This window comes from Streptomyces sp. NPDC001980 (genome assembly GCF_040296885.1).
Classification (GTDB): Bacteria; Actinomycetota; Actinomycetes; order Streptomycetales; family Streptomycetaceae; genus Streptomyces.
In genome coordinates this window covers 113,649-159,632 of sequence record NZ_JBEOYD010000023.1, presented here as the reverse complement: position 1 = coordinate 159,632, position 45,984 = coordinate 113,649, and the positions used below count along the sequence as shown (strand labels likewise).

At 72.6% G+C, this 45,984-nt stretch carries 48 protein-coding genes, 1 tRNA gene and 1 pseudogene (1 of these 50 cut by a window edge); 16 read left to right on the top strand and 34 right to left on the bottom strand.

From position 1 onward, the window contains the following. Positions 1-78: 78 nt before the first annotated feature. The 5 genes from ABT137_RS30930 to ABT137_RS30910 form a co-directional block, all read right to left on the bottom strand. Positions 79-174, bottom strand: a complete 96-nt coding sequence (locus ABT137_RS30930) for a ribosomal protein bL36 (protein ID WP_351714394.1) — start codon at positions 172-174, stop codon at positions 79-81. A 35-nt stretch (positions 175-209) separates the two neighbouring features. After that, on the bottom strand, positions 210-470 hold the full coding sequence (locus ABT137_RS30925; RefSeq protein WP_181808960.1) for a type B 50S ribosomal protein L31: 261 nt from the start codon (positions 468-470) through the stop codon (positions 210-212). Positions 471-511: 41 nt separating this feature from the next. Next, complete coding sequence (gene rpmG, locus ABT137_RS30920) at positions 512-676, bottom strand: 50S ribosomal protein L33 (protein WP_093497749.1); 165 nt, start codon at positions 674-676, stop codon at positions 512-514. Between the two features lie 128 nt (positions 677-804). After that, the gene (locus tag ABT137_RS30915) at positions 805-1,578 is read right to left on the bottom strand and encodes a sulfite exporter TauE/SafE family protein (protein ID WP_351714393.1); all 774 of its coding nucleotides are present in this window, start codon (positions 1,576-1,578) and stop codon (positions 805-807) included. Positions 1,579-1,720: 142 nt separating this feature from the next. Beyond that, the gene (locus tag ABT137_RS30910) at positions 1,721-2,662 is read right to left on the bottom strand and encodes a LysR family transcriptional regulator (protein ID WP_351714392.1); all 942 of its coding nucleotides are present in this window, start codon (positions 2,660-2,662) and stop codon (positions 1,721-1,723) included. Positions 2,663-2,733: 71 nt separating this feature from the next. On the opposite strand from ABT137_RS30910, the gene ABT137_RS30905 reads away from it, so the two are divergent. From ABT137_RS30905 to ABT137_RS30885, 5 genes are all read left to right on the top strand, one after another. Beyond that, on the top strand, positions 2,734-3,621 hold the full coding sequence (locus ABT137_RS30905) for an SDR family NAD(P)-dependent oxidoreductase (RefSeq protein ID WP_351714391.1): 888 nt from the start codon (positions 2,734-2,736) through the stop codon (positions 3,619-3,621). 130 nt (positions 3,622-3,751) lie between these two features. Further along, positions 3,752-4,675 (top strand): SDR family NAD(P)-dependent oxidoreductase, encoded by a 924-nt coding sequence (locus ABT137_RS30900; protein ID WP_351714390.1) that lies wholly within the window; start codon positions 3,752-3,754, stop codon positions 4,673-4,675. 204 nt (positions 4,676-4,879) lie between these two features. Beyond that, positions 4,880-6,283, top strand: a complete 1,404-nt coding sequence (locus tag ABT137_RS30895) for a type I glutamate--ammonia ligase (RefSeq protein ID WP_351714389.1) — start codon at positions 4,880-4,882, stop codon at positions 6,281-6,283. Next, positions 6,283-7,425, top strand: a complete 1,143-nt coding sequence (locus tag ABT137_RS30890) for an amidohydrolase family protein (RefSeq protein ID WP_351714388.1) — start codon at positions 6,283-6,285, stop codon at positions 7,423-7,425. Before ABT137_RS30895 ends, ABT137_RS30890 begins: the two co-directional genes overlap by 1 nt. A gap of 42 nt (positions 7,426-7,467) precedes the next feature. Continuing rightward, complete coding sequence (locus ABT137_RS30885) at positions 7,468-7,995, top strand: NUDIX hydrolase family protein (protein ID WP_351714406.1); 528 nt, start codon at positions 7,468-7,470, stop codon at positions 7,993-7,995. A gap of 43 nt (positions 7,996-8,038) precedes the next feature. On the opposite strand, the gene ABT137_RS30880 is transcribed toward ABT137_RS30885, so the two are convergent. Further along, on the bottom strand, positions 8,039-8,551 hold the full coding sequence (locus ABT137_RS30880) for a PadR family transcriptional regulator (RefSeq protein ID WP_351714387.1): 513 nt from the start codon (positions 8,549-8,551) through the stop codon (positions 8,039-8,041). 139 nt (positions 8,552-8,690) lie between these two features. Here ABT137_RS30880 and ABT137_RS30875 point away from each other — a divergent pair, with 139 nt between their 5' ends. After that, complete coding sequence (locus tag ABT137_RS30875; RefSeq protein WP_351714386.1) at positions 8,691-9,239, top strand: hypothetical protein; 549 nt, start codon at positions 8,691-8,693, stop codon at positions 9,237-9,239. A gap of 33 nt (positions 9,240-9,272) precedes the next feature. Here the strand turns inward: ABT137_RS30875 and ABT137_RS30870 are convergent, their stop codons facing one another. The 3 genes from ABT137_RS30870 to ABT137_RS30860 all read right to left on the bottom strand — a co-directional run bounded on the left by ABT137_RS30870 (position 9,273) and on the right by ABT137_RS30860 (position 14,256). Then, positions 9,273-11,447 (bottom strand): SpoIIE family protein phosphatase, encoded by a 2,175-nt coding sequence (locus ABT137_RS30870; RefSeq protein ID WP_351714385.1) that lies wholly within the window; start codon positions 11,445-11,447, stop codon positions 9,273-9,275. A 70-nt stretch (positions 11,448-11,517) separates the two neighbouring features. Beyond that, on the bottom strand, positions 11,518-12,426 hold the full coding sequence (locus tag ABT137_RS30865) for a TIGR01777 family oxidoreductase (RefSeq protein ID WP_351714384.1): 909 nt from the start codon (positions 12,424-12,426) through the stop codon (positions 11,518-11,520). Positions 12,427-12,738: 312 nt separating this feature from the next. Continuing rightward, positions 12,739-14,256, bottom strand: a complete 1,518-nt coding sequence (locus ABT137_RS30860; RefSeq protein WP_351714383.1) for an esterase — start codon at positions 14,254-14,256, stop codon at positions 12,739-12,741. Positions 14,257-14,686: 430 nt separating this feature from the next. Between ABT137_RS30860 and ABT137_RS30855 the strand changes: the two genes are divergently transcribed. The 5 genes and pseudogenes from ABT137_RS30855 to ABT137_RS30835 all read left to right on the top strand — a co-directional run bounded on the left by ABT137_RS30855 (position 14,687) and on the right by ABT137_RS30835 (position 17,674). After that, a complete protein-coding gene (locus ABT137_RS30855; RefSeq protein WP_351714382.1) occupies positions 14,687-15,472 on the top strand; it encodes a 2OG-Fe(II) oxygenase in 786 nt (261 codons plus the stop codon). Between the two features lie 307 nt (positions 15,473-15,779). Beyond that, positions 15,780-16,001: pseudogene (locus ABT137_RS30850) on the top strand (methylated-DNA--[protein]-cysteine S-methyltransferase); the annotation flags it as partial. Positions 16,002-16,086: 85 nt separating this feature from the next. Further along, positions 16,087-16,818: a 2OG-Fe(II) oxygenase gene (locus tag ABT137_RS30845; RefSeq protein WP_351714381.1), complete on the top strand. Its 732-nt coding sequence runs from the start codon at positions 16,087-16,089 to the stop codon at positions 16,816-16,818. Next, positions 16,815-17,120: an Ada metal-binding domain-containing protein gene (locus tag ABT137_RS30840; protein ID WP_351714380.1), complete on the top strand. Its 306-nt coding sequence runs from the start codon at positions 16,815-16,817 to the stop codon at positions 17,118-17,120. Before ABT137_RS30845 ends, ABT137_RS30840 begins: the two co-directional genes overlap by 4 nt. Further along, positions 17,117-17,674: a type 1 periplasmic-binding domain-containing protein gene (locus ABT137_RS30835; RefSeq protein WP_351714379.1), complete on the top strand. Its 558-nt coding sequence runs from the start codon at positions 17,117-17,119 to the stop codon at positions 17,672-17,674. The genes ABT137_RS30840 and ABT137_RS30835 overlap by 4 nt, the downstream gene beginning before the upstream one ends. Before the next feature lie 108 nt (positions 17,675-17,782). Here ABT137_RS30835 and ABT137_RS30830 read toward each other — a convergent pair whose 3' ends face one another. Further along, positions 17,783-18,670, bottom strand: coding sequence for an SIR2 family NAD-dependent protein deacylase (locus ABT137_RS30830; protein ID WP_351714378.1), 888 nt, complete (start codon positions 18,668-18,670; stop codon positions 17,783-17,785). A gap of 35 nt (positions 18,671-18,705) precedes the next feature. On the opposite strand from ABT137_RS30830, the gene ABT137_RS30825 reads away from it, so the two are divergent. After that, positions 18,706-19,632, top strand: a complete 927-nt coding sequence (locus ABT137_RS30825; protein ID WP_351714377.1) for a helix-turn-helix domain-containing protein — start codon at positions 18,706-18,708, stop codon at positions 19,630-19,632. Here ABT137_RS30825 and ABT137_RS30820 read toward each other — a convergent pair. The 5 genes from ABT137_RS30820 to ABT137_RS30800 form a co-directional block, all read right to left on the bottom strand. After that, complete coding sequence (locus ABT137_RS30820; protein ID WP_351714376.1) at positions 19,620-21,080, bottom strand: aldehyde dehydrogenase family protein; 1,461 nt, start codon at positions 21,078-21,080, stop codon at positions 19,620-19,622. The two genes, ABT137_RS30825 and ABT137_RS30820, sit on opposite strands and share 13 nt — an antisense overlap. Before the next feature lie 92 nt (positions 21,081-21,172). After that, the gene (locus tag ABT137_RS30815; RefSeq protein ID WP_351714375.1) at positions 21,173-22,153 is read right to left on the bottom strand and encodes a protein-ADP-ribose hydrolase; all 981 of its coding nucleotides are present in this window, start codon (positions 22,151-22,153) and stop codon (positions 21,173-21,175) included. 67 nt (positions 22,154-22,220) lie between these two features. Further along, entirely contained in the window at positions 22,221-22,829 is a 609-nt protein-coding gene (locus tag ABT137_RS30810) for an ester cyclase (RefSeq protein WP_351714374.1), read from the bottom strand. Positions 22,830-23,036: 207 nt separating this feature from the next. Beyond that, positions 23,037-24,152, bottom strand: coding sequence for an NAD(P)-dependent alcohol dehydrogenase (locus ABT137_RS30805; protein ID WP_351714373.1), 1,116 nt, complete (start codon positions 24,150-24,152; stop codon positions 23,037-23,039). Positions 24,153-24,435: 283 nt separating this feature from the next. After that, a complete protein-coding gene (locus ABT137_RS30800) occupies positions 24,436-25,464 on the bottom strand; it encodes an MBL fold metallo-hydrolase (protein ID WP_351714372.1) in 1,029 nt (342 codons plus the stop codon). A gap of 283 nt (positions 25,465-25,747) precedes the next feature. On the opposite strand from ABT137_RS30800, the gene ABT137_RS30795 reads away from it, so the two are divergent. Continuing rightward, on the top strand, positions 25,748-26,674 hold the full coding sequence (locus ABT137_RS30795; RefSeq protein WP_351714371.1) for an AraC family transcriptional regulator: 927 nt from the start codon (positions 25,748-25,750) through the stop codon (positions 26,672-26,674). A 209-nt stretch (positions 26,675-26,883) separates the two neighbouring features. Here ABT137_RS30795 and ABT137_RS30790 read toward each other — a convergent pair. The 10 genes from ABT137_RS30790 to ABT137_RS30745 form a co-directional block, all read right to left on the bottom strand. Then, positions 26,884-26,957, bottom strand: a tRNA-Pro gene (locus ABT137_RS30790). 117 nt (positions 26,958-27,074) lie between these two features. Next, on the bottom strand, positions 27,075-27,434 hold the full coding sequence (locus ABT137_RS30785; protein WP_351714370.1) for an MmcQ/YjbR family DNA-binding protein: 360 nt from the start codon (positions 27,432-27,434) through the stop codon (positions 27,075-27,077). Positions 27,435-27,464: 30 nt separating this feature from the next. Continuing rightward, complete coding sequence (locus tag ABT137_RS30780) at positions 27,465-28,001, bottom strand: GNAT family N-acetyltransferase (RefSeq protein ID WP_351714369.1); 537 nt, start codon at positions 27,999-28,001, stop codon at positions 27,465-27,467. Then, a complete protein-coding gene (locus ABT137_RS30775) occupies positions 27,998-28,579 on the bottom strand; it encodes a helix-turn-helix domain-containing protein (RefSeq protein WP_351714368.1) in 582 nt (193 codons plus the stop codon). The genes ABT137_RS30780 and ABT137_RS30775 overlap by 4 nt, the downstream gene beginning before the upstream one ends. 46 nt (positions 28,580-28,625) lie before the next feature. Then, entirely contained in the window at positions 28,626-29,528 is a 903-nt protein-coding gene (locus tag ABT137_RS30770; RefSeq protein ID WP_351714367.1) for a LysR family transcriptional regulator, read from the bottom strand. 49 nt (positions 29,529-29,577) lie between these two features. Further along, positions 29,578-30,771 carry a glycine C-acetyltransferase gene (locus tag ABT137_RS30765; protein WP_351714366.1) on the bottom strand — a complete coding sequence of 398 codons (1,194 nt, stop codon included), beginning with the start codon at positions 30,769-30,771 and terminating at the stop codon, positions 29,578-29,580. A gap of 31 nt (positions 30,772-30,802) precedes the next feature. Beyond that, positions 30,803-31,831, bottom strand: coding sequence for an L-threonine 3-dehydrogenase (gene tdh / locus ABT137_RS30760; protein WP_351714365.1), 1,029 nt, complete (start codon positions 31,829-31,831; stop codon positions 30,803-30,805). A 177-nt stretch (positions 31,832-32,008) separates the two neighbouring features. Then, the gene (locus ABT137_RS30755; RefSeq protein WP_351714364.1) at positions 32,009-32,380 is read right to left on the bottom strand and encodes a YybH family protein; all 372 of its coding nucleotides are present in this window, start codon (positions 32,378-32,380) and stop codon (positions 32,009-32,011) included. A gap of 118 nt (positions 32,381-32,498) precedes the next feature. Further along, positions 32,499-33,212 (bottom strand): SDR family NAD(P)-dependent oxidoreductase, encoded by a 714-nt coding sequence (locus tag ABT137_RS30750; protein ID WP_351714363.1) that lies wholly within the window; start codon positions 33,210-33,212, stop codon positions 32,499-32,501. Between the two features lie 128 nt (positions 33,213-33,340). Beyond that, positions 33,341-34,270: a LysR family transcriptional regulator gene (locus ABT137_RS30745; RefSeq protein ID WP_351714362.1), complete on the bottom strand. Its 930-nt coding sequence runs from the start codon at positions 34,268-34,270 to the stop codon at positions 33,341-33,343. 107 nt (positions 34,271-34,377) lie between these two features. Between ABT137_RS30745 and ABT137_RS30740 the strand changes: the two genes are divergently transcribed. Both ABT137_RS30740 and ABT137_RS30735 read left to right on the top strand, forming a co-directional pair. Beyond that, a complete protein-coding gene (locus ABT137_RS30740; RefSeq protein WP_351714361.1) occupies positions 34,378-34,680 on the top strand; it encodes a muconolactone Delta-isomerase family protein in 303 nt (100 codons plus the stop codon). Positions 34,681-34,778: 98 nt separating this feature from the next. Beyond that, entirely contained in the window at positions 34,779-35,918 is a 1,140-nt protein-coding gene (locus tag ABT137_RS30735) for a YbfB/YjiJ family MFS transporter (protein ID WP_351714405.1), read from the top strand. Here the strand turns inward: ABT137_RS30735 and ABT137_RS30730 are convergent. The 8 genes from ABT137_RS30730 to ABT137_RS30695 all read right to left on the bottom strand — a co-directional run bounded on the left by ABT137_RS30730 (position 35,915) and on the right by ABT137_RS30695 (position 44,012). Continuing rightward, complete coding sequence (locus ABT137_RS30730) at positions 35,915-36,535, bottom strand: TetR/AcrR family transcriptional regulator (RefSeq protein ID WP_351714360.1); 621 nt, start codon at positions 36,533-36,535, stop codon at positions 35,915-35,917. The two genes, ABT137_RS30735 and ABT137_RS30730, sit on opposite strands and share 4 nt — an antisense overlap. A 57-nt stretch (positions 36,536-36,592) precedes the next feature. Beyond that, positions 36,593-37,174, bottom strand: a complete 582-nt coding sequence (locus ABT137_RS30725; RefSeq protein WP_351714359.1) for a GAF domain-containing protein — start codon at positions 37,172-37,174, stop codon at positions 36,593-36,595. Positions 37,175-37,235: 61 nt separating this feature from the next. Next, positions 37,236-37,835 carry a GTP-binding protein gene (locus ABT137_RS30720; protein ID WP_351495158.1) on the bottom strand — a complete coding sequence of 200 codons (600 nt, stop codon included), beginning with the start codon at positions 37,833-37,835 and terminating at the stop codon, positions 37,236-37,238. Continuing rightward, the gene (locus tag ABT137_RS30715) at positions 37,813-38,184 is read right to left on the bottom strand and encodes a DUF742 domain-containing protein (RefSeq protein WP_351714358.1); all 372 of its coding nucleotides are present in this window, start codon (positions 38,182-38,184) and stop codon (positions 37,813-37,815) included. Before ABT137_RS30715 ends, ABT137_RS30720 begins: the two co-directional genes overlap by 23 nt. A gap of 2 nt (positions 38,185-38,186) precedes the next feature. Beyond that, positions 38,187-38,621 (bottom strand): roadblock/LC7 domain-containing protein, encoded by a 435-nt coding sequence (locus ABT137_RS30710; protein WP_089107225.1) that lies wholly within the window; start codon positions 38,619-38,621, stop codon positions 38,187-38,189. 74 nt (positions 38,622-38,695) lie between these two features. After that, the gene (locus ABT137_RS30705) at positions 38,696-41,119 is read right to left on the bottom strand and encodes a sensor histidine kinase (protein ID WP_502984597.1); all 2,424 of its coding nucleotides are present in this window, start codon (positions 41,117-41,119) and stop codon (positions 38,696-38,698) included. A gap of 417 nt (positions 41,120-41,536) precedes the next feature. Further along, entirely contained in the window at positions 41,537-42,697 is a 1,161-nt protein-coding gene (locus tag ABT137_RS30700) for a DUF4037 domain-containing protein (RefSeq protein WP_351714404.1), read from the bottom strand. Between the two features lie 127 nt (positions 42,698-42,824). Beyond that, positions 42,825-44,012, bottom strand: coding sequence for an MBL fold metallo-hydrolase (locus tag ABT137_RS30695; RefSeq protein WP_351714357.1), 1,188 nt, complete (start codon positions 44,010-44,012; stop codon positions 42,825-42,827). A 141-nt stretch (positions 44,013-44,153) separates the two neighbouring features. On the opposite strand from ABT137_RS30695, the gene ABT137_RS30690 reads away from it, so the two are divergent. Continuing rightward, positions 44,154-45,332 (top strand): glutamate dehydrogenase, encoded by a 1,179-nt coding sequence (locus tag ABT137_RS30690; RefSeq protein ID WP_351714356.1) that lies wholly within the window; start codon positions 44,154-44,156, stop codon positions 45,330-45,332. Between the two features lie 12 nt (positions 45,333-45,344). Here ABT137_RS30690 and ABT137_RS30685 read toward each other — a convergent pair whose 3' ends face one another. Beyond that, positions 45,345-45,984, bottom strand: the 3' portion of a protein-coding gene (locus ABT137_RS30685; RefSeq protein WP_351714355.1) for an MFS transporter. 509 nt of this gene lie beyond the right edge of the window; only the last 640 of its 1,149 coding nucleotides appear in the window; the start codon falls outside the window, past its right edge; its stop codon occupies positions 45,345-45,347.

Below are 45,984 nucleotides of genomic sequence, written 5' to 3'. Positions count from 1 at the left end.
GCCGCCAGAACCGCGAGGCGGAGAAGCGCTCGCCGACCACGCAGCAGGCGCCCACCGTCATCGCCTGGGCCAGCGTGTTCAGGGCGTTGGTGTGGCGTAGACCACGCCACGTCGGCGGACCACCTGGGCGCCGGGCTTGGCCTTCAGTGAGCGCAGGGACTTGCGGACCTTCATGGTTCTGTTCTCCTCGGGTCGGTCGCCGGGCCGGGTCAGCCGCGGGCGGCGGCGGTGCGGCCGTACCGGCGCTCGAAACGCTCCACTCGGCCGGCGCTGTCCAGGACCCGCGCCCTGCCGGTGTAGAAGGGGTGCGACGCGGACGAGATCTCCACGTCGATCAACGGGTAGGTGTTGCCGTCCTCCCACTCGATCGTCCGGGACGAGTCGGCGGTGGAGCGGGTCAGGAACGCCGTGTCCGCGGCGCGGTCCCGGAAGACCACGAGGCGGGACGCGGGATGAATGCGGGCCTTCATGGGGTTTCCTCTCTTGGTTGCCGGTGCGCTTGCGGTCGGCTTCAGCGCTCTTCGCGGAAGTCGACGTGCGCGCCGGCCACCGGGTCGTACTTGCGCAGGACCAACCGGTCGGGGTTGTTCCGGCGGTTCTTGCGGGTCACGTAGGTGACGCCGGTCCCGGCCGTCGACTTCAGCCGGACGACGGGACGCGCGGTGCTGCGTGCCATGAGGTTCTCCCTTCGCCCACACCCGGGATTCTTGATCCGGGCATGTCATTCACGACCTGTCCAACAACGCCTCCCCCCGTCGCATTCCCGGGTCGGCGGACCGGTCTCAGGACCGGTCTCAGGACCGGTCAGCGCAGCAGGAGCTGCAGGCCGCCCAGGATCGTCGCCGCGATGACCAGCTGCTCGAACAGCCGCTGGTTGATCCGGTGCACCGCCCACCTGCCGATGAGCGCGCCGGGTACGACGAACACCACGAGCGCGGCGTCAAGGAGCAGCGAGTGGCCGTCGATCAGGCCGAGGCCGACGCTGAAGGGGACCTTGGAGAGGTTCACGATCAGGAAGAAGAACGCCGAGGTACCCAGGAAGCCGAGTTTGCGGAAGCCGGCCGACAGCAGGTACATCGACATCACCGGGCCGCCCGCGTTGGCGACCATCGTGGTGAAGCCGCCGAGCACGCCGTACGAACCCGCCTTCGCCCTCCCCGCGCGGGTCGTGACCGCGTCCGGGTCGTCGGGGCGCTCGGCCGTGCGGCGCCGCCACAGCGTGACCCCGGCCATCAGCAGCAGGATCGCGCCGATCGAGGTCCGTACGACACCGTCGTCGGCCCAGACCAGGAACAGCGTGCCGATCACCACGCCGGCCGCGACCGCGGGGAACAGCCGCCACAGCGTGGGCCAGTGGGCGTGCCTCCGGTAGGTCGCCACGGCCAGCACGTCGCCCGCGATGAGCAGCGGGAGCAGGACGCCGGTGGAGGCGCGGGCCGGGAGGACCGCGGCGAAGACGGCGAGACTGACGGTGTTGGCCCCGCTGACGGCGGTCTTGGAGAAGCCGACGAGCAGGGCGGCGAGTGCCAGGGCGGCGAACTCCCAGCCGGATATGTGCCAGAGCGTCATCGTGTTCATGCGGGGACCGATGTTATGTCCGGACAACCGGATGGTGTAAGTACCGTCTCGCTGGTTGACCCCCGCACTCTTCCCGTAAGGGCTCGGCTCGGCCCCTACGTGCCCGTCCGCACCTGGGCGTCCGCGTGAGCCTGCGGAAGACTCACCTGGGCCGGTCCGGCCGGTCCGGTACGTCCGCGTCGAGCGCCGCCGCCCGCAGGGCGGCCGCCACCCGGACGACCGCCTCGGAAGGCGGGTGCGGCAGCCGGGCCAGCAGCTGGCGGCGCTGCTCCTGCGGCCCGCCACGGACCGGCAGGATCCGGACACCGGCCGGCGCCGCGGAGGCCAGGGCGGCCGGCACGGTGGTCAACCCGCATCCGGCGGCGACGAGATGGAGCTTGGCCAGCCAGTCGCGGGCGACGTGGGCGATCTCCGGCCGCTCGTCCAGACCGGGCCATACGCCCATCAGCCGGTCCTCTCCCGAGGCGGAGCCGGCGATCCAGCGCTGCCCGCGCAGGTCGGCCACGTCGACGAAGTCGCCGCGGGCCAGGGGGTGGCCGGCCGGCAGCGCGAGGCACAGGGCCCGCTCGGTGAGGGTCTGGAGCACCAGCGGGGGCGATTCGGCGTCCGGTGCCCGGAACGGCGGCGCCGACGCGAGCAGGGCCAGGTCGATGCTGCCGGCCCGCAGGGCACGCACCAGTGCCGGGGTGGTGCCCTCGCGGCCGACCACCCGGAGGCCGGGGTCCGTCCGGCGGAGCGAGGTCAGGGCGTGCGGGACCAGCACGGCGCCCGCGGTGGGGAACCAGCCGAGGCGGACCGTCCCGGCCTCTCCGGGCAGCCCGGACAGTTCCCTCGCCGTCGCCTCGATCTCGTCGAGCACGGTCGTCGCGCGCCGCATGACGACCCGGCCGGCCGCGGTGAGCCGTACTCCGTCGCGCCGCCGCTCGAGCAGCTCCGCGCCCGCCGCGCGCTCGATCGCGGCGATCTGCCGGGACACCGCGGACTGGGTGTAGCCCAGCGAGGCCGCGGCGGCGGTGAAGGTTCCCTGTTCGGCGACCGCGCGGAAGACCCGCAGCGCGGTCAGTGACACATCGTTGAAATCCATGACGTTCACGCATACTAGCCGTGCGTAACTTTCGTTGGACTCATGACCGCGCCGTTCCTAGCGTGGAATGCATGAACACTTCCCGCATCGCCCTCGTCACCGGCGCGAACCAAGGACTCGGCCGCGCCCTCGCCGAAGGCCTCGCCGCCCGGCTGGGCCCGGACGACCTGGTCCTGCTCACGGGACGCGACCCCGGGCGGGTGACGGACGCCGCCGTCGAGGTCGCCCGCCGGCCGGAGACGCGCGCGCGCGTCGAGGGCCGGGTCCTGGACGTCACCGACGCCGACGCGATCGCCCGGCTCGCCGAGGAACTCAGGGTCCGGTACGGCGGGGTGGACATCGTCGTCTCCAACGCGGTCGCCCGGGTCCTGCCCGAGGACTCGCAGTCCGAGCGGGCCGACGAGTTCATCGACGTCTCGAACACCGCCACCCACGCGATCCTGCGCTCCTTCGGCGCGGTCCTGCGCCCGCGCGGCCGGCTGCTCGTGGTGGCGAGTTCGCTCGGCACCCTCGGCCACCTCTCCCCGCGGCTGCACCACCTGTTCGACGGGGCGAGCCTCGACCAGGTCGAGTACGCCGTCGAGTCCTGGCGCAGCGCCATCCACAACCGCACCGCCACCGAGGCGGGCTGGCCGGTCTGGCTGAACGTGCCCTCGAAGGTGGCCCAGGTCGCCGCCGTCCGCGCGGTCGCCGCCGAGCGCCGCGAGCAGGACCTGGCCACCGGCACCCTGGTCGCCTCGGTCTGCCCCGGCATGGTCGACACCGCCACGTCCCGCCCCTGGTTCAGCGACTACAGCGGGGCTCAGTCCCCCGCCGAGGCCGCCCGTGCGGTGCTCGACCTGGTCTTCGCCGAGGACGTCGACCCCGACCTCTACGGCGAGCTGGTCCGCTTCGGCAAGCCGCTGCCCTGGCTCGACGGCACGCCTCCGGTGGAGCAGGACCGTCTCGTCAAGCCGTGAGCGCCGGACCCGACGCCGTCAGGCAGCGCACCGACCCGGTGGCGCAACCACACAGCCCGCAGTACCCCGCAGCACACAGCCCCGCCGCACAGCGCAGTACACAGCCCCGCGCACAGCAAGGAGTTCTCTCATGACCACCATCAGCACCCCCTTCGGCTTCTCCAGCACGGCCTCCGAGGTCGCGGCGGGCATCGACCTGACCGGCCGCCGTGCGGTGGTCACCGGCGCCTCCTCGGGCCTCGGTGCGGAGACGGCCCGGGCGCTGGCCTCGACCGGTGCGGAGGTCACCCTCGCGGTGCGGGATCTGGCAGCGGGCGAGCGGGTCGCCAAGGACATCGCCGAGACGACCGGGAACCGGCAGGTGCGGGTCGCCCCGCTGGAGCTGACCGACCCGGCGTCCGTCGCGGCCTTCGCCGCCGCCTGGCAGGGCCCGCTGCACGTCCTGGTGAACAACGCGGGCGTCATGGCCTGCCCCGAGCAGTACACCGAGCAGGGCCGGGAATGGCAGTTCGCCACCAACCACCTGGGCCACTTCGCCCTGGCGAGCGCCCTGCACGGGGCGCTGGCCGCCGACGGCTCCGCGCGGATCGTCGTCGTCAGCTCCACCGGACACCAGCGCTCCCCGGTGGTCTGGGACGACATCGACTTCGCCTTCCGGCCGTACGACCCGTGGCTGGCCTACGGTCAGTCCAAGACCGCCAACGTCCTCTTCGCGGTGGAGGCCACCCGGCGCTGGGCCGCGGACGGCATCAGCGCCAACGCCCTGATGCCCGGCGCCATCTACACCAACCTCCAGCGCCACACCGGCGGCCGCGGCAGCGGGCGGGTCGCGGAGGAACTGATCAAGACCACGGAACAGGGCGCCGCGACCTCGGTCCTGCTCGCCGCCTCGCCCCTGCTCGAAGGGATCGGCGGCCGGTACTTCGACGACTGCAACGAGAGCGAGGTCGTCGACCGCCGCACCGGCAGGCTCTACGGGGTGGCGCGCTACGCCGTCGACCCGGACAACGCCCGCCGCCTGTGGGACCTGTCGGAGGAACTCCTCGCCGGCTGAGCCCTGAGCCCTGGGCCTCCACGCGCCGGGGGCCGGGGGCCGGTGTCCCGCAGCACCGGCCCGGACCCGCCGGTCCGCCTCCGGCTCGACCCGCCGGACGCGCCGCCGGGGCCGACTCCCCGGCGCCGGTAGCGCAGTTCGGCACGGTCGGCGTGAAACCCTGGCCGGGACGCGTGCATCCGAGCCCGTCGAGGAGGACGTCGTATGCCACCCCTGGTCGACCCCGTACCCGGCGGGAGCCCCGGCGATCTCGCCCGGGCCCATGCCCTCGCCCACGAGCTGTCCGCGCAGGGCGTGCGCGGGATCGTGCTGGCCTATGTGGACACCGCCGGGATCTGCAGGGTGAAGACCGTCCCCTGGCAGGGGCTGCAGCCGGCGGTGGCCTGGGGCGTCGGCATGTCCCCGGTGTTCGACACCTTCCTGGCGAACGACGCGATCGTGCGCACCGACGTCCTCGGCTCGCCCGACGGCGATCTGCGCCTCTACCCGGACCTGGACCGGCTGGTGGTGCTGGCCGGGCAGCCCGGCTGGGCCTGGGCGCCCGTCGACCGGGTCACCCAGGAGGGTGAGCGGCATCCCGGGTGCAGCCGCACCTTCCTGCGCCAGGTCGTCGCCGACGCCGCGGACCGGCACGGCGTCACCTTCAAAGCAGGGGTCGAGATCGAGTGGGCGCTCGGCCGGGCCGCCGCGCCGGCCGACGAGTTCGCGCCGGCCACGTCGGGTCCCGCGTACAGCGCCACCCGGCAGATCGAGCTGAGCGACTACACGGCCGACCTGCTCGCGGCCCTGGAGAAGCAGGAGGTGCCGGTCGCCCAGCTCCACCCCGAGTACGCGCCCGGCCAGTTCGAGCTCTCCACCGGCGCCCTGGACCCGGTGGCGGCGGCCGACCAGAGCGTGCTGGTCCGGCAGACCATCCGTGCCGTGTCGCAGAAGTACGGCCTGCGGGCCTCCTTCGCCCCGGCCGTCGCCGAGCGGGGCGTCGGCAACGGCGGCCACCTGCATCTCTCCCTGTGGCGCCACGGGGTCAACCTGCATGCCGGGGGCGACGCCCGGTACGGCATGACGGCCGCGGCGGAGTCCTTCATCGCCGGGCTGCTGACGCACCTGCCCGCGCTGACGGCGGTGACCGCGCCGAGCCCGGCCAGCTATCTGCGGCTCAAACCCGCCCAGTGGGCAGGGGTGTTCACGGCCTGGGGCCGGGAGACCCGCGAGACCGGGATCCGGGTCATCACCGGCACGGCCGGCCACCAGAGCCAGGACGCCAACCTGGAGATCAAGCCGGTCGACCTGGCCGCCAACCCGTACCTGGCCCTCGGCTGCGTCATCACCGCCGGACTCGACGGGCTCGCCGCGGCCGCGCCGCTGCCCGAGGAGGTCACCGACGACCCGGCCCGGCTGATCCCGGACGAGGCGGTGGCCCGGGGCGTGCGCCGACTGCCGGCCTCGCTCCCCCAGGCCGTCGAGGAGTTCCGCGAGGACGAGGTGCTGCGCACCGCGCTCGGCCCGGTCCTCGCGGACGCGGTGATCGCCGTACGCGAAGGCGAGACGGCGTCCGTCGCCGGCCTCGACGACGCCGGGGTGGCGGCGGCCTACCGCTGGAAGTACTGATGCCGGGACCGGTCCGGGAGGCCCTCGACGCGCTCCCGCTCGTCGACCACCACTGCCACGGCGCGGTCATCGCCGACCTCGCCGAGCCCGAGTTCGGGTCGCTGCTGACCGAGGGCGAGGCCTGGCCGGGCGTCTCGCCGTTCGACAGCCCGGCCGGCATCGCCGTACGACGGCACTGCGCACCCCTGCTCGACCTGGACCGGCACGCGCCCGCCGCCGACTACCTGGCGCGCCGGGCGGAACTGGGCTGGCAGGAGGTCAACCGCCGGTTCCTGACGGCCGCGCACACGGAGACGTTCTGCGTGGACACCGGCTACGCCCCGCACCCGGTCACCTCCCCCGCCGAACTCGCGGCGGCGGCCGGCGCGCGTGCCTACGAGGTCGTACGTCTGGAGAGCATCGCCGAGGCGGTGGCGGCACGGGGCATCGACGCGGCCGAGTACGCGGGCGCCTTCCGGGCGGCGGCCGAGGAGGCGGTACGGCGGCCGGGTGTGGTCGCGGTCAAGTCGGTGGCCGCCTACCGCACCGGCTTCGCCCTGGACCCGGCGCGGCCGACGTACGCCGAGGTGACCCGGGCGGCCGCGCTGTGGTTCTCCGGGGGCGGCAAGCTCACCGACCCGGTGCTGATGCGTCATCTGCTGTGGACCGCGGTCGGGCTCGGGCTGCCGCTCCAGCTCCACGCCGGTTTCGGGGACTCGGACCTGCGGCTGCACCACGCGGACCCGGCTCTGCTCACCGACTGGCTGCGGCTGACCGCCGGCACCGTCCCGGTGCTCCTGCTGCACTGCTGGCCCTACCAGCGCCAGGCCGCCTACCTGGCCGCGGTGTTCGAGCACGTGCACCTCGACGTCGGGCTCGCCCTGCACCATGTGGGCCCGGCCCGGGCCGGGGCGGTGCTGGCGGAGGCGATGGAGATCACCCCGTTCCGCAAACTGCTGTACAGCTCGGACGCCTATGGTGTGGCCGAGTTCCACCACCTCGGCGCGCTGTCCTTCCGGCAGGGGCTGGCCGGAATGCTCCAGGCCCGGGTGGACGCCGACGAGCTGAGCCCGACCGACGCGGTGCGGATCGCCGCCTGGACGGGACGTGACAACGCCCGTCGCCTCTACGGACTTCCCGCATCCGACCCCGGCCGCGACTGACCGCGCGCCCTGTCCGGAAAGTATGATCAAGCAATGTCTGACATGACCGAAACCACGCCCGGTTGGCTGTCCTCCGACGAGCTGGAGATGGCGCGCGCCCGCATGCCGATCCTGTACGTGGAGGCCGTGCCCGTGCGCGTCGACGACAGCGGCGAAGTCACCAGCATCGGCCTGCTGCTCCGCATCGGCCCGGACGGAACGGTCAGCCGGACCCTCGTCTCCGGCCGTGTCCTGCACCACGAGCGGGTCCGCGACGCCCTGCTGCGCCATCTGGAGAAGGACCTCGGCCCGGTCGCGCTGCCCCGGGTGCCGGCCTCCCTGCAGCCGTTCACGGTGGCCGAGTACTTCCCGACGCTGGGCGTCACCCCGTACCACGACCCGCGGCAGCACGCGGTGTCGCTGGCCTACATCGTGCCGGTCACCGGTGACTGCCGGCCCCGGCAGGACGCCCTGGACCTGGTGTGGTTCAGTCCGCAGGAGGCCATGCTGGAGGCCGTGCAGAGCGAGATGCCGGGCGGCCACGGGGTGTTGCTGAAGCAGGCCCTGGCCCATGTGGGGGTCGTGAGCTAGGGAGGCCCCCCGGGGCACCCGGCAGGTGTGCCGCCGACGGCGTTCAGCCGAGCTGTTCGGCGGCCCAGCGGGCCCAGTCCCGTTCCATCTCGGCCCAACGCAGGCCGTATTCCAGGGCGATCCGGCCGTTGGCGGTCAACGGCCCCTCGTCCTGCTCCAGTTCGGTTCTCAGCTCCGCGAGCCGCTCGTGGTAGGCCCCGGCCAGCTCCGCCCGCTCCGTGAGGACCGCGCGGGCCTGCTCGTCCGAGGCCAGGCCGAAGAAGAACACCTTGAGCAGCAGTTCGCTGCGGCGCGGCTGCTGCTGGGTCGGGGCGGCCAGCCACTCCCGCAGCTCCTTGAGGCCCTCCTCCGTGACCCGGTACTCCTTGCGCCGGCGCGGCCCCTCGGCGGACACGTCGACCAGTCCGGCCTCCGCGAGGCGGTTCAGTTCCCCGTAGACCTGGCTCTGGGTGGCCGGCCAGACGTGGGCCAGCGAGGTGTCGAACAGCTTCAGCAGGTCGTAGCCGCTGGCGGGCCGGTCGACGAGGAGTCCGATGAGTGCGTGGCGAAGGCTCATGGTTCCATCGTAAGTCCGACATTGACAGATCCGAAAAGACATCTTAGCTTCGACCTGTCAATACTGGAATATCGGTGCAACATCAGTCGGTGGAACATCAGGCTCGCGGGCCTCGGCACCCCTCGGAGGGGTCTTCCCCATGCACTATCTGCGCGGCTTCGCCCCCTGGATCGTCTACGCCTGCCTCTCCCCGCTCGGCTGGCAGTGGAGCGCGCTCGCCGGGCTGGTGGCCGGCCTGGCGCTGATCGTGGTCAACGTCAGGGCGGGCCTCGCCACGGACGCGCTGATCCTGGAGATGAGCACGGCGGCGTACTTCGCCGTGCTGACCGCGGTCGCCTTCGCCGCACCGGACTCCTCGCTCTCGCACTACGGCGGGGCGCTCTCCTTCGCCTGGCTGGCGGTGACCGCCTGGGCGACGCTGGCGCTCCGGCGGCCGTTCACGCTGGGCATCGCGCGCCGTTCGACGCCGGAGGAGCTCTGGGACAACCCGGTGTTCCTGCGGGTCAACGTGGTCATCACGGCGGCCTGGGCGGCCGCCTTCACTTTCACCGCGATCGCCCTGACGGCCGGCGCGGCGGCCGACGCCGGCACCGGGCTCAAGGTGACCGTCCAGGTGCTCGGCTTCGTCGTCCCCGCGGTGTTCACGGCCCGGTACCCGGCCGTCGTGCGGGCCCGGTACGCACGCTGACCGCCGGCGGACCGGGTCCGCGCGAGCGGGCTCTCAGGGCAGGGCGCCGACCCGGTCCGCCGACCCGGTCGGGGAACCGGTCCGGGAGCCGTTCGGGATGTCCTGCTCGGTCCAGATGCACTTGGCGTCGCTGAGGTAGCGGGCGCCCCAGCGCCGGGACAGCGCGGCGACCAGCTGCAGGCCGCGGCCACCCTCGTCGGTGTAGGTGGCGTGACGGATGCGCGGGGTGCTGAGGCTGCCGTCGTAGACCTCGCAGGTCAGGTTGCGGCTGCGCAGCAGCCGTAGCCGCATGGGGCCCCTGCCGTGCCGGATCACGTTGCCGACCAGCTCGCTCACCAGGAGTTCGGTGGTCGTCGACAGGTCGTCCAGGCCCCACCGGGAGAGCTGGTCACGGACGAGTTCACGGGCCTGGCCGGCCGCCCGGGGGTCGTCGGGCAGGACGAAGGAAGCGATGTCGTCGGCGGGCAGCGCCCGGGTGTGGGCGATGAGCAGGGCCGCGTCGTCGGTGGTCCGCTCCCGGTCCGGGAGCAGCTCCGAGACGACCGTGTCGCACAGCTCCGCCATGCCCCGGGCGTCCTCCTCCTGGTCGGCACCGGTGAAGCGGGCCGGGCGGACCGCCGCCCGGCGCAGGACCTGCAGCAGCTCGGCCAGGCCCTGCTCGGCGTCCTGGGCGTCGGACTCGATGAGCCCGTCGGTGCACAGGACGACCAGGCTGCCGTCCGGAAGCGGGAGTTCGTGCACGGCGAACGGCGGGGTGGCGGCACCGAGCGGCGGATCGGGGCTCACGACGGGACTGTGCGCGGTGCCGTCGGGATGCACGAACACCGGCGGCGGATGCCCGGCGAGGGCGTAGCAGCAGGTCCGGCCCACCGGGTCGTAGACGGCGTAGAGGCAGGTGGCGTAGAAGTCCTCGCCCAGGTCGCTGACCAGGTCGTTGAGGTGGCCCAGCAGTTCGTCCGGGGCCATGCCGAGGTCGGCCAGGGTGCGTACGGCGGTGCGCAGCCGGCCCATGGTGGCGGCCTCGGCGATGCCGTGGCCCATCACGTCGCCGATCACCAGGGCGACCCGGTCCGCGGAGAGCGGGATCACGTCGAACCAGTCGCCGCCCACCTGCTCGCCCCGGCCCGCCGGCAGGTAGCGCGCGGCCGCGACGACGGCGGGCAACCGGGGCAGGGTCCGGGGCAGCAGGGCTCTCTGGAGTTCCTGGGCGCGGGCGTGCTCCAGGTCGTACAGGCGGGCCCGTTCCAGCGCCTGGCCGACCAGGGCGCTGAGGGTGGTCAGGTGGGTGCGTTCCTCCTCTCCGAAGGGACGCGGCTGGTTGTAGGACAGCACCGACACCCCGACGGCCCGCCCCGAGGCGATCATCGGCAGGAACGCCCACGCCATCTTCGGCGAGGTCCCCATCAGGATCTTGTCCGTGACGGCGGGATAGCGCTCGTACATCTGGGCGGGCGACTCCATGAACTGCGCCCTGCGGGTCCGCAGCACGTCGGTGACGGGCATGCCGGCCCTGAGCGGCCCCTCGAACCGCTTCAGGTACTCCGACGGGTAGCCGACCTCGCCGACCCTGGTCAGCCGGCCGTCCTCGAACACGGAGACGACCAGCCCGTCGGCGCAGAACGGTGACAGGACGTGCTGTGCCACGGCCTGCACGACGTCCTGGACGGTCACCGCCTCGGCGAGCATCGCGGTCAGCTCCTCCCTCCGGACCGTGCGCTCGTGCGCGGCCACGGGTTCCCGGTGCGGCGGGGTCCCGGCGGTGCCCTCCAGACGCTCGGCGGTCCAGGCCGCCACCGCCTGCAGGAAGGACAGCTGTACGTCGTCGGGACCGCCGGTTCCGGGCAGCAGCACCGAGAGCGCGCCGACGGGCCCGTCGGCCCTGATCAGAGGGACCGCCACGGTGCCTGCCGCGCCGGTCCCGAGGCTGTCCCCGGCCACCTGGACGAGGACTCCGCGGCGCAGCGCGCGGGACGGCGGTACGTCCTGTTCCTCGTGCAGCTCCGCCCAGGCCCGCACCGCTCCGGCGTCGACACCGTCCACCGCCACCAGGGTCAGCCGGCGCGTGCCGGGGTCCCATCGGTGCAGGAGGGCGCCCTGTCCGCCGACACCCGCCGTCGCCTGCCGAAGGGCCAGCGCCAGGGTCCTCGCCCGCGCCCCCGCGACCGGGGACGAGTCGGGTTCGGCCCCCTCCGGGCGGTTCGGGCGCATAACGACAGGTTAACGCGGCAGGTCGGAGCGACCAACGGGACCGGGAGGACCCGTCCGGGGACCTGTCCGGTCAGCCCTGGTCCAGCGCGGCGTGCAGCGCCTCGTCGATGCCGGGCTGCCGGAACGTGAAGCCCGCCTTCAGCAGAGCGTCCGGGACGGCCCGGCAGCTGCCCGTGATGCCCTCGGAGAACTCGCCGAGGACGATCCGCAGCGCGAAGGCGGGGACGGCGGCGAGGGTGGGCCGGTGCAGGATCCGGCCCGTCGCGCGGGTGATCTCGCGGTTCGTGAGCGGTTCGGGGGCCGTGAAGTTGAGGGGACCGGCGATGTCCTCGTGGTCGATCGCGTGGCGCAGGGCGGCGACGTGGTCGGGCAGCGAGATGAACGGCCAGAACTGGTCGCCCGAGCCGAGCCTGCCGCCGAGGCCGAACCGGAAGAGCGGGAACAGCTTGCCCCAGGCGCCGCCGTCGGCGGAGACCACGAGGCCGGTCCGCGGGTGTACGACCCGGACGCCGGCCCGCTCGGCCGGCGCGGCGGCGGCCTCCCAGCCGACGCAGACGGAGGCGAGGAAGTCGTTTCCGGCCGGATCGGACTCCGTGACGACACGGTCGCCGGTGTCGCCGTAGTAACCGGTGGCCGAGGCCGAGATCAACACCCGGGGCCGCTCGGCGGCCTCGGCACAGGCCTCGGCGACGGTCCGCGTCCCCTGGAGGCGGCTGAGCCTGATCTCGTCCTTGTACGCGGCGGTCCAGCGCCGGTCGCCGACCCCGGCTCCGGCGAGGTGGACCACGGCGTCGACACCGTCCAGGACGGCCGGGTCCAGCCGGGCGCCGGGCTCCCAGGTCGCGGATTCGCTGCCGTCCGCCGCCGGGGCCACGGTCCGGCCGCGGGTCAGACGCAGCACACGGTGACCGTCGGCGAGGAGGGAGCGGGTGAGGGCGGAACCGATGAGTCCGGTGGATCCGGTGATCGCGACGCGCATGACGTTCTCCGATGAGCGACTGTTTGAGAATTCACTGTTTGAGAATTCAAACTATCGGTCGTCAGAGTACTCCGGCCGGATGTCCGCAGGGCATAAGCGACCGGGCCGCCGACGTCGGCCAGGGCGCCGTCGTCCCGGCTTGCTCCGCCGTCCACGACCAGCGCGGGCCGGCCGCGGTACGCGGTGCGGCACCGTGGAACCTGATGGTGGCTTTCAGCAGTGGGGAGCGGCTGCCACCATCAGGCTCACGGGGGGCACCTCGTCACAGGGGCGTCGGCACCGGCGCGGTGGTCGATCGAGTGGCCGCCGTCGCTACGGGGCCAGGGTCTCGCCGAAGCGGGCGTCGGGCACGGGGGCGCTCAGGCTGCCGCCGTTGAAGGACCAGGATCCGCTTCCGACGGGGCCGTTGCTCGTGCCGGGGAAGACCCAGGCGGCGCCGTCGTCGGTGTCCTCGCCGGGTGCGGAGGCGATCAGCTCGGCCTTGCCGTCCTTGTTGGCGTCGATGAGCCGAAGGCCGCCGCCGAACCAGTCGCCGTTCTCGTTGTCCCCGGGCACGGACGGCGTGCTCTGGCTGTAGCTGACGAGGCCTCGCGGGGTGAGTCCGTTGGCCGTACCGCGCACCACCCATGCCGTGCCCGGGTCGGTGAGGCTGTTGATGTCGTTGCCCGGTGCTCCGATCGCGGCGTCGGCGTAGCCGTCGCCGTTCACGTCCGCCACCGTGACGGCACCGCCGAAGCGGTCACCGATCTTGTCGTCTCCGGAGGCGCCGATGGTCGTCTGGTCGAAGTGCTGGGAGGCGTCCGGGCCGGGCAGGCCGCCGGGCCCGCCGAGGAAGACGTCGACGGTGCCGCCGTCGACCAGGACTTCGTTCTGGTCGTCACTGTCGGTCGGGGAACCGAACACCACGTCGGGGTAGCCGTCGTTGTTGATGTCGCCGGTGGCGCCCACCGGGCCGCCGCGCAGCCCGCGGCCGTACGTCAGCCCGTCGGGGCCGCCGCGAAGGTAGCTGGCCGCACCGAACGTCGCCACGGGATTCAGCGATTCCGTGTCGGTGAAGGTGCCCAGCAGGACCACGTCGTCGGAGCCGCTGTTGTCGTAGTCGCCGGAGGTGAGGCCGGTGGGGGTGAAGTCCTCCGCCCACTTCCAGGCCATGGGAGTGGCCTGGAAGGTGTGCGTGCCGCCGGCGCCGGCCTCGAAGTCGTAGGTCTGCAGGGCCTTGCCGGTCAGGAGGGCGAGTTCGGTGCCGGAGCCGTGGAAGCGGCCGGTGGCCAGGCCCAGTCCGAAGTGTCCGCGTGCCGTCGGAGCACTGTCCTGCAACAGGAGTGCGCCGGTGGCCTGCAGCCCGTTCGCGGAGCCCCACAGGACGACCGCCGCCCCAGCGTCGGCGGTCGTCCCGACGTCCCTGCCGGGCATGCCGACGACGAGATCGGCGTAGCCGTCGCCGTCCAGGTCTCCGGACGTGGTGGTCCGTCCGAAGCCGTCGTCGGTCTGGGCGAGGCCCGGTATGCCGGGCGTGCTCAGGCTGAACGTCGCCCGGCGGGCGGTGGACAGGCCGCTCGCCGACCCGTACAGCACGGCGACGTAGCCGGCGCCCTTCTGGGTACTGACGGTGCCGCCGGGGGCGGAGATCACGGCATCGGGGTAGCCGTCGCCGTTGAAGTCGTCGTGGGCCGCCGCCACGGCCGCGGGAGCGGCGGGCGCCGGAGCGGCCGTCGCGGTGATCGTGGCGCCGATGGTCAGTAGTACGGTCGCCGCGGCCGGTCCGGACAGCAGGTTCGCTCGGCTGCGGAAAGTTCTGGACGTTGTCGTGGTGGCAGGCGTACTGCGCACTTCGTGGCTCCTGAGATCTCGGCATGGCCGGTAGGGACGGAGTCGCGGGGGTACGGCGAGGGTCCGTCCTCGCCGCCGCGGTGTTGGACCGGCGATCGGGCCCAAGGGTTGTGCCCTGCCGTGCCCGAGGATCCGGAACAACCCGGCTGTTTCCGGCGACGGCCGGACTGATCACACGCGGATGCGAGCATCACCGGCGTTCGTGTTCGCCGGCCGCGGCAGCTCGGTCCCCACCGCGCCGGGCCTGCGCACGGGTGGGGTGGAGACGTCGAGCGCCCTGGCGAGCCGGACGCAAACGTGATGTCCGAATGCCGCCAGCACCTGAACGGCCGGGGGCGTGATGATCGTTGACGGCGCACCGCCCGACCGCGCACATATCGGCGAGGATCGCGGGCCCGCTCCGGCGCCGCAGGTCTACGAGAGACTCTTCATGAACCAGTTCACTCCCGCCGCCGACACGTTGTTTCCCTCTGCCGCACCAGTCGGCCGGGCACCGCACGTACCCGTGACGGACGGCCTGCCCGCGCTCAGCGCACTCGACTGGGGGCAGCTGTACGCCCAACTGAACGAGGAGGGCGTGGCCCTCACCCCGCCGTTGCTGTCCCGCACGCAGTGTCAGGAGATCATCGACACCTTCGACGAGCCCGGCTTGTTCCGTTCCACGGTCGTCATGCAGCGCTACCAGTTCGGCCGCGGCACCTACAAGTACTACGCCGACCCGGCGACCGTCCCGCTCATCCAGACCCTGCGTTCCCTGCTGTACCCGCCGATGGCATGGATGGCCAACCAGTGGGCACCGCAGCTCGGCGAACGCACCTTCCCCCCCTCGCTGGAGGAACTGCTGGCCGAGTGCGCGGACAACGGCCAGCACCGCTCCACCCCGCTGATCCTCCAGTACGGTCCCGGCGACTATGCGTGCCTGCACCAGGACATCTACGGCGACATCGTCTTCCCGCTGCAGATCGCGATCATGCTCAACCAGCCCGGCGAGGACTTCACCGGCGGCGAGAACGTCTTCGTCGAACAGCGGCCCCGGTTCCAGTCCCGCGCGATGGTCGTCAAACCCCGGCTCGGCCAGGGAATGATCTTCCCCGTGCGACACCGCCCGGTCCACGGCAGGAACGGCTTCCGCCGCCACCCGATGCGCCACGGCACCAACGCCGTCGAGACCGGCCGGCGCACCACCCTCGGCCTCATCTTCCACAACGCCCGCTGATGCACGGCACCCCGCGCCGGTCGCGGTGGTCATCCCGCTGCGCGACGGTGTCACCCGGCTCGACGTCACCGGCCCCATCGGATGCCCTCGCTGTGCCCCAGGTCGGCCCGGCCGGGCCGCCATCCTGGCCATGCACCCCTTCCGAAACGCCGCCGCCGATCGGCGCCGCGCCCCCGCAGCGTGACGTCCGAATCCCGCCAGCGCCCGTGCCCGCCGGACAGCAAGGTCGAAGGTGACACGAATGCCGACGAGAAGGGGCGACGATGACCGTCTGCACGACGATCACGAGCCCGCTGGGCGACCTGCTCCTGGCGGCACCACCCTCACCTACGGCGACATCGCCGACAAGATCGGCGCCCCGAGGGCCGCGGTACGAGCCGTGGGCACCGCGATCGGAGCCAACCCGCTGCTGGTCGTTCGCCCCTGCCACCGCGTGATCGGCGCCGGTGGCGCGCTGACCGGCTACGCCGGCGGTCTGGAGCGCAAGCAGCAGCTCCTGGACCTCGAAAACGTCCACCAGGCCGCCTGAAAAACCGTCACCCCTCACGACGGCGGAACCGGGGTGGCCTCGCCTCACCCTTGATGCTCACCCTTGACGCAAGGAATCCCTCACCATGATCGAGACCACCCGGCTCGCAGGCCCCGTCGCCGGCCGGGTCGCCCGAAGTGACTGGGCAGCCCTGACCGACGAACTCAACGGGCACGGCAACGCCCTGACCGGGAAGATCCTCACGCCCGCCGAGTGCCACGAGATCGCCGCCCTCTACGACGAGCCGGCCCGTTTCCGCACGACCGTGGACATGGCCCGCCACCGCTTCGGCTCCGGCCAGTACCGCTACTTCACCCACGACCTGCCCGACCTGGTACGGGAGCTGCGCGAGGCGTTCTACCCGCGCCTGCTGCCCATCGCCCGGGACTGGGCGACGAAGCTCGGCAAGCCCGCCCCCTGGCCCGACAGCCTCGACGAGTGGCTTCGGCTGTGCCACGAGGCAGGTCAGGCCAAATCCGCGCAGATCCTGCTGCGCTACGGTCCCGGCGACTGGAACGCCCTGCACCGCGACGTGTTCGGCGACATGATCTTCCCCCTCCAGGTCGTGATCGGGCTCGACGCCCCCGGCACGGACTTCACCGGCGGGGAGTTCCTGATGACCGAGCAGCGGCCTCGCGCGCAGTCGCGCGGCTCGGCCACGACCCTGCCGCAGGGCCACGGCCTGGTCTTCACCACCCGCGACCGGCCGGTGGCGACCAAGCGCGGCTGGTCCAACGGGCCGATGCGGCACGGCGTGAGCACCGTCCGCTCCGGCCGCCGCCACACCCTCGGCATCGTCTTCCACGACGCGGCATGACCCCCGCCCGGCCCGTCGCCGACCGGCCCGAGCGCGTTTACACCCTGCTCGGCCCGGGCGGACAGCCTTACCGGAGCCCGACTCCGGGAACGCTCGGGGGCCACCGCCGCGGACGCCTGTACGGGCGGCTGGACTGCCCGTCCGCGCTGCGGGCCATCGCCCGCGGCCACTACGTCGAGCAGCGGGTGTTCTTCGCCGACGAGGCCACCGCGATTGCCACCGGATACCGGCCCTGCGCTGTGTGCCTTCCCGCCGCGTACGCCCGCTGGAAAACGAACCGAGAAAGCATCACCCCCTCATGAACTCCTTCACCGAGCCACACGGCACCTCGCGTTCACCCCTCATCGGCGCGGCCGACCTCGCCGCCCACGCAGGCGACCTGCCCGCGCCCCGGCCGCACACCGAAGCCGAACTTGCCACGCTCATGGGGCTGTTGACGGGACCGAAGTCACGGATCGAGACGGTCACGATCGGACACGGCCGCGACGACGCCTCCCGCGCCGCGGCCGGGGCGTTCGAGCGCGCGTGGACGGCCCGAGGCGGACGGGTGCTCACGGTGGTGGACTGGCCGGAGACGGCCGCCTCCTGGCTGCGCCCGGCTCGGCGTCTGACCGCCGAAACCCCGGACGCATGGGTGATCGCCGCCTCCGTGCTGGGCTTCGCCCAACTCGCGCGCCGCCTGCGCCGGTCCACCGACTTCGACCCGGCCTGCACCGTCGCGTTCTCCTCGCTGAGCACCTCCCGCCTGACCGCGCTCGCCGGCGCCGGCACCCTGAGCGGGCTGCGCGGTGCGAGCGCCGACGGCGGCACCTGGGACGTACGCGGGGCGTGGGTCACCTCCTGTCCGCCGGCCTAGGTGACCGCGTGACCGCGCTGATTCCTCGCCCCGCCATGGAGGTCGCGCCCGGCGCGGTGCACGTGCCGGGCCGGCTCACCCTCGATGAGCAGCCTCCGTCTCTCCTGTTCAGCTGTCCCGTCCTTCCTCCAGGGGGACGAGCGCGTCCAGGAGCCGGCCGGCCCCGAAGGGCAGGGGCAGCGCGCGGTCGCCGAGGTCCGCGGGGACGTCGGGATGACCGGGGTTCACCCGCACGAGCCGGGCCCGCCGGGTGCCGCGTACCAGGTTCTCCATCGGCAGGCGGATCACACCCGGGGTGTTGAAGCCGGCGCCGATCTCCACGACGAGCAGCCTGTCCTCCGCGGGCGCCCGGTCGAGCCAGTGGAGCAGGCGCTGCCCGGTGGGGAGGTAGGAGTCGTCGACGAATTCGGGGCCGACCCGGACATTGGGGAAGACGGCGGCACCGCAGCGGGGGCACCGCGGCAGAGCGGCCGGGTCGGTCACCCGGCCGCTCTCAGGGTCGTACACCGCGAGGATCCGGTCGAAGTACGGCTTGCCTGCCCAGGTCTCACGGGTGCAGGGCACCGTGCACTGGAGTCGGCCGTAGTCGCCCTGGGGGGTGAAGACCCGGTCCGCGGCGAAGCCGTTGCGGACGAAGAGTGCGTCGACGTTGGACGTCATGACCCAGTGGTCGCGGTCGCCGACCAGTGCCCGTAGCCGTCGGTAGAGCGGGTTGGGCCCCGGGCTGTAGCGGATGTCGTCGATGTGGACGGCCCAGTAGCCCCACATCATGTCCGCCGGCAGCGGGGCGCCCAGCAGGTAGCGTGACCGCAGTCCCAGCCGGTAGAGCGCCGGCAGCAGCTCCTTGAAACGTTCCGCGTCGCCGTAGTCGTAGCCGGCGGCCGCGCTGAGCCCCGCTCCGGCCGCGATCAGGACCCGGTCGGCCTCTCCCAGCCAGGAACGCAGCGTCTCGATCGCCTGCGGTGCGGAGGTGTGGGTGTCGCTCGTGGAGCTCACGATTCCTGGGGTCCTTCCGGTTAACCTGATGACTGATGATGGTCAATAACCGACACGCCGCCTCGCGGGAGATCCCCGAGCTGCCCTTCGCCGCGCCCGCGGGCACGCCCACGGGCGCCGAGGTCATGTCGCTGGCCGATCTGCGAAGTCGCGTGTCCCAGCCCGACCTCGCCCGGCCCCGCCGCCCCGGCTTCCACCAGCTGCTCACCCTGGCCTCGGGCGAACTCCGGCAGACCGTGGACTTCACCGGCTACACCCTCCGGCCGGGCTCCTGGTTGTGGGTCCGCCCCGGTCGGGTGCAGCAGTGGGGGGACCTCACGAACGCGGAGGGCACGCTGATCCTGTTCCAGCAGGACATGCTCGACGCGGCCACCGCGACGGCCGCCCGGGTCGACGACCCGTACGTCCCCGTCGTCAACACCCCGGTCGCCGACGAGGCCCGGGCACTGGATCTGGCCGCCGACCACCTGAGGCACGAGTCCCAGGCGCTCGGTCATCTGCCGCTGGAAGTGCACATGGCGGCCCTGCGCCACCTCCTGGCGGTTCTGGTGCTGCGTCTGGCCCACCTGACGGTTCCGGCCGGCAGCCCCGCGCCGGAACCGGACGAGACCTACCTGCGCTTCCGAGACGTCGTCGAGCAGCACTTCACCCGCACCCGGCGCGTGGAGGACTACGCCCGGATGCTCGGCTATTCGGCACGCACCCTGGCCCGGGCCACACTGAACAGCGTCGGGCTGAGCGCGAAGGAGTTCGTCGACCGCCGCGTCGTACTGGAGGCCAAACGGCTGCTGGCGCACAGCGACCAGACCGCCGCCCAGATCTCCGACCAACTCGGTTTCGCCAATCCGTCCCAGTTCAACAAGTACTTCCTGCACCGGGTCGGCCGGTCGCCGATCGACTTCCGCGACGAGGTCCGCGGGCGCCGGGCCCCTCATGAACCGACGGGCGGTCAGAACGGATAGCGGGCCTGCTGGGTGGCGATGGTCACCCAACGGGTGTTGGAGAATGCCTCGATGCCCCACCGTCCGCCGAAGCGGCCGTAACCGGACGCCTTGACGCCGCCGAAGGGCGCCTGTGGCTCGTCGGCCACGGACTGGTCGTTGATGTGCACGATCCCGGTGCGGACGCCTCGGGCCACGATCAGGCCGTGTGTCGCGTTCTCGGTGATGATGCCGCAGGTCAGGCCGTTGTCGGTGTCGTTCGCGAGCGCTACGGCGGTGTCGTCGTCGGAGAACGTCTCGACGACGCACAACGGGCCGAAGGCCTCCGCGTGGTAGAGCTCGGCGCTCCTGGGCACGTCGGTGAGCACGGTCGCCGGGTGCACGGCACCCTCCGGCCGGCCGCCGCCGGTGAGCACGGTGGCGCCCTCCGCGACCGCGTCCCGGACCAGACCGGCCACGCGCTCCGCGGCGGACGCGCCGACCAGCGGGCCCACCACCGTTTCCGGGTGGCCGGGGTCACCGGCCCGCAGCGCGGCGACCTTCGTGGTGAACTTCTCCGTGAACTCCTCGGCGAGCGAGGCGTGCACGAGGACGCGGTCGGCCGACATGCAGATCTGGCCCGAGTTCATGAACACGCTGAAGGTGACGGCGTCGACGGCGTGGTCGACGTCGGCGTCGTCGAGGACGATCACCGCGTTCTTGCCGCCCAGTTCGAGGACGGCCGGCTTCACGTGTTCGGCCGCGTGCCTGCCGATGACGCGGCCGACGTGCGTGGAGCCGGTGAAGTTCACGGCACGCACCCGGGGATCCGCGATCAGCGTCTCCGCGATCCGGGCGGCGTCCTCGCGGTCGTTGGTCACGACGTTGAGAACGCCGTCGGGCAGCCCCGCCTCGCGGAGCACATCGGCGATGAGCAGCCCGCAGGCGACGGGCGCGTCCTCGCTCGGCTTGACGACGACCGTGTTGCCGGCGGCCAGGGGACCCGCGACGGCCCGCACACCGAGGATGACCGGAGCGTTCCACGGGGCGAACGCCGCCACCACGCCCAGCGGTTCGCGCACGGCCAGCCCCAGCACCCCTTGCTCCTGGGCACTGAGTACCTCACCACGCGGCGCGGTGACCGCGGCGGCCGCCTCGCGCAGGATGTCGGCCCCGAGGCGCGCGTTGAAGTGTGCCCACGGGCGCGTTCCGCCCGCCTCGTGGGCCATGGTCTCCACGACCTGCGCGGTCCTGGACTCCAGCAGGTCGGCGGCTTTGAGGAAGATCGCCCGGCGGGCGAACGGGGCCAGGGCGGCCCACTGTGCGAAGGCCGCGTCGGCGGCGTCCACGGCCCGCGTCACGTCCTCCGGGCCGGCCGCGGGAACGGTCGCGTAGACCTCGGCCGTGTAGGGGTTGATGTCCTTGGTGGTACGGCCGGAGAGCGCGGGTACGTCCTTGCCGTCGATCAGCATGTCACGGGTGAGGGGCATGGGGAGCTTCCTTCGGTACGGGGTACGAGGCAGCCGCGGGCGGCTGGGGGGCCAGGTCGCGGCCGGCGGCCGACAACCCGTCGGGGCGCGGTTCACGCGGCTGCGCCGAGGGCTCTTCGGTAGGCCGACTCGTTGTCGGCGTCGAACACGGTGAACACGATCCGGTCGAACCGGTCGGGGTGTGCGTCGAGCCAGTCGGAGACGGTGTGCAGGGCGATCCGGGCGGCCTCGTCCTTGGGATACCCGAAGACGCCGGTGCTCACGGCGCAGAAGGCCAGGGTGCGGATCGTCCCCACCTCGGCGGCCAGGCCGAGACAGGACCGGTAGGAAGAGGCCAGCGCCGCCGCGTCACCGGTACGGGGCGTGCCGTCGGTGATCGGGCCGACGGTGTGCAGGACATGCCGGGCAGGCAGGTGGTGTCCCCGGGTGATCTTGGCGGTTCCCGTCGGTTCGGAGGCGCCCTGCAGCGTGATGACGGTCTCGCAGTCGTCCCGCAGCCGGGGGCCGGCGGCGTTGTGGATGGCGTTGTCGACACAGGGATGCAGTGGCTGGAAGCAGCCGAGCAGGGCGCTGTTCGCGGCGTTGACGATCGCGTCCGCGGCGAGCGTGGTGACGTCCCCCCGCCACAGCGCGGTGTGCCGGGCGGCCCGGAAGGAGCTTCGGGGGAACATCTCCGCGACCGTGGGCAGTTGCCGGATCGCGACGGTGGGCCGCAGGTGGCGTTCCGCACCGAGTACGGCGTCGAGCACCTCGGTGGTGGCGTCAGGCAGTGGACCGGGAGGGCGGACCGTGAGCAGGGCGCGCAGGAGCCGCCGGGCGGTGGCCGCGTCGGCCGCGGCCGGATCGAGCAGGGAGTCGGCGCGCAGGCCGAGCCGTGCCACGGCCGGGTCGCTGCTCAGCATGCGCAGTGCGGTACGGACATGGTCGTCCAGCCGGTCGGCGGGCGCCGGGGCCGCCGACGGACGGAACGGCTCGTCGAGGGCGATCGCCTCCCGGTAGGCGGCCAGCGGCAGTGCCCGGGGCGGGGCGCTTCGCTCGGCGAAGCCGTGGGGTGGGAACCGGGAGTCGGCCATGGAAGGCTCCGGGGAGATGGTCGTGGAGGGTTCCGGAACGGTCATCGGAGAAGAGCCCGGCGGGGAGTCAGGCGAGCCCGATCTGCTGGTTGAAGGTCTGGTTGTCCCAGAAGAGGAACTCCTCGTCCATGACACCGTGCGTGTTCCATAGCCCGACGGTGACCATGTTGACGGCGAAGCTCTTGCCCGTCGGCTGGACGAAACCGCCCGTCCCGTCCGGCATGGGCCTGGAGAACGTGCCCTTCAGCACTCCGGTGACCGCGGTCAGCTCGCCCTTGGCGATGCGGAGCGGGTGTTCGCTGACACGGGTGTCCGGCGCCCAGACGAACTGCGCCTTCAAATCGGCGACATGACGCTCGATGCCGTCCGTGTAGTGGCCGTCGGGCCAGTGCACACGGACGTTCGGGGCGTGGCTCTCACCGAGACGGTCCCACTCCTGGCGGGAGTAGACCTGGAAGTCGAGCTCGTCGAAGGTCTTGAGATTGCGGCACTCGACGGCGGTGAGGTGGACGGGCCACAGCGACTCCGTCTCCGGGGTCGAGGCCGGGTCGCCGAACAGGTCCGGGTGGTGTTCGGCCGCGGCTGCCAGGTCCGTACCGCCGGCGACCGCGGTCAGGGCCAGCGCACCGAGCGTGGCCGCACTGGTGTTGCGCAGGAGAGAGCGACGATCCAACATTTTTGGTTCCTTGATCGGGGAGATGCCGGCGACAACCTGCCGATGACGATGTCGGCAGCCGGATACGACATGTTCAAAATAAGTCGCCATCACCGAGTCTTTCGGTCCAATTCCCGACTTCTTATGGTCAGAACGTGACACCTGGCAGGGCGGGAAGCATCCAGTGCGACGGAGGCCGGAGCCGTCCCGGGGCGTCGCGCGGCGCCGTCAGGAGGGGATGCGCAGCACCGGCTTCACCACTGTGCCGCCGGCCGCGTCGTCGGCGGCTTCGTTGATCCGGTCGGGCGAGTAGAAGCGGATCATCCTGTCGAACGGCAGGCGCCCCGCACGGTGGAGGCCGACCAGGGACGGCACGAAGCCGAGCAGATCGCTGTCGCCCTCGGTGACGCCCCGGACGACGCGCCCGTTGAGCAGGAAGTTGACGTCGAAGGTGCCGTCGGTGCCGACCGGTGGAGCCCCGACCACCGCCACCGTCCCCCGAACGGCGAGCGCGTCCGTGGCCCGCCGCAGCAGAGCGGGAACGCCACTGCTCTCCAGCGCATGGGTCACGCCCCGGCCCGCCGTGATCTCCGCCAGCCGGGCGGCGAGGTCCTCCTCCTTGCCGTTGACCACATCGGTCGCCCCCAGCTCACGGGCGAGGTCGAGGCGTGAGGGCACGACGTCGACGGCGATGACGCGGGCGGCCGGGGTCAATGCGGCCGCCATGACCGCGGACAGACCCACCGCCCCCGCGCCGAAGACGGCCACCGTGTCTCCCGGGCCGGGGCGCAGTTCGTTGAGTACGGCGCCCGCGCCGGTCTGTATTCCGCAGCCGATGGGTGCGAGCAGCGCCAACTCGTCCTCGTCGGCGGCCTCGACTGGTACGACGCTGCGCTCGTCGACGACGGCGTGGTGGGCGAACGAGGACTGGCCGAAGAAGCGTCCGCCCAGCGGGGTGCCGTCGACGCCGTGGATCGGCGTACTGCCGTCGGGCCGGGCGCCGGCGAAGTTGCGCGCGATGAACGTGTCGCAGTAGCCGGGATGACCGTGCTCGCAGGCACCGCACCGGCCGCAGGAACTGAACGACAGCAGCACCTTGTCGCCGACACGGGCCCGGGTTACGTCGGAGCCGACCGCTTCCACGACACCGGCTCCCTCGTGGCCGAGGACGGCGGGCAGCGGGGTGTGGAGCTTCTCGTCCCGGACGGCGAGGTCGGTATGGCAGATGCCCGCGGCCACGATGCGCACGAGGACCTCGTCCGGCCGGGGGTCCTGCAGCCGGACCTTCTCCCAGACGAACGTCCCCGTGCCGGGGTGGACCACCGCTGCTCGCGTCTCGGTCATGGCCGTGCCTTCCTGCCTGTCGATGGGTGAAGCGGGCGGGGCATCCGTGGCCGTCGAGCGGACGGCGGCCGCCTCGCCGACGGACGCGGGTTCTCACGACCGGCAGTCCCCGCGCCGGGCTCTCAACCTATGAGCCGAGTCACCCAGGGAAGCGGCGCAATCGCGACGAGCAATGGTCAGAATCCGACAGCCTGGGCCGTCCGCCCCTACCCGCGCCGTCCGCCCCTGCCCGCCCGAGACGCACCTCATGGCACGCCGCCGGCGGGCAGGAGCGGGGTCGGCGTCAGGGGAAGTTCACCGGCGCGTCGGTGAAGGTGGAGACGACCAGGGCGCCTACACAGTCCGGCGTGAAGGTGTCCACCGCGGCGATCCTGGTACCCCAGCGGTCGATGAGCTCCGAGGTCACCGCCTGTGCGATCCGGTCGATCCAGACCTTCTGGACGGCCCAGACGTTCTCCTTCTCGACCACCGCTGCCGCCGCGTCGCCCGAGGTGATCTCACTGCTCTTGCGTACGGTCGTGGTCCACATGTCCACGAAGAACTCGCGGGACTGCGTGACCTCGGCGCGGGTGGCGGTGCGGTACACGTGACCGCCGCAGAAGGTGTCGAAATCGAGGTCCAGGATCGCGTCGTGTGCGGTCAGCAGGCCGGGGATGTTGTCGGCGTTGCCCCAGGCACGGTAGGGCGCCCAGCCGGGCATGACCACGTCGGCCATGTGGGCCAGCCGCAGCCGGGGGAAGTGGATCATCATGTTCCCCGCCTCGTGGTTGGGACCGGGATAGATGAAGTGGATCTCCTCTCCGCCGATGTGGATCACCTTGTGGTGGTCGCGGATGATCCGGTGAGGCACCGGCCGGGCGGGGTCCGCGTAGGCGGTGAGGAGGGCGGCACAGTCCTTGTGCGCGATCAGAGTTGCCTCGGGATGGTCGCCGGCCGCGCCGATGTGGTCCGCGTGGTCGTGACTGTAGATGACGTGGGTGACCGGCTTGTCGGTGACGGACGGAATGGCGGCACGGATCGCGGCGCGGGCCGCGGGAGGCGCGTCGACGAGGACGACACCCTCGCGGGTGACGACGAAGACGCACTGCACGATCCCCGCTATGAGCACGTAGCCGTTACGACCGACGCGCTCCAGCCGGTAGCCGTCGCCGGTGTCGGGCAGTGGCTTCACGTGGTCGGGCAGGGGCAGGAAGCCGGGGGCGTCCGGGGCGGCGGAGGCGGGGGCCGCGGTGACCAGACCTGCTCCGGCTCCCAGGGCGAGTGCGCCCGCGGCGGCACTCCCACGGCGGATCAGGGAACGACGACCAATCATGTGTGTCTCCGAGAGAGATGGACAGAACGTACGGCCCGGCCGGGCACTGCCAAGGATTTGTCACGTCCGCCGCCTCAGCCCATGGACATGGATCGCGGAAGTATGGATTCTCCGTGCACCCGACGGCCCGCCCTCGGATTTGTCTGGACATCGTCGGCGGCGGACGGAAATCATGGCCGGGACACAGGCGGCTCCCAGAACCACCACGCGCCACCCCGCGCACCGAGCGCGGGGCCGCTCGTCGCGGACCGCCGACCGAAAGCCGTCCGCAGGAGCCCCCACGTTGCGTACCGACCCTGCCGGCGACCCGTCGCCGGGCGACCGTGAGCTGTCGATCGCCCGGCTGCCCACGGCGGATCCCGCACTCCACGTGATGCCCCTGGACGACGCGACCCTGAGCATCCAGACCTGCCCTGTCCGCGGCCCGCACCGGCACGCGTACCACGAGCTGTTCTGGACCAGGAGCGGCACCGGTGTCCACGTGGTGGACGGCGAGCGCACGGTCGTCGGGCCCGGCACGGTGCTGGTGCTCGGCCGCGGCCCGGTGCACTTCCTGGAGCACGCGAGGGACATGTCCGGGGCGATCGTGCGCTTCGGCGACGAGCTGCTGCACGAGGGGCTGTCCACCCACTCGCACCCCGGCCGCCTGCTCACTGCCCGCGGGCGGTCCGTGGTGCACGTCCCGCCGGAGGGCACCGCGCACTTCGACGCCGTGATCGGGGCACTCGCCGCGGAGGCCCGGCGCCCGTCGTCCGCCTTCAGCGACATCGTCCACCGGCACCTGCTGTTGACGTTGCTGTCGTGGCTCGGCCGCTGGCACGACCACGGCGAGCGACCGGACACCGGGGGCAAGGACGACCCCGTCATCCGTCTGTACCGGCGCTTCAACGTCCTCCTGGAACGCGACTTCGCCCGCCACCACGACGTCCGTCACTACGCGCGCGAACTGGGCGTCTCGGAAAGCGCGCTGTGGCGCGCGCTGTCCGGCGTGACCGGGAGCTCGACACGGACCCTGATCACCGAGCGCGTGATGACGGAGGCCGCCCGCCTCCTGCGCTTCACCGACCTGGCCGTGGGCCAGATCGCCCACGAGGTCGGCGTCCGCGACCGCCTGTACTTCTCCCGCGCGTTCAAGCGCCGGTACGGGCGATCGCCGCGAGCGTATCGGGAGCGGTTCCACGGGGCGGTGGAGGACGAGGGCGGGGTGTAGCCGCGGGGAAGGGTCGATGGCCCGTGGCCGGAGGATGGGCTCGACGGGCCGGCCGGAGGATGGGCTCGACGGGCCCGCCACCTTTCCCCGGGTACCGCGCCGGCTGCAGCAGAGGTGCCGATGAGCGACATGCTCACCTCCGAAGCCGGGAACACCCCACGCGAAAAAGGGCCCCCGCAGGCTCTCACCTGCGAAGACCCTTCGCACCGTCGGGACGACAGGATTTGAACCTGCGACCCCTTGACCCCCAGTCAAGTGCGCTACCAAGCTGCGCCACGTCCCGATGCCGTTTGACCTGGGGTTTCCCCTGGCGAAACGCGCAAGGAAACAATACCGCACTCGGCTCGGTGATCGCGCACGCCTTTCGTCCCGGCCGGCCGGGACGGTGCCCCTGGGGTGGTCAGCTCCCGCCCGGAAGCCCCAACTCCGGGTAGGAGTCCAGAAGACGGGGCGAGGCCGCCTGCCGCCAGGAGTCGGCGAGGATGTCGCGCAGCTCGCCCTCGCCCTCCAGCGCGGCGAGCCGGACCCGGACCCAGGCGAACTGGGCCTCGTGATCGGCGATCCAGAACTTGCCCGGCTCGGCGAGCACCAGTTCGTCGCGCTCCTCCTTGGGGCAGCGCACGGCGATGGAGGTCTCGTCCTCGGGCAGCGTGGCGAACATCTTCCCGGCGACCCGGAACGTGGGCATGCTCCAGGCGATCTTCTCGCTGGTGTCCGGCAGGGACAGGGCGACACGGCGTACGTCTTCGGCTTCCGGCATGCCCCGAACCGTAGCCTCTGCCACTGACAGTCACCTGGCCAGAGCGCCCACGTGCTTGTAGTAGAGGGTCGTCGGGCGCAGTACGCCGGTGGGGCTGAGGGCGTAGTCGGGGATGACGCCGGCGCGGGTCCAGCCGGCCGACCGGTAGAGGTGCTCCGCGGGGCTGTCCGTCTCGGTGTCCAGATGGAGCAGGGTGATCCCGGCGGCGGCCGCGGCCTCCTCGGCGACGGTCAGCAGGCCGCGTCCGATGCCCTGGCCGCGGGCGTCGCGGTGGACCATCAGCTTCACCAGTTCGGCGCGGTGCGGGCTGTTGGGTTTGCCGGGGTGGGGGAAGGCGAGGCCGACCGTGCCGACGGTCCGGCCGGCGCCGTCCAGCGCGGCCCAGACGGCGAGCTGCCCGGCCGCCACGGCGGACGTCCGCTCCCGCCACCAGGCGACCGCCCGCTCCCGCTCGAAGGGGGCGAGGAAGCCGACGGACGCCCCGCCGTTCACGACGTCGGCCAGCAGATCGGCCAACTCGCCTACCCGGCACGACAGTTGATCCGCTTCGAGACGAAGTGCCCTCACGGTCGCACCACCGCCAGCACGTACCGCGTCCGCGCCGGTCCCGCGCACCGGAACCGGGTCGGCCCCCACACCCGCAGCCGCAGGCAGTCCCCCGCGTCCAGGAGATGCTCGGTTCCCTCCGCCGTCACGGCCAGGCTCCCGTCGAGCACCCAGATGTGCTGCTCCAGGCCGGGCACCGGCGGGCGGTCGTAGGCGATGTCCGCCCCCGCCGCGAGCCGGCCCTCGACGAGTTCGCCGCGCAGTCCGCCGTGCGGCGGCGACACGGACCGGCGCACGAAACCGGAGGCGCGGTCCTCCCACACCTGCTGCTCGGCGGCGCGCAGCACGGGCGCGGGTTCCGCCTCGACCTCGCTGAGCAGCTGGGACATGGTCCGGCCGTAGACGTTGCAGAGGCGGTTGAGGAGGGCCGCCGTGGGGCTGGTCTCGGCCCGTTCGGCCCGCGACAGGGTGGACTTGCTGATTCCGCTGCGCTCCGCCAACTCGCCCAGGGACCAGCCGTGTTCGGCCCGCAGTTCGGCGAGGCGGCTGCCGAGGCGGGCGTCGACGGGGTCGGGGGCGACCGCCGCTCCATGTTCCATATTCGGGACGATATCCCTGATATGGAACGCCCGCGTTAAGGAAGCCTCACAGCCCCGCCGCCTCGCCCAGGGCGTCGAGCACCGGGCGGATCAGCGGATGGTCCTCGGCTCCGCGCCGTACGGCCGCGAAGACGCGGCGGGTCGGGGCGACGCCGTCGACGGGGCGTACGACCACACCGGTCAGGTCCATGCCGCGCAGCGCGGAGCGCGGGACGAGGGCCACGCCCGCGTCGGCCGCGGCCAGCGCCACCACGGCACGGAAGTCGTCGGAGGAGTGTTCGAAGCGGGGCTGGAAGCCGGCGCTCTCGCAGGCCAGAACGACCACGTCGTGGCAGGGGTTGCCGGGGTACGGGCCGATCCAGGTGTCCTTGGCCAGTTCGGCGAGGGGGACCTCGGAGGCCTCGGCCAGCCGGTGGTGGAGCGGGACGACGGCGTCGAACGGCTCGGCGTACAGCGGCACGTGGGTGAGCCGGGGGTCGTCGGCGGGCGGGGCCCCTCGGTACTCGACGGCGACCGCGACGTCGACCTGCCGGTCCAGGACCATCGGGAGGCTGGCGTCGCCCTCGGCGTCCTGGACCCGGATGCGGATGCCGGGGGCGGTGCGAGCGAGGTGGGCCACGGCCGGGGCGACCACCTGGGCGATGCCGGTGGCGAAGGCGGCGACGGTGACCGTGCCGGCCTCGCCGGAGCCGTACGCGGCCAGCTCGGCCTCGGCCCGCTCCAACTGGGCGAGGACCGCGTTGGTGTGGGCGAGCAGGATCTCGCCGGCCGCGGTCAGCCGTACGCCCTTGGCGCTGCGCTCGACCAGGCGGTGGCCGGTCTCCTGTTCGAGGGCCGTCAGCTGCTGGGAGACGGCCGACGGGGTCAGATACAGCGCGGCGGCAGCCGCCGTCACCGTGCGGTGGTCGGCCACCGCACGGAGGATGTGGAGCCGCCGCGCCTCGATCATGAGGTTGATTATCGCAATATGCCGGAGCCGCTCGGGCCGGCGGCTCCGCTCAGCCCGCCAGCTCCGCGCGGGCCGCGACGAAGGCGTCCACCACGCGGTTGACGTCGTCCGTCGAGTGGGCGGCGGACAGCTGGACCCGGATCCGGGCCTGCCCCTGCGGGACCACCGGGTAGGAGAAGCCGATCACGTAGACGCCCCGCTCAAGGAGCAGCTCGGCCATGCGGCCCGCCTCGGCCGCGTCGCCGATCATCACGGGGGCGATGGCGTGGTCGCCGGGGAGGATGTCGAAACCCTCCTCGGTCATCCGGCGGCGGAACAGGGCGGTGTTCTCGGCGAGCCGGACCCGCAGGTCGTCCGCCGCCTCCAGCAGGTCGAGGACCTTCAGCGAAGCCGCCGCGATCACCGGGGCGAGGGTGTTGGAGAAGAGGTAGGGGCGGGAGCGCTGGCGGAGCAGGGCGACGATCTCGGCGCGGGCCGCGACATAGCCGCCGGAGGCGCCGCCGAGGGCCTTGCCGAGGGTGCCGGTGATGATGTCGACGCGGTCCGTCACGCCGTGCAGCTCGGGGGTGCCGCGGCCGGACGGGCCGACGAAGCCGACGGCGTGCGAGTCGTCGACCATGACCATCGCGTCGTAGCGGTCGGCGAGGTCGCAGATCTCGCGCAGCGGGGCCACGTAGCCGTCCATGGAGAAGACGCCGTCGGTGACGACCAGCCGGCGCCGGGCGCTCTGCGCCTCCTTCAGCTGCCGCTCCAGGTCGGCCAGGTCGCGGTTGGCGTAGCGGAGGCGGCGGGCCTTGGAGAGGCGGATGCCGTCGATGATGGAGGCGTGGTTGAGGGCGTCGGAGATCACCGCGTCCTCCTCGCCGAGGAGGGTCTCGAAGACACCGCCGTTGGCGTCGAAGCAGGAGGAGTAGAGGATCGTGTCCTCCTGGCCGAGGAACGCCGACAGGCGGGCCTCCAGCTCCTTGTGGACCTCCTGGGTGCCGCAGATGAAGCGGACGGAGGCCATGCCGTAGCCCCAGCGGTCCAGGGCCTGGTGGGCGGCGGCGATCACCTCGGGGTGGTCGGCGAGGCCGAGGTAGTTGTTGGCGCAGAAGTTGAGGACTTCGCCGGGGCGGCCGCCGGCGGTGACACCGACGGTCGCGGACTGCGGGGTGCCGATCACGCGCTCGGGCTTGTGCAGTCCGGCGGCGCGGATCTCGTCGAGGGTGGTGCGCAGGTCGTCGCGCACGGAGTCGAACATTCCAGAAGCTCCTAAGGATTTACGCGAGGAATCACGCGGTCCAGTCGAGGATGACCTTGCCGCCGCGGCCGCTCGCCGCGTCGGCGAAGGCCGCCTCGAAGTCGCGGTAGCCGTAGCGGCCGGTGATCACGGGGGCGAGGTCGAGTCCGCCTTCCAGCAGCACCGACATCGCGTACCAGGTCTCGAACATCTCACGGCCGTAAATGCCCTTGATGGTGATCATCGAGGTGACGATCCGGGCCCAGTCGACGGGGAACTCCTGGGCGGGCAGGCCGAGCACGGCGATCCGGCCGCCGTGCGTCATGTTGGCGATCATGTCGCGCATGGCCTCGGGCCGGCCGGACATCTCCAGGCCGACGTCGAAGCCCTCGCGCAGCCCCAGCTCCCGCTGCCCGTCGGCGATCCCCGCCCGCGACACGTTCAGGGCAAGGCTCACGCCGATCTTGCGGGCGAGGTCGAGGCGCTCCTCACTGACGTCGGTGATGACGACGTGGCGGGCGCCCGCGTGCCGGGCCACGGCGGCGGCCATGAGACCGATCGGCCCCGCGCCGGTGATCAGGACGTCCTCGCCGACCAGCGGGAAGGAGAGCGCGGTGTGCACGGCGTTGCCGAACGGGTCGAAGATCGCGGCCACGTCGAGGTCGACGGGGACGCGGTGCACCCAGACGTTGCCGGCGGGCAGCGCGACGTACTCGGCGAACGCCCCGTCCCGGCCGACGCCGAGGCCCACCGTGGCCCGGCACAGATGGCGCCGCCCGGCCTGGCAGTTGCGGCACTTGCCGCAGACGAGGTGACCCTCGCCGCTGACCCGGTCGCCCACCTTGACGTCGGTGACGTCCCGGCCGGTCGCCGCGACCTCGCCGACGAACTCGTGGCCGACCACCAGCGGGGTGGTGATCGCCTGTTGGGCCCAGCCGTCCCAGGCCCGAATGTGCAGATCGGTGCCGCAGATGCCGGTCCGCAGGACCTTGATCAGTACGTCACCGGGTCCGACCGTGGGCTCCGGCACGTCCGTGAGCCACAGCCCGGGCTCCGCCTTCTCCTTGACCAGCGCCTTCAACGCTACGGCTCCTGTGCGTGAGGTCCCGGCCGCGGGGACGCCGAAGCGGCCCGCGGCCGGGGAGGGGGGTGGAATCTCACAGCAATCTGCCGCACCCGGGCGCATCGGTCCATCGAGGATTTCTTAAGCGCCGCCACAGCTCGGCTTCACACCCTCGGAACACCCGGCAGGAGACGGCTAGTCGAGGCGGGAGACCTGGTAATGGGCGATGTACCAGTCCTCGCCCGTCCGGGTGACGAGGACGGAGAGCTTCACGTCCAGCGGGGGCCGGTCCGTGAAGGAGAACTCGACGGCCAGGTAGCCGAGCACCACGCCGTCGGCGGGCCGCCGGGTCTCCAGGACGCGGTACGCCGCCTTCATCCCGAGGGGCTGGGAGTCGTAGTACGCGGCGACGCCCTGCCGTCCGACGCTGTAGGGGTGCAGTCCCTGGAAGACGGCGTCCTCGGTGAACTGGGCGGCGACGCGCTCGGGTTGGTGTGCGTCGACGGCCGCTTTCCACCGGTCGAGCACCGCGCTCAGGATCGCCGTGTCGTCCGTCGTGCTGGTCATGTCCGCTCCTTCTTCGTGTGCCGGATGAGGTGCCGGGGTGCCGTGCTGTGCCGTGCCGTGCTGTGCCATGCCGTGCGTGGCCATGCCGTGCGTCGCCGTGCCGTGCCGTGCCCTGCCGTCAGTGTCCGGCGCTCATACCGCCGTCGACGTGCAGGATCTCGCCGGTGACGAACGGCGCGGTCTCCAGGTAGAGCACCGCGTCGACGATGTCGCTCACTTCACCCATCCGGCCGACCGGGTGCAGAGCGGCGAGGAACTCGTGGGTCTCCGCCGGGTGCATGGGGGTCTTGATGGTGCCGGGCGACACCGCGTTGACGCGGATGCCGCGGGTGGCGTACTCGATCGCCAGGGACTTGGTCGCGGACTGCAGACCGCCCTTGGTCAGCGAGGCCAGGACGGAGGGGACCCGGGCATCCGCGCTGTCGACCAGGCTGGTGGTGACGCTGACGACGTGCCCGCCGCCCTGGGCGAGCAGGTACGGGACCGCCTGCTGGGTGAGGTGGAAGAAGCCGGCGACGTTGATGCCGGTCACGGCGGCGTAGTCCGCGGCGGTGTAGTCGGTGAAGGGCTTCGCGACGAAGACGCCGGCGTTGTTGACCACGGTGTCGATCCGGCCGAACCGCTCGACGGCGGCGGCCACGACCCGCTCGGCGGTCGCCGGGTCCGCGATGTCCCCCTGGACGGTCAGGACGTCGGCGTCGTCGGCGGGGGCGATGGTGCGCGAGGTGGCGACGACCGCGAAGCCGAGCTTGCGGTAGCCCTCGACGAGGGCGGCGCCGATGCCCTGGGACGCACCGGTGACGATCGCGACCTTCTGCTGCTGCGTGCTCATGGTGACCTTCTCCGTAGTGGCTGACCGGTACTAGCCGACCGGTCGACTATTTGGAAGGTAGGCCGGGCCCGTCGGGGGTGCCAGGATCGGTTTCCTCCCGGCTGGGAGGCGCTGCCTCCCAGCGCAGCTCAGCCTGGGAGCGCGTACGGGTCGCCCGCGGGCAGCCAGGCGTCGGGGGCGTGGATACCGAGGTCGCCGACGCCGGCGGACAGGGCGTCGACGGCGGCCAGGACGCCGGCGCGGTCCTCGCTCGCGCGCCAGACCAGGGACCAGGTCCAGTACACCTTCGGCGCGACGATCTCGCGGCGGACCAGGTCGGGCGGGAGCGGAGCGGTCTGGCCCTTGGGCGAGTTGAGGACGGGCCGGGTGCAGCGCCGGACGTGGTCGAAGTAGGCGGGGCCGGTGACGGCGCCGTCGGAGATGCGCACCGGACGGGCGCCGACGGCCTGCGTGAGCTCCTCGGCGTACGCGTTCCAGGACGCCCAGGAGGTGACGTCGTCGTCGATCAGGATGTCGGTGTCCCGGGCCGGCAGGTCGCTGGTGTCGGTGCCCTTCGCGACGGCATACAGCCGGTCCGCGCCGATCAGCCGGGCGCGCAGCCCGAGCCGTTCGAGGTCCTCGGTGCTCACCCAGCAGACGGCGAGGTCCAGACTGCCGTCGGCGACCCGGGCGGCCTGGGTGTGAGAGGGCGCGACCCAGGCGTCCACATGGACCCGGGCCACCGCGGCCGTCCGCGAACCCAGGTCCGGCGGAAGCCAGTTGACGTAGCCGAGCCGTACCGACCGGGAGCCCGCGAGCCGGCCGGCCCGGCGCCTGAGGTCGTCGGCCCGCTCCAGCAGGTCCCGGGTGTGCGGGAGCAGCGCGGCGCCGGCGGGGGTGAGGGAGACCGAGCGGCGGTCCCGGTCGAACAGCCGGACACCCAGGTCCCGTTCGAGCACCTTGATCTGCTGGGAGAGGGACGGGCCGGCGATGAGCAGCCGCTCGGCGGCCCGGCCGAAGTTCAGCTCCTCGGCGACCGCGACGAAGTACCGCAGCTGGCGCAGTTCCACGCGCGTCATGGTACGCGCGCTGGGAGGCTGCGCCTCCCAGCAGCGAGCCGGCCGGTCGTGGCAGCGGTGCCGGTGGCGGCGGACGATGGAGTCACCGACGACGAAGGGAGCACATCGTGCGCGAGTTCCTGGTCGAGATCACCACCGACATCCCCGAGGGCACGGGCCAGGACGAGGTCGACCGGCGGCGGGCCGCGGAGGCCGTCCGGGCGAGGGAACTGGCCGCGACCGGCCATCTGGCCCGGCTGTGGCGCCCGGTGGGCGAGTTGCGCAGCATCGGCGTCTGGCGCGCCGCCGACGAGGAGGAACTCCACGAGAAGGTGCTCGGCACCCTGCCGCTGCGCCCGTGGATGACGGTCACCGTCACTCCGCTGGAGTCCCACCCCAACGACCCGGGCCGGGTCGAGGGCACCCGATGACCCTTGCCTCCGCGTCTGCGTCTGCGTCCGCGTCCGGCTCTGCCTCTGGCTCTCCCTGGACGCATGTCGTCAGGGCCGCCGCCGCGCTCGCCGCGGGCATGGGCGTCGGCCGTTTCGTCTACACCCCGATCCTGCCTCTGATGCACGACCAGGCCGGCCTGTCCGCCGGAGCCGGGGCGAACCTGGCCACCGCCAACTACGCCGGCTACCTCGCCGGCGCGCTCGCCGGCACCCTGGTCCCCGCGCTGGTCCGGTCCCGCGCCGTGCTGCACGGCTCACTGCTTCTGCTGACCGCCACGCTCGCCGCGATGCCCCTCACCCACAGCACGGCGGCGTGGAGCGCGCTGCGGCTGCTGGCCGGAGTGGCGAGCGCCCTGGTCTTCGTGATCGCCGTCGCCTCTCTGCTGCATCATCTGCGGGACCACCCGGCGCACCTGCCCGGCTGGGCCTTCGGCGGGGTGGGCGCCGGCATCGCGCTGTCCGGGCTGCTGGTCCTGGCCCTGCGGTCCGTCTCCGACTGGCGGGCGGCCTGGTGGGCGGCCGCCGCGCTCACCGGGGTACTGGCCGCGGCCTCCTGGCGGCTGCGGCCCGAGAACCCGCCTACCGCGAGCGGAACCGACGGCGACCGGCCCGGGGTCCGCACCCACCGCTGGTTCGGCGCGCTCTTCGTCAGCTACTTCCTGGAGGGCGTCGGCTACATCGTCGCCGGCACCTTCCTGGTCGCGGCGATCGGCCAGGGCTCCCCCGGCTGGGTGGGCAGCGGCGCCTGGGTGCTGGTGGGGCTGGCCGCCGTACCGTCCTCGGCGCTGTGGGCCCGGCTCGGGCGCCGTTGGTCCCGCCCCGGCCTGCTGCTCACCGCGCTCACGATCCAGGCGGCCGGCATCGCGCTGCCGGCGCTGACCGGGAGTACGGCCGCGGCCCTCGGTTCGGCCGTGCTGTTCGGCGCCACGTTCCTGGGCGTGAGCACCCTCGCCCTGGCCACGGGGGCGCAGCTGCGCTTCCCGCGCTCCGTCGCCCTGCTGACCGCCGGCTACTCCGTCGGCCAGATCCTCGGCCCCCTGGTCGTCGCCCCGCTGCTGCGCCACGGCTACCACCAGGCCCTGCTGCTGGCCGCTCTGGTCGTCCTCACGGCTGCCGTCGCCGCCGCCGTGCTGCGGATCGGCTTCCCGCACCACATGGGTGCGGACCACACCGTGCCGGTACGACAGCCGCAGCCGGCGGAGGCCGCCCGGCCCTAGGGCCCGATTCCTGAGCCCTGCGCGGCTGCCACGCCGAGCAGGGCCCGGCAGTTGTCCCAGAGCGGGCTCAGTCGCCCGGTGCTGTTGTACAGCTTGGCGAACATCACCTGGCCCTCCAGCTGGGCCACCACCGCCCGCGCCGCCTCCCGGGTGTCGGTCACGGCCACCTCGCCGCGCTCACGGGCCTCGGCGACGACCGCCTCCACCATGTCGACCTGGGCGTCGAAGATCTCCTGCAGCCTCCCGCGGACCGCCTCGGTCTGGTTGCTCAGCTCCAGCGCGAGGTTCCCGAACAGACACCCTGCCACGGTCCCGCAGCCCCGCTGGCCGGCCAGTTGACCTGCCTCGGTCTCCTCGAACAGCCGCCGCAGCCGCCGCAACGGCTCCGCGTCGCCGGTCAGAACCCGGGTCCAGTCTCGCTTCTGGGCCGCCCAGTGCTCGTCGACGACCGCGAGCGCGAGGGCCTCCTTGGACTCGAAGAAGTAGTAGAAACTGCCCTTCGGCACCCCGGCGGCCCTGCAGATCTCGGCCACGCCGAGCGCCGCGTAACCGCGCCCTTCGATCAGCGAGCGAGCGGCGTCGAGGATCTTCCGCCTGGCGTCACTGGTACGTCCCATGCGACCAGCGTACGGAGGTACTAGACCGGTCGGCTAGCAAAGGGGCTGTTCCCGTCGTCACAGCAGCGGCAGACCGTCTGCCTCGCGGCGCTCGATGCGGGCCACCAGCTCCGCCGCCGACGACTTGATGGTCTCCAGACCGGGCCGGCCCCAGGGCCGCGGCTCCACGTCGACCACGCACACCGTGCCGAGCGCCGTCCCCGTGCTGTCGATCAGCGGGGCGCCCAGATAGGAACGGATGCCGAACTCGTCGACGACCGGGTTGCCCGCGAACCGCGGGTAGTCACAGACGTCCTCCAGGACGAGCGCCTTGCGCCGGACCACCACATGGGGGCAGAAACCGTGGTCGCGGGGCAACTCACGGCCCAGTACCGGGGTGCTGCCGTCGGGCCGCACCACGGGCGGTGCCACGTCCGGCAGGTGCAGACCCGCGAAGAACTGACGGTTCAGGTCGATGAAGTTGACCATGGCGTACGGCGCGCGGGTGACCTCGGCGAGCCGGTCCGCGTAGGCGTCGAGGGCGGGGTCCGGGTCTGCGCCCAGGCGTAGTTGGCCGAGGCGCCGGGTGCGCTCGGGGGCCTCCTTGTCCTCCGGCGTGAGCAGCAGCCGGCCGGCCGGGCGCGACGGGTCGTACCTCATGCGCGGGCTCCGTCGCAGTGGACGTGGGTCATATACGGGCTCCGTGAGGGGTGTATGGGGTTCACATGTGGGCGCCGTGGCTCGGCGCGGAGACCGGAGCGTGGGCGATGAGATGGCGGACGAGGGTGAGCAGGGTCTGGACTCCGGAGCTGGAGATACGGGCGTCGCAGCGGACCACCGGGACCTCCGGGTCGAGGTCGATGGCGGCGCGCACCTCCTCGGGGTCGTAGCGGTAGGAACCGTCGAACTCGTTGATGGCGACGATGAAGCCGAGGCCGCGCTCCTCGAAGAAGTCGACGGCCGCGAAGCAGTCCTCCAGGCGCCGGGTGTCGGCGAGGATGACCGCGCCGAGCGCGCCCTCGGACAACTCGTCCCACATGAACCAGAACCGCTCCTGTCCGGGCGTGCCGAACAGGTAGAGCACGTGCTCCGGGTCCAGGGTGATGCGGCCGAAGTCCATGGCCACGGTCGTCTCGACCTTGTTCTCGATCCCGTCGAGGCTGTCGGTCGCGGCGCTGACCGTGGTGAGGAGTTCCTCCGTGGACAGCGGCGCGATCTCGCTGACCGCGCCCACGAAGGTGGTCTTGCCGACCCCGAACCCACCGGCCACCAGGATTTTCAGCGCGGTGGGGAAGGGATCAGAGCTGTCGTCGTAGTCCATCGAGCACTGCCTCCAGGAGGGACCGGTCAGTGGGGTTGTGGTGGAACACGGGGGGCTTGGCGGTCAGCGCCCCGCAGTCGACGAGGTCGGAGAGCAGCACCTTGGTGACCACGGCGGGCAGTTTGAGGTGCGCGGCGACCTCGGCGACCGAGACGGGGGCGCGGCACAGGTCGAGGGCCTGTGCGTGTTCGGGGCCGAGGTAGCCGAGGGGCGTGGACCCGGTCGCCATCACCTGCGACATGAGGTCGAGGGCGATGCTGGGCTCGGTCCGGCCGTTGCTGACCGTGAACGGTCGCACGAGGCGTCCCGCCGCGTCGTCGAGCCAGGGCCCGTCGCCGGCTGCCGCCACCCTCAAGGCCTCATCGCCGTGGATTCGACGGCGTGCTGCCGGGGCGCGGTGACGAGGTACGGGCGGACGCTCTTGACCAGCATCGCCATCTCGTAGCCGAGGACCGCCGCGTCGGCCTCCCGGCCCGCCAGCACGGCGAGGCAGGTGCCGGAGCCGGCGGTGGTGACGAACAGCAGCGTCGAGTCGAGTTCGACGACGACCTGACGGACGTCCCCGCCGTCGCCGAACCGGACGCCCGCGCTGCGGCCGAGCGAGTACAGGCCGGAGGCGAGCGCCGCCATGTGGTCGGCGCTGTCCGGGTCTAGGCCGTGGACGGACTTCACCAGCCCGTCGCAGGACAGGAGCACCGCGCTGGTGGTGTGCGGCACGCGCTGCACCAGGCCGCTCATCAGCCAGTCGAGGTCGGATACCTGGGCGGTCGGCGCATCGCTCGCCATGGTGGATCGACTCCTTGGGGTACGAAGATCAGCGGGAGCGCTGGAGGTGGGGGTGGGGGTGGAGACGGTGCTGGTCATCCGGCTGGTGCGCTCCCGTCGGGCCGGGCGGTGAATTCGGAGGTGTGCACCGGGCGCAGGGCCTGGGAGTACGACTGGGACCGGGACGCGGACTGGGTGTCGGCGGGGTCCCGGTGGGTCCGGCTCATGTGTGTGGGGGCCATGGGGTCCGTGGCCGGGTGGCCTGTGGTCATGTGGTCCGAGGTCGTGTGGCCCGAGGGCGTGTGACCGGAGGGCGTATGACCGGAGGTCAGACGGCCCGGAGCCAGGAGGTCCGGCGCCATGGGGTCAGGCGCCATGGGGTCTGGCGTCATGCGGTCCCGGGCCGACTGGTCCGGGGCTGTGCGGTCCAGGGCTGTGCGGTCCAGGGCTGTGTGGTCCGGGGTCAGGTACCCGGCCTCCACGTGTGCCGCCTCCCTATGCGCGCCATCCATGGGCGTGACGCCCATGTGCGTGGCGTCCATGTGCGTCGCGTCCATGTGCGTGGCATGGGACGTGTTGGTCGGCCGATCGCCGGATACGTCGCGGGCGTCCATGTCGGCGAAGCCCATGGTGCTGAACCCGTCATGGTGGGACGAGCCATGTGCCCCGCCCACAGGGTCGGCGGCGGTCGGCTCCGCCTCGGTGGACTCCAGGTGCTGCTGGGCCTCGGCGAGGCCGATGCCGCGCTGGAAGGCGGCCATCAGACCGGGGTCGTGTCCGGCCGGGTTCTCGTTCTCCGGGCGGGGTGCCGGGCCGCCGCGCAGTTGGGGAACGATGTGCTCCTGGGCGCGGCGGCGCGGCAGTTGGGGTTTGCCCATCGTGCCGCGCACGGCGCCGACCCGCGGTACCGGCGGGGCACCCGCGTGCTCGGCGACCGTCGGCCGGTCCTCGGGCCGGATGCCGGGCAGTGCCTCGGCGGGGTTCGGGCGGGTCTGCTGGGCGCCGCGCACCGGCAGCGGCGCGGGCGCGCCCCCGTGCTGCGCGTGCCGGCGCCGCCCGCCGGCGGCGGCAGCCGTGGGGGGACCCTGCTGCCTCCCGGGCTCTCGGCCGGCCGACGGTCCGCCCGCGGCGGCCCTGTTTCCGGCTCCCGTATCCGGCCCTGCGGCGCCACGGCCGCCGGCCGGCGGCCCGGCGCCGTCGGACAGCCGGGTTCCCCCGGCGCCGTTCGCACCGGTCGGCGCCCCCGGCGCACCGCCCCCGCTCGCCGTGTCGCGCGGCCGCGGAACCGAACCGGGTGCCCCGGGTACGCCCGGCGCCGTACCCAGCAGGCCCTGCGGGACGACGAGGACGGCCTGGACGCCGCCGTAGATGTTGGTCTGGAGACGGACGTTGATGCCGTGCCGGCGGGCGAGCTGGGAGACGACGAAGAGGCCGATGCGGCCGTCGGCCAGCAGGCTGGCGACGTTGACCTGGTCGGGATCGGCGAGCAGGGCGTTCATCTTGGACTGTTCGCCGACCGGCATGCCGAGTCCGCGGTCCTCGACCTCGACCGCGAGGCCGGAGGTGACGAGGTTGGCGCGGAGCAGCACCTGGGTCTGCGGGGCGGAGAACACCGTGGCGTTCTCGACGAGTTCGGCGAGGAGGTGGATGACGTCGGCGACGGCGTGCCCGCGCAGTTCGCCGTCGATCGGCGGGACGAGCTTGACCCGGGAGTACTGCTCGACCTCGGCGATGGCGGAGCGCAGCACCTCCGTCATGGAGACGGGGTTGCTCCACTGCCGCCGGGAGACGGCGCCGCCGAGGACGGCGAGGTTCTCGGCGTGCCGTCGGATCCGGGTGGCCAGGTGGTCGACGTGGAAGAGGCCCTTGAGGAGGTCCGGGTCCTCGATCTCGTTCTCCAGCTCGTCGAGGATCGAGATTTCCCGGTGCACGAGGGACTGAAGCCGCCGCGCCAGGTTGACGAAGACCTCCAGCTTCTGTTCGCTGCCGGCCTGGCTGGAGAGCTGGGCCGCCTGGACGACGGCGGTGACGGCGCCGTCGTGCGCGCGGGACAGGTCGGCGGCGAGCAGCTCGAAGTCGTCCGCGTCCTCGGGGGGTCCGCCGCGCGGCTTGCGCTGGGGCGGGGTCTCGCCACGGCGCAGCGCGTCGACGAGGGCCAGCAGATCGGCCTCGCCGCGGGCGGCGTTGCGGCGCAGGATGCCGACCCGGTCGCTGACCGAGCGGGCGGCGCGGCCCGCGGCCACGGCGGCGATCACGATGCCCGCGGCCGTCACCGAGACCGCTCCGGCGAGCACGGCCAGCAGGGTGAGGCTGGGCCGGGCGCCGGTGGAGCGGACGGTGAACAGGACGGCCGCGCAGCCGCTGAGCGCCACCGCGACCGGTGGCAGCACCGCCAGCCGCATGAGCTGAGGCCGTATGTGGGTCTCGGGCAGCGCGGGAACGGGTCGGGCGACCGGTCGTCCGTGCCGGCCGCCCTCACGGCGGTCGGCGCGGGCGGCCGGTGCACGGAGGTGAGACATCTGCGTCCTCGTACTGGTCCGTCGGGCCTGGTTTCTCACGCGGGTCGCGCGAGTCGGGCATGCGCCATCGCGGTGCCGGCCGAGGGGACCGCAAAAGAATTCGGCCCCGTGCCGTCCGGCGGACACTCACAGTAGTCGCCGACGCATCATGTGCGGTGGGCAGTTGACAAAGTCCCCCGGAGATGGTCCCGCTCTGGTATGAGCCGTCGTACGAAAGACCGATAACCCCCTCGACGCCTCGCCCTCGAACGGTCGCCGGCCGATCCGACCTGCTCAGAAACGGTCACAGACAGAAGAGGCGAGCCAGGGCTTCCGACGCCCCGTCCCACTTCCCCCTCCTCGGCCCGCACGCCCCCGGTCGGCCCGCCAGGGCGGCCGCAGGGCCGCCCACTCCCCCCTCCACCACCCCCCAGAACATCACCCAAAGTGACCACTTCGGCTCTGGCGGCCCGTCGTCGGGGCGGGGGCCGGGCCGTCGTGGGCGTCGATGCCCGTCACGGCGACGGTCGCGGCCCGGGCCAGGTCCGGGCGGCTCAGGACGTCCGTGCTGTCGATGAACTGGTCCACCGCGCCCGACCTGCACAACTCCCGTATGTCCGGGTCCTTGATGCGGGCGGCGAGGGCCCGGCTGAAGCGGTCGGCGCGCAGCACCCGGTAGGGCCGGGAGTGATAGGGGCGCGTAGCCGGGTCGACCCGGTCGGTGAGCTCCAGTTCGTTGTGCAGGTGGGCCACGATCTCGTACGCCTGCACCAGATGACGCTCGCGGAGGTGCCAGTCGGTGGCGGCGAGAACGGCGGTGAGTTCGGAGGTGAGCCGCGGGGCCGCGGGGGTACGGGCGAAGGCACTCCCGAGCCATTTGCCGTACGGCGGGTAGCGCCGGTCCATCAGCAGGCAGAGTCGCATCAGGTCGCGGACCAGGCGGGCGGCCTCGACGGCGGAGCCCAGCTCGTCGCCGACCTCGCCGCAGCGGCCGACGAAGGCCTCCTCCTGGGAGATGCGCTGCCACTGGCAGGCGAGGACGTACAGCCAGAGGTCGTGGGGGTACCAGCGCAGGGCGGTACGAGCCGGGGTGAGCGTGTGGAGGCCGTCGTGGAAGACGGCGCCGGCGGTGACCTCGGCGAGGAGCTGGGTGGGCAGGGCGAGCCAGTGCGCCGCGGTGACCCCGGAGGCGGGATCCAGGCCGAGGGTGGCCCGGAACCAGGAGGAGACACCGGTCACTTCCACGCGGTGGTGCACGGGACCGTCGGTGACCCGCATGACGCGGATGTCCCGGTCCCCGGTGGCGGCGAAGTGGGTGGGCCAGCCGTGGAAGGTCTTCGGGAGGTGTTGGGCGAGCACATGTCTGATGCGTCCGGCGTGGCGGTTCACATCATGGGAGTGGAGGAAGAGCTGGAGCCGCGGGCCCCATTCGTGGTCGGCGGAGCGCTCGGTGTCGTAACCGAGCACTTCGGAGCCCGCGCCGATGCGGGCGGCGGAGTGGGGTATGCCGGGAGCGGCCTCCTCCAGGAGGGGGCGGACGACCTCGGTGTAGAAGCGCCGGGAGAGCTCAAGTCCCGGTAAAAAAGCTGGACTTGGCATATGTGCATGGCTCATGACGATGCCCCTGCCCAGGTTGTGCAGGGGCATGCACGCTACTTTCACGGCACCGCCACAGCGGTGGCGACGTCAGCGGCCCTTCGTCACATTCCGCACCGGAAGCCGGTCGTCACAGTTCGCCCGCGAGGCCGAGGTCCCCCTGCCCGGGCGCGCCCTCCGGCCGCTTCTCGCGCTGCCACGGCCGGGTGATCGGCACCGAGACCGTCCGCCACCAGGGTTCCGCGGGCAGCTTCCCGGACGGCTCGAAGGGCTCGCCGGGGCGCGGCAGCGCGACCGCCTGGCCCGCCTCGTCGCCGGCGTCCTTGGTCCACTCCCCCGGCTCGGCCCAGGCGTGCGGGGCGAGGTTGAAGGTGCCCCAGTGGATCGGCAGCAGCACGCCGTGCGGCTGCCCGCCCTGGAGGTCGAGGTGGGCGCGCATGCCCTCCTCGGGCGTCATGTGTATGTCGGGCCAGAACTCGCTGTACGCACCGATCTGGATCATCGTCACGTCGAAGGGTCCGTGGTCGGCGCCGATGTCCTTGAAGCCGTCGAAGTAGCCGGTGTCACCGCTGTGGTAGATCCGGTGCTCCTCGCCGGCGACGGCCCAGGACGCCCACAGGGTGTGCTGGGTGTTGCGCAGTCCCCGGCCGCAGAAGTGGCGGGCGGGGGTGGCTGTCAGGGTGAGTCCGCCGACCTTGGTCTCCTCGTGCCAGTCCAGCTCGCGCAGCCGGTCGGCCGGGACACCCCAGCGTTCGAGGTGCGCGCCGACGCCGAGCGGCACGGCGAACACGGTGTCCGTCCCGGCCAGCTCCTTGATGGTGGGCAGGTCGAGGTGGTCGTAGTGGTCGTGCGAGATGACCACGACGTCGACCGGGCCGAGCGCGGCGAGCGGCAGCGGCACCGGGTGCAGCCGCTTGGGCCCGGCGAAGGGGAACGGGGAGCAGCGCTCACCCCAGACGGGGTCGAAGAGCACGCGGTGTCCGTCGATCTCCGCGAGGACGCTGGAGTGGCCCATCCACGTCACCCGCAGGCCGCCGGCGGCGGGCCGGGCGAGGTCGGCGACGGTGGTGGGGTGCACCGGGACGGTGCCCCGGGGGGCTCTGCGGGCGCGCTGCTCCTTCTCGAAGTAGGTCTTGGCGAACTCCAGCATCGAGCCCGAGGGCCGCGTCCGGGCGGTGCCGCCGGGGTTCTGGAAGACACCGTCCTTGAAGTGCGGGGAGCCCTGGATGCGGGCCATGCGCGCGCCGCCGGGGTCCGCGCCGAAGGCAGCGGGCCGCAGCACGCGGAGCCCGGAGCTCAGGGAACGCAAACCGGTCACGGTACCTCCAGTGGTGTCGCTGAGGTCCCCATTATGGTCGGCCCATCCGACAGTCGGCGTTGACACCGCACCATCCGCCTCCTGATACTGACCCACTGTTCAGTAACACTGTTTCTTCACACCGCTCCCGAGGAGCCCCCCGTGACCGCTCCCCTGATGTCCCTCGTCTGGACCGACCACGTCACCGGCCGCCAGGGCTTCCTGGTCGTCGACCGGCTGGTGCGGGGCGTGGCCAGCGGCGGCCTGCGGATGCGGCCCGGCTGCACCCTGGAGGAGGTGACCGGGCTGGCGCGCGGCATGACGATGAAGGAGGCCCTGCACTACAACCCCGAGGGCCGCTGCATCCCGCTGGGCGGCGCCAAGGGCGGCATCGACTGCGACCCTCAGGACCCGGGGGCGTACGCCCTGCTGGTCCGCTACCTGCGTGCCATGCGGCCGTACGTGGAGAGTTTCTGGACCACCGGCGAGGATCTGGGGCTCACGCAGGACCTGGTGGACCGGGCGGCGGCCGAGGCGGGGCTGGTCTCCTCGATCCAGGCCGTGTATCCGCTGCTGGACGACGAGGCGGCGGCCCGGCGGCGGCTGGCGGACGCCTTCGCGGTCGAGGTGGACGGGATCGGTCTCGACGAGCTGGCCGGCGGTTGCGGGGTCGCCGAGTCGGCGCTGACGGCACTGGACCGGGCGGGGGTGCCGTACGCGGGGACGCGGGTCGCCGTGCAGGGCCTCGGCACGATGGGCGGGGCCACGGCGCGGTTCCTCGCCCGCGCGGGGCTCACGGTCGTGGCGGTCGCCGACATCAAGGGCACGATCGCCAACCCGGCGGGTCTTGACGTCGAGGCGCTGCTGCGCGCAAGGGACGCGTACGGCACCGTCGACCGCGCGGTGCTGCGCCCCGGTGACGTGGAACTGCCGGGCGACGCCTGGCTGTCCGCCGACGCGGAGGTGCTGGTGCCGGCGGCGGTGTCGTACGTGGTCGACGCGGCCAACGAGCACCTGGTCACCGCCCGCTGGATCGTGGAGGCGGCCAACATGCCGGTGCTCCCCGAGGCGGAGGAGCGGCTCACCGCGCGCGGGGTGACCGTACTGCCCGATGTGGTGGTCAACTCGGGTACCAACGCCTGGTGGTGGTGGACCCTGTTCGGCGACATCGGCCCCGACGCCGACGAGGCGTTCGCCCACACCCGCCGCTCGATGCGGGCCCTGGTGGAGCTGATGCTGGACCGCGCGGAGTCCGACGGCACGACTCCGCGCGCCGCCGCCCACGCCCTGGTGACCGACCGGCTGCCGGTGATCGCGGAGCGGTTCGGCTGGTACCGGTGACGCGACACGCCCTCAGCGGCGTCCGAGAGCGGCGGCGAGCAGCAACGCGCTCAGCGCCGTGAGGCCGGTGCCCTGCCAGCCGAGCGCGTCGAGCAGGGGTGCGGCGACGGCCGTGCCGAGGGCGCCGATCGTGAAGTACACCACGAGGTAGACGCCGCTGAGGCTGCCGGAGCGGGCGGGGTCGAGGGCGATCACGCGGCTCTGGTTGGCGGCCTGGGCGGCGAAGCAGCCGGCGTCGAAGAGGGCGAGGCCGAGGGCGGTGCGCCAGGGGGTGTCCAGGCCCGTGGCCAGCACGGCGGTGCCGGCCGCGGCGGCGAGCATGGCGGCGGTGATCACCGTGCGCGGGCCGTACCGGTCGGTGAGGCGGCCGGTGACCGGGAGCGCGGCGAAGCCGAGGATCCCGGCCAGGCTGTAGAGGCCGATGGCGGTCGGGCCGAGCGAGTGCGGCGGCCGGGCCAGGGTGAGGGTGAGGGCGATCCAGACGAGGTTGAAGGCGAAGTACCAGAGCGCTCCGGTGGCCACCGCGCGGCGCAGCCCCGGCCGGTGCAGGAGCAGCGGCGGGAGGGCGGCCAGGGTGGCGCGGTAGCCGCGGGGGGCGGGCGGCCGGTGCCGGGGCAGGAGCGTGGCGGCGGCGAGAGCGCCGAGCAGGGCG

Bases quoted from the DNA above. Each gene is read 5' to 3' on its own strand.
- ABT137_RS30930 (WP_351714394.1), bottom strand. From the start codon at position 174: ATGAAGGTCCGCAAGTCCCTGCGCTCACTGAAGGCCAAGCCCGGCGCC.
- ABT137_RS30925 (WP_181808960.1), bottom strand. From the start codon at position 470: ATGAAGGCCCGCATTCATCCCGCGTCCCGCCTCGTGGTCTTCCGGGAC.
- rpmG (WP_093497749.1), bottom strand. From the start codon at position 676: ATGGCACGCAGCACCGCGCGTCCCGTCGTCCGGCTGAAGTCGACGGCC.
- ABT137_RS30915 (WP_351714393.1), bottom strand. From the start codon at position 1,578: ATGAACACGATGACGCTCTGGCACATATCCGGCTGGGAGTTCGCCGCC.
- ABT137_RS30910 (WP_351714392.1), bottom strand. From the start codon at position 2,662: ATGGATTTCAACGATGTGTCACTGACCGCGCTGCGGGTCTTCCGCGCG.
- ABT137_RS30905 (WP_351714391.1), top strand. From the start codon at position 2,734: ATGAACACTTCCCGCATCGCCCTCGTCACCGGCGCGAACCAAGGACTC.
- ABT137_RS30900 (WP_351714390.1), top strand. From the start codon at position 3,752: ATGACCACCATCAGCACCCCCTTCGGCTTCTCCAGCACGGCCTCCGAG.
- ABT137_RS30895 (WP_351714389.1), top strand. From the start codon at position 4,880: ATGCCACCCCTGGTCGACCCCGTACCCGGCGGGAGCCCCGGCGATCTC.
- ABT137_RS30890 (WP_351714388.1), top strand. From the start codon at position 6,283: ATGCCGGGACCGGTCCGGGAGGCCCTCGACGCGCTCCCGCTCGTCGAC.
- ABT137_RS30885 (WP_351714406.1), top strand. From the start codon at position 7,468: ATGACCGAAACCACGCCCGGTTGGCTGTCCTCCGACGAGCTGGAGATG.
- ABT137_RS30880 (WP_351714387.1), bottom strand. From the start codon at position 8,551: ATGAGCCTTCGCCACGCACTCATCGGACTCCTCGTCGACCGGCCCGCC.
- ABT137_RS30875 (WP_351714386.1), top strand. From the start codon at position 8,691: ATGCACTATCTGCGCGGCTTCGCCCCCTGGATCGTCTACGCCTGCCTC.
- ABT137_RS30870 (WP_351714385.1), bottom strand. From the start codon at position 11,447: ATGCGCCCGAACCGCCCGGAGGGGGCCGAACCCGACTCGTCCCCGGTC.
- ABT137_RS30865 (WP_351714384.1), bottom strand. From the start codon at position 12,426: ATGCGCGTCGCGATCACCGGATCCACCGGACTCATCGGTTCCGCCCTC.
- ABT137_RS30855 (WP_351714382.1), top strand. From the start codon at position 14,687: ATGAACCAGTTCACTCCCGCCGCCGACACGTTGTTTCCCTCTGCCGCA.
- ABT137_RS30845 (WP_351714381.1), top strand. From the start codon at position 16,087: ATGATCGAGACCACCCGGCTCGCAGGCCCCGTCGCCGGCCGGGTCGCC.
- ABT137_RS30840 (WP_351714380.1), top strand. From the start codon at position 16,815: ATGACCCCCGCCCGGCCCGTCGCCGACCGGCCCGAGCGCGTTTACACC.
- ABT137_RS30835 (WP_351714379.1), top strand. From the start codon at position 17,117: ATGAACTCCTTCACCGAGCCACACGGCACCTCGCGTTCACCCCTCATC.
- ABT137_RS30825 (WP_351714377.1), top strand. From the start codon at position 18,706: ATGATGGTCAATAACCGACACGCCGCCTCGCGGGAGATCCCCGAGCTG.
- ABT137_RS30820 (WP_351714376.1), bottom strand. From the start codon at position 21,080: ATGCCCCTCACCCGTGACATGCTGATCGACGGCAAGGACGTACCCGCG.
- ABT137_RS30815 (WP_351714375.1), bottom strand. From the start codon at position 22,153: ATGGCCGACTCCCGGTTCCCACCCCACGGCTTCGCCGAGCGAAGCGCC.
- ABT137_RS30810 (WP_351714374.1), bottom strand. From the start codon at position 22,829: ATGTTGGATCGTCGCTCTCTCCTGCGCAACACCAGTGCGGCCACGCTC.
- ABT137_RS30805 (WP_351714373.1), bottom strand. From the start codon at position 24,152: ATGACCGAGACGCGAGCAGCGGTGGTCCACCCCGGCACGGGGACGTTC.
- ABT137_RS30800 (WP_351714372.1), bottom strand. From the start codon at position 25,464: ATGATTGGTCGTCGTTCCCTGATCCGCCGTGGGAGTGCCGCCGCGGGC.
- ABT137_RS30785 (WP_351714370.1), bottom strand. From the start codon at position 27,434: ATGCCGGAAGCCGAAGACGTACGCCGTGTCGCCCTGTCCCTGCCGGAC.
- ABT137_RS30775 (WP_351714368.1), bottom strand. From the start codon at position 28,579: ATGGAACATGGAGCGGCGGTCGCCCCCGACCCCGTCGACGCCCGCCTC.
- ABT137_RS30770 (WP_351714367.1), bottom strand. From the start codon at position 29,528: ATGATCGAGGCGCGGCGGCTCCACATCCTCCGTGCGGTGGCCGACCAC.
- ABT137_RS30765 (WP_351714366.1), bottom strand. From the start codon at position 30,771: ATGTTCGACTCCGTGCGCGACGACCTGCGCACCACCCTCGACGAGATC.
- ABT137_RS30755 (WP_351714364.1), bottom strand. From the start codon at position 32,380: ATGACCAGCACGACGGACGACACGGCGATCCTGAGCGCGGTGCTCGAC.
- ABT137_RS30750 (WP_351714363.1), bottom strand. From the start codon at position 33,212: ATGAGCACGCAGCAGCAGAAGGTCGCGATCGTCACCGGTGCGTCCCAG.
- ABT137_RS30745 (WP_351714362.1), bottom strand. From the start codon at position 34,270: ATGACGCGCGTGGAACTGCGCCAGCTGCGGTACTTCGTCGCGGTCGCC.
- ABT137_RS30735 (WP_351714405.1), top strand. From the start codon at position 34,779: ATGGGCGTCGGCCGTTTCGTCTACACCCCGATCCTGCCTCTGATGCAC.
- ABT137_RS30730 (WP_351714360.1), bottom strand. From the start codon at position 36,535: ATGGGACGTACCAGTGACGCCAGGCGGAAGATCCTCGACGCCGCTCGC.
- ABT137_RS30725 (WP_351714359.1), bottom strand. From the start codon at position 37,174: ATGAGGTACGACCCGTCGCGCCCGGCCGGCCGGCTGCTGCTCACGCCG.
- ABT137_RS30720 (WP_351495158.1), bottom strand. From the start codon at position 37,835: ATGGACTACGACGACAGCTCTGATCCCTTCCCCACCGCGCTGAAAATC.
- ABT137_RS30710 (WP_089107225.1), bottom strand. From the start codon at position 38,621: ATGGCGAGCGATGCGCCGACCGCCCAGGTATCCGACCTCGACTGGCTG.
- ABT137_RS30705 (WP_502984597.1), bottom strand. From the start codon at position 41,119: ATGTCTCACCTCCGTGCACCGGCCGCCCGCGCCGACCGCCGTGAGGGC.
- ABT137_RS30700 (WP_351714404.1), bottom strand. From the start codon at position 42,697: ATGCCAAGTCCAGCTTTTTTACCGGGACTTGAGCTCTCCCGGCGCTTC.